The sequence below is a fragment of the Actinoplanes sp. NPDC049599 genome (genome assembly GCF_044465625.1).
In the GTDB taxonomy this organism is placed as follows: Bacteria; Actinomycetota; Actinomycetes; order Mycobacteriales; family Micromonosporaceae; genus Actinoplanes.
Genome location: NZ_JBITLX010000044.1, coordinates 8231 through 54988, shown reverse-complemented (window position 1 = coordinate 54988; position 46758 = coordinate 8231). Strand labels below are relative to the sequence as shown.

Annotated in this window: 42 protein-coding genes and 1 tRNA gene; 26 read left to right on the top strand and 17 right to left on the bottom strand. The window is 70.9% G+C overall.

What is annotated here, in order from left to right:
* The coding region (locus ACIBQZ_RS41005) for a cupin domain-containing protein (RefSeq protein ID WP_396094365.1) at positions 1-609 on the top strand (609 nt) is incomplete at its 5' end.
* A 195-nt stretch (positions 610-804) separates the two neighbouring features.
* Here ACIBQZ_RS41005 and ACIBQZ_RS41000 read toward each other — a convergent pair.
* The 3 genes from ACIBQZ_RS41000 to ACIBQZ_RS40990 form a co-directional block, all read right to left on the bottom strand.
* The gene (locus ACIBQZ_RS41000) at positions 805-1095 is read right to left on the bottom strand and encodes a hypothetical protein (RefSeq protein ID WP_396094364.1); all 291 of its coding nucleotides are present in this window, start codon (positions 1093-1095) and stop codon (positions 805-807) included.
* Positions 1096-1289: 194 nt separating this feature from the next.
* Positions 1290-2588 (bottom strand): serine hydrolase domain-containing protein, encoded by a 1299-nt coding sequence (locus ACIBQZ_RS40995; protein WP_396094363.1) that lies wholly within the window; start codon positions 2586-2588, stop codon positions 1290-1292.
* 226 nt (positions 2589-2814) lie between these two features.
* Complete coding sequence (locus tag ACIBQZ_RS40990) at positions 2815-3054, bottom strand: hypothetical protein (RefSeq protein ID WP_396094362.1); 240 nt, start codon at positions 3052-3054, stop codon at positions 2815-2817.
* Between the two features lie 391 nt (positions 3055-3445).
* On the opposite strand from ACIBQZ_RS40990, the gene ACIBQZ_RS40985 reads away from it, so the two are divergent.
* Positions 3446-5455, top strand: a complete 2010-nt coding sequence (locus tag ACIBQZ_RS40985) for a hypothetical protein (protein WP_396094361.1) — start codon at positions 3446-3448, stop codon at positions 5453-5455.
* Positions 5456-5486: 31 nt separating this feature from the next.
* On the top strand, positions 5487-5882 hold the full coding sequence (locus tag ACIBQZ_RS40980) for a hypothetical protein (RefSeq protein WP_396094360.1): 396 nt from the start codon (positions 5487-5489) through the stop codon (positions 5880-5882).
* 447 nt (positions 5883-6329) lie between these two features.
* Here the strand turns inward: ACIBQZ_RS40980 and ACIBQZ_RS40975 are convergent, their stop codons facing one another.
* Complete coding sequence (locus tag ACIBQZ_RS40975; protein WP_396094359.1) at positions 6330-6935, bottom strand: CGNR zinc finger domain-containing protein; 606 nt, start codon at positions 6933-6935, stop codon at positions 6330-6332.
* 105 nt (positions 6936-7040) lie between these two features.
* On the opposite strand from ACIBQZ_RS40975, the gene ACIBQZ_RS40970 reads away from it, so the two are divergent.
* The 3 genes from ACIBQZ_RS40970 to ACIBQZ_RS40960 are packed head-to-tail and all read left to right on the top strand — an operon-like array spanning position 7041 to position 9021.
* Positions 7041-7580 (top strand): carboxymuconolactone decarboxylase family protein, encoded by a 540-nt coding sequence (locus ACIBQZ_RS40970; RefSeq protein WP_396094358.1) that lies wholly within the window; start codon positions 7041-7043, stop codon positions 7578-7580.
* A gap of 27 nt (positions 7581-7607) precedes the next feature.
* Entirely contained in the window at positions 7608-8630 is a 1023-nt protein-coding gene (locus ACIBQZ_RS40965; RefSeq protein WP_396094357.1) for a pyridoxamine 5'-phosphate oxidase family protein, read from the top strand.
* Positions 8560-9021, top strand: a complete 462-nt coding sequence (locus ACIBQZ_RS40960; RefSeq protein WP_396094356.1) for a nuclear transport factor 2 family protein — start codon at positions 8560-8562, stop codon at positions 9019-9021. Before ACIBQZ_RS40965 ends, ACIBQZ_RS40960 begins: the two co-directional genes overlap by 71 nt.
* Before the next feature lie 151 nt (positions 9022-9172).
* On the opposite strand, the gene ACIBQZ_RS40955 is transcribed toward ACIBQZ_RS40960, so the two are convergent.
* Positions 9173-10447 (bottom strand): Clp protease N-terminal domain-containing protein, encoded by a 1275-nt coding sequence (locus ACIBQZ_RS40955; RefSeq protein WP_396094355.1) that lies wholly within the window; start codon positions 10445-10447, stop codon positions 9173-9175.
* Between the two features lie 431 nt (positions 10448-10878).
* On the opposite strand from ACIBQZ_RS40955, the gene ACIBQZ_RS40950 reads away from it, so the two are divergent.
* The 5 genes from ACIBQZ_RS40950 (at position 10879) to ACIBQZ_RS40930 (ending at position 16321) form a co-directional block, all read left to right on the top strand.
* The gene (locus tag ACIBQZ_RS40950; RefSeq protein WP_396094354.1) at positions 10879-11199 is read left to right on the top strand and encodes a hypothetical protein; all 321 of its coding nucleotides are present in this window, start codon (positions 10879-10881) and stop codon (positions 11197-11199) included.
* A gap of 297 nt (positions 11200-11496) precedes the next feature.
* Entirely contained in the window at positions 11497-12552 is a 1056-nt protein-coding gene (locus ACIBQZ_RS40945; RefSeq protein WP_396094353.1) for a hypothetical protein, read from the top strand.
* Between the two features lie 304 nt (positions 12553-12856).
* Positions 12857-13636, top strand: a complete 780-nt coding sequence (locus ACIBQZ_RS40940) for a hypothetical protein (RefSeq protein ID WP_396094352.1) — start codon at positions 12857-12859, stop codon at positions 13634-13636.
* Between the two features lie 553 nt (positions 13637-14189).
* Entirely contained in the window at positions 14190-14873 is a 684-nt protein-coding gene (locus tag ACIBQZ_RS40935; protein ID WP_396094351.1) for a response regulator transcription factor, read from the top strand.
* Positions 14870-16321, top strand: a complete 1452-nt coding sequence (locus ACIBQZ_RS40930; protein WP_396094350.1) for an ATP-binding protein — start codon at positions 14870-14872, stop codon at positions 16319-16321. The genes ACIBQZ_RS40935 and ACIBQZ_RS40930 overlap by 4 nt, the downstream gene beginning before the upstream one ends.
* Before the next feature lie 363 nt (positions 16322-16684).
* Here the strand turns inward: ACIBQZ_RS40930 and ACIBQZ_RS40925 are convergent, their stop codons facing one another.
* Positions 16685-18682 carry an MMPL family transporter gene (locus ACIBQZ_RS40925; protein ID WP_396094349.1) on the bottom strand — a complete coding sequence of 666 codons (1998 nt, stop codon included), beginning with the start codon at positions 18680-18682 and terminating at the stop codon, positions 16685-16687.
* A 451-nt stretch (positions 18683-19133) separates the two neighbouring features.
* On the opposite strand from ACIBQZ_RS40925, the gene ACIBQZ_RS40920 reads away from it, so the two are divergent.
* Positions 19134-20345: a monooxygenase gene (locus ACIBQZ_RS40920; RefSeq protein ID WP_396094348.1), complete on the top strand. Its 1212-nt coding sequence runs from the start codon at positions 19134-19136 to the stop codon at positions 20343-20345.
* Here the strand turns inward: ACIBQZ_RS40920 and ACIBQZ_RS40915 are convergent.
* The 3 genes from ACIBQZ_RS40915 to ACIBQZ_RS40905 all read right to left on the bottom strand — a co-directional run bounded on the left by ACIBQZ_RS40915 (position 20231) and on the right by ACIBQZ_RS40905 (position 21076).
* The gene (locus ACIBQZ_RS40915) at positions 20231-20476 is read right to left on the bottom strand and encodes a response regulator transcription factor (protein WP_396094366.1); all 246 of its coding nucleotides are present in this window, start codon (positions 20474-20476) and stop codon (positions 20231-20233) included. The genes ACIBQZ_RS40920 and ACIBQZ_RS40915 overlap by 115 nt on opposite strands.
* 54 nt (positions 20477-20530) lie before the next feature.
* Positions 20531-20602, bottom strand: a tRNA-Val gene (locus ACIBQZ_RS40910).
* Between the two features lie 60 nt (positions 20603-20662).
* Positions 20663-21076, bottom strand: a complete 414-nt coding sequence (locus tag ACIBQZ_RS40905; RefSeq protein ID WP_396094347.1) for a TIGR02611 family protein — start codon at positions 21074-21076, stop codon at positions 20663-20665.
* Positions 21077-21393: 317 nt separating this feature from the next.
* Between ACIBQZ_RS40905 and ACIBQZ_RS40900 the strand changes: the two genes are divergently transcribed.
* The 4 genes from ACIBQZ_RS40900 (at position 21394) to ACIBQZ_RS40885 (ending at position 23970) form a co-directional block, all read left to right on the top strand.
* Positions 21394-21825, top strand: a complete 432-nt coding sequence (locus ACIBQZ_RS40900) for an SsgA family sporulation/cell division regulator (protein WP_020514863.1) — start codon at positions 21394-21396, stop codon at positions 21823-21825.
* A gap of 443 nt (positions 21826-22268) precedes the next feature.
* Complete coding sequence (locus ACIBQZ_RS40895) at positions 22269-23201, top strand: AraC family transcriptional regulator (protein WP_396094346.1); 933 nt, start codon at positions 22269-22271, stop codon at positions 23199-23201.
* A gap of 72 nt (positions 23202-23273) precedes the next feature.
* Positions 23274-23729 (top strand): RrF2 family transcriptional regulator, encoded by a 456-nt coding sequence (locus tag ACIBQZ_RS40890; protein ID WP_396094345.1) that lies wholly within the window; start codon positions 23274-23276, stop codon positions 23727-23729.
* Positions 23730-23796: 67 nt separating this feature from the next.
* Complete coding sequence (locus ACIBQZ_RS40885) at positions 23797-23970, top strand: DUF4236 domain-containing protein (RefSeq protein WP_396094344.1); 174 nt, start codon at positions 23797-23799, stop codon at positions 23968-23970.
* Positions 23971-23977: 7 nt separating this feature from the next.
* On the opposite strand, the gene ACIBQZ_RS40880 is transcribed toward ACIBQZ_RS40885, so the two are convergent.
* Positions 23978-24898 carry a hypothetical protein gene (locus ACIBQZ_RS40880; RefSeq protein ID WP_396094343.1) on the bottom strand — a complete coding sequence of 307 codons (921 nt, stop codon included), beginning with the start codon at positions 24896-24898 and terminating at the stop codon, positions 23978-23980.
* A 96-nt stretch (positions 24899-24994) separates the two neighbouring features.
* On the opposite strand from ACIBQZ_RS40880, the gene ACIBQZ_RS40875 reads away from it, so the two are divergent.
* A complete protein-coding gene (locus tag ACIBQZ_RS40875) occupies positions 24995-27016 on the top strand; it encodes a tetratricopeptide repeat protein (RefSeq protein ID WP_396094342.1) in 2022 nt (673 codons plus the stop codon).
* Positions 27017-27118: 102 nt separating this feature from the next.
* Positions 27119-28705: a diguanylate cyclase gene (locus ACIBQZ_RS40870; RefSeq protein ID WP_396094341.1), complete on the top strand. Its 1587-nt coding sequence runs from the start codon at positions 27119-27121 to the stop codon at positions 28703-28705.
* On the opposite strand, the gene ACIBQZ_RS40865 is transcribed toward ACIBQZ_RS40870, so the two are convergent.
* The 4 genes from ACIBQZ_RS40865 to ACIBQZ_RS40850 are packed head-to-tail and all read right to left on the bottom strand — an operon-like array spanning position 28700 to position 33075.
* Positions 28700-29479, bottom strand: coding sequence for an endonuclease/exonuclease/phosphatase family protein (locus ACIBQZ_RS40865; protein WP_396094340.1), 780 nt, complete (start codon positions 29477-29479; stop codon positions 28700-28702). The two genes, ACIBQZ_RS40870 and ACIBQZ_RS40865, sit on opposite strands and share 6 nt — an antisense overlap.
* Positions 29476-31002, bottom strand: coding sequence for a phosphatase PAP2 family protein (locus ACIBQZ_RS40860; protein WP_396094339.1), 1527 nt, complete (start codon positions 31000-31002; stop codon positions 29476-29478). Before ACIBQZ_RS40860 ends, ACIBQZ_RS40865 begins: the two co-directional genes overlap by 4 nt.
* A gap of 46 nt (positions 31003-31048) precedes the next feature.
* Positions 31049-32107, bottom strand: a complete 1059-nt coding sequence (locus tag ACIBQZ_RS40855; protein ID WP_396094338.1) for a YihY/virulence factor BrkB family protein — start codon at positions 32105-32107, stop codon at positions 31049-31051.
* Positions 32104-33075, bottom strand: coding sequence for a diacylglycerol/lipid kinase family protein (locus ACIBQZ_RS40850; RefSeq protein WP_396094337.1), 972 nt, complete (start codon positions 33073-33075; stop codon positions 32104-32106). Before ACIBQZ_RS40850 ends, ACIBQZ_RS40855 begins: the two co-directional genes overlap by 4 nt.
* Before the next feature lie 113 nt (positions 33076-33188).
* Between ACIBQZ_RS40850 and ACIBQZ_RS40845 the strand changes: the two genes are divergently transcribed.
* The 5 genes from ACIBQZ_RS40845 (at position 33189) to ACIBQZ_RS40825 (ending at position 37522) form a co-directional block, all read left to right on the top strand.
* Positions 33189-34049 carry a YndJ family protein gene (locus ACIBQZ_RS40845; protein WP_396094336.1) on the top strand — a complete coding sequence of 287 codons (861 nt, stop codon included), beginning with the start codon at positions 33189-33191 and terminating at the stop codon, positions 34047-34049.
* Positions 34050-34067: 18 nt separating this feature from the next.
* On the top strand, positions 34068-34574 hold the full coding sequence (locus ACIBQZ_RS40840; RefSeq protein ID WP_396094335.1) for a DUF1990 family protein: 507 nt from the start codon (positions 34068-34070) through the stop codon (positions 34572-34574).
* Positions 34571-35347 (top strand): MBL fold metallo-hydrolase, encoded by a 777-nt coding sequence (locus tag ACIBQZ_RS40835; protein WP_396094334.1) that lies wholly within the window; start codon positions 34571-34573, stop codon positions 35345-35347. Before ACIBQZ_RS40840 ends, ACIBQZ_RS40835 begins: the two co-directional genes overlap by 4 nt.
* Positions 35344-35931 carry a DedA family protein gene (locus ACIBQZ_RS40830; protein ID WP_396094333.1) on the top strand — a complete coding sequence of 196 codons (588 nt, stop codon included), beginning with the start codon at positions 35344-35346 and terminating at the stop codon, positions 35929-35931. Before ACIBQZ_RS40835 ends, ACIBQZ_RS40830 begins: the two co-directional genes overlap by 4 nt.
* A 61-nt stretch (positions 35932-35992) precedes the next feature.
* Positions 35993-37522: a diguanylate cyclase domain-containing protein gene (locus ACIBQZ_RS40825; protein WP_396094332.1), complete on the top strand. Its 1530-nt coding sequence runs from the start codon at positions 35993-35995 to the stop codon at positions 37520-37522.
* Here ACIBQZ_RS40825 and ACIBQZ_RS40820 read toward each other — a convergent pair.
* Complete coding sequence (locus ACIBQZ_RS40820; RefSeq protein ID WP_396094331.1) at positions 37470-38399, bottom strand: serine hydrolase; 930 nt, start codon at positions 38397-38399, stop codon at positions 37470-37472. The two genes, ACIBQZ_RS40825 and ACIBQZ_RS40820, sit on opposite strands and share 53 nt — an antisense overlap.
* Before the next feature lie 101 nt (positions 38400-38500).
* Between ACIBQZ_RS40820 and ACIBQZ_RS40815 the strand changes: the two genes are divergently transcribed.
* The 3 genes from ACIBQZ_RS40815 to bla all read left to right on the top strand — a co-directional run bounded on the left by ACIBQZ_RS40815 (position 38501) and on the right by bla (position 43420).
* On the top strand, positions 38501-39256 hold the full coding sequence (locus tag ACIBQZ_RS40815; RefSeq protein ID WP_396094330.1) for a hypothetical protein: 756 nt from the start codon (positions 38501-38503) through the stop codon (positions 39254-39256).
* A 146-nt stretch (positions 39257-39402) separates the two neighbouring features.
* Entirely contained in the window at positions 39403-42477 is a 3075-nt protein-coding gene (locus tag ACIBQZ_RS40810; protein ID WP_396094329.1) for a glycosyl hydrolase, read from the top strand.
* A 61-nt stretch (positions 42478-42538) separates the two neighbouring features.
* On the top strand, positions 42539-43420 hold the full coding sequence (gene bla / locus ACIBQZ_RS40805) for a class A beta-lactamase (protein ID WP_396094328.1): 882 nt from the start codon (positions 42539-42541) through the stop codon (positions 43418-43420).
* Here bla and ACIBQZ_RS40800 read toward each other — a convergent pair.
* The gene (locus ACIBQZ_RS40800) at positions 43371-44390 is read right to left on the bottom strand and encodes a serine/threonine protein phosphatase (RefSeq protein WP_396094327.1); all 1020 of its coding nucleotides are present in this window, start codon (positions 44388-44390) and stop codon (positions 43371-43373) included. The genes bla and ACIBQZ_RS40800 overlap by 50 nt on opposite strands.
* Before the next feature lie 46 nt (positions 44391-44436).
* Positions 44437-46008 carry a PQQ-binding-like beta-propeller repeat protein gene (locus ACIBQZ_RS40795; RefSeq protein ID WP_396094326.1) on the bottom strand — a complete coding sequence of 524 codons (1572 nt, stop codon included), beginning with the start codon at positions 46006-46008 and terminating at the stop codon, positions 44437-44439.
* Positions 46009-46758: the final 750 nt, after the last annotated feature.

Genomic DNA, 46758 nt, shown 5'->3' with positions numbered 1-46758 from the left:
GATTCCGCAACCCCAAAAACCAACGACTACGCACCCGCGCAGCCACCACCCGCCGCCACCGCGGACACCTCAACCCCGCTTAACTTCGAAGAGCCACCTGACTCCGACCAGCGCGTCCTGAGCGAACTTTGGCAGACTCGCTTCATGACGAATCGACCCTCGGTGCCTGCCGTGGTGGTACGGGCCGCGGACGGCGAGCCGATACCAGCGGCCGGAGTACTGCACCTTTTCAAACTGACCGGCGAGCACACGGATGGCCGCCTCGGCCTTGAAGAATTCACCGTGCCGCCGGCCACGCTGGGCGCGCGACCGCACATCCACCGGGGCCACGACGAATACTTCTACGTCCTGTCGGGCGAGCTGACGGTGACAACCAACGACAGCGAGATCGTGCTCGGCCCTTCAGACCTGGTAGCGGCAAGCCGTGGCTCGGTGCACGGCTTCCGCAATGCCAGCGACGACACGCCGGTCCGGGCCCTTTGCATGTACACCCCGCCGGGATATGAACAGTACTTCCGCGACGTCCACGCCGCAGTGGCCGCCGGCACCGAACTCACCGTCGACCTGCTCTCGGAGCTACGCGGCCGATATGAAACCGACAGCCTCTGAACTTGCCGCGGCAGAACAATGCGTTCGAGTGGCGGACAGGTAAGTAGGCATTTTATTTGAGAACCACGCCATTGTGCGCCGCTGTGGCGAGCACCCGCGCCACGGACCCACTCCGTCAAGAACGGCACTATCGACTGGAAAGCTCTGGGCCCGCAGCAGACTCCGACTGGGCAGCTGAGGGCAGACTGATTTGAGTCAATCGCCGATGAACCACAGATACAGGTGCAGCCCGCGTTCGACGACCCGGCACAGCTCAATGGCCTGAGCGACCCAGTCACCGCCCAAATTGGCAGGAAGCTGGTCAAGTTCCGCCAGCAGGAGTGGTACCTGCCTTTGATTGAAGACCGCATCCCCATACGGCGTTAGTGCCCAGAGCATCGGGAACTCCGCAGGGTCCAGATCCGCGAAGCCAGCCGTCCACTCCACCCCGGCTTTAGCGGAGGCGACGACGTTGCCACTGTCACCACGCACCGCCATATTGATCATCAGCCCAGCCTATCGGAGTCCACGGAGACCCACGAAGGATTTATCGACCGTGCCGTGTTCTGCATGCTCATCGCGGCATGAGAGTAAACCGCACCGTTCAGAGCTTCCGCGAAGCCGGACTGCTGTCCTCGGCTGTTCAGGGCCTATTGCCGTCTCGGAACCCGAGCCGTTAAAGGAAACGCTGCCGGACCGCCTCAGCCACCCGGCCCGCCGTCGGGCTCCGGCGCTACTCCGGTGATGGCCTGCGTCTCCCGTCCGATCATCTCCACCAATGGCACGTCGTCGCGGTTGGTGAGGATGACACCGACCCAGCCTGTATCCGGGTAGATGTTCCAGTTGGCGCCGATACCGGGACTTCCGCCGCCGCGCCCGTACGTCCACTGGCCGCCGACGATGGAGGCTGGAGGCCCGTACGTGCTGAACCCCGCCGGGCCAAGCGGGAACTTGGCTGCGGTGAGTACGTCCGCCCAGGGCCGGTCCAGGACCGTTCCGTCACTCAGCCCATGGGCGAACCGAACCAGATCCAACGCGCTGGCGAAGCCGCCGTCGCCGGGGGCATCGATGAAGGCGCGGCCCGGGTTCTTGCCCAGTGTTTCCGTGCGCGGGCTGCCCTTGTCCAGATTGCGGATGGCGTCCACCCGGCTGCCGTCGGCCAGCGTCATGTAGGGGTGAGCGATGTTCGCGTCGGTGAGCCACTGTGGTCTGGTGTAGAACGCCGAGCCGGTCATGCCACAGCGCTTGAAGATGTGTTCCCGGACGTAGTCCCAATACGTCGTGCCAGTCACGGCCTCCACGAGCAGCGCGGAAATGGTGACCTCCGCCTCCGCGTGGGCGGTGTCGGGAATGCCCGGCATGGCAATCAGACGCGCCTGCCGGGCCCGTTGCTGGTAGTACGCGTGCACCTCGTCTCGGCTCTGGAAGACGCGTCGCACGTCCTCGGCCGGGGAGTCCAGCCCGGACGTGCCGGAGAGCAGGTGGTGAATGGTCACCTGCTTGGCGACGTCCTGGGGGAAGCCCGACAGGTATTTGCCCACCGTGTCCGTCAGCTGCAGCTCACCCTGCTGCGCCAACTGCAGAATGGCCACCGCGTAGAACGGCTTGCCCGCCGAGCTGAGGTTGAACGCCGTGCCCTCACGGTTGCGGACTCCCTTCTCCTTGTCGGCCATGCCATAACTGCGGGAAAGCACCGTCCGGCCCCGGTGCGACAGCAACACCACACCGGAGAACTCGCCGGCAGCGGCCAGCTCCGCCACGTACCGGTCGTAGGCTCCCCCGGGCAAGGCCTCCGGCGGGATCCTGTCGTGCCCTGACGAGCCGGTGGGGAGCCAGTCGCCGTGACCGATCCCAGCGCCCACCAGCGGCACGCCGGCGACCGCCGCACCGCCCCATTTCAACATCCGCCGCCGATCGACACCACGTACAGCATCCGAATACAAGATCATCGCCCTTCCCTGGTCGACAGACCTGCGCTGCCAGTGACGCGCAGCGGTCATGCCACCCATTGAAAGCCGACCATCGTCGCGGCGCCGTAAGTGCTTTCCTTACGCCCGCAATACATATCCGCGACCAACTTGCCAGGAGGAGCGACATCCTCACATCGGCATGACAATGCGCCGGAGCGACAGCTGCCGCTCGTCGCTGGTGGTCTGTCCGGGCGATGGCACCGCTTCGGCAGGGTCTCGTCCAGGACAGACATTGACGGGATGCGGGAGCAGCTGACTAACGTCCCGGTGAAGCGGTGCGCGTGGAGATGGCGACGCACGCAACCGGCATCGGCCCGTCGCTGGAAGGCGACGGTCGCATCGTCAGGACCCGGACGCCGGCATCGGCCATCTCGATCCCGGCCTCCAGCGCGGTCAGCCGGTAACCGGCTTGGGCCACGATCGGGCATACGTCCTCGATCGTCAGCGCATGGGACGGCATCACGTTGATTCCGTCCGGCAGCACGGCGTCCGTCATGGTCACGAAGATGCGATCGGCCAGGAGGCCGGGTCCGTCCCGGACCACCAGATGGTCTTGGGAGCCGCACGCGTGCAGCCAGCAGGGACCACCGTTCAGCCGGCGCCGACCTCGTCGCGGTGCTGTCCCAGCATGATGGAGCCAACACCCGCTGTGGCCGTCCGCAGTTTGTGATGAACGACGGGCTGGCCAGCATCCACGGACTGCGGCATGAGCGAGCACTGATCGAGCGCGCGTTGACCGCCGGGCCGGCACTCCACCGCCGTACGCGCTCCGGTCGACTGACCGCCCGCCACCGGCGCGCGTCTGTGACCGTGCGGACAGCCGGAAACGCGTTTCTCCGATTGGCGTTCGCTCCGTAGGATCTCCGGCGATCAAGGGGGATGAAACGGTGGGGGATTTCCAGCAGTTCGTGACAGATGTGACTTCACGTCTGTTCACGATGTCCAAGGGCGAGTTGTACGTCGTCGGCGATGGTCTCGACCGGGACTCGCTCTGGCTCACCTTTCTCGAGTCCTTCCCCGCCGGCACCAATCCGAGGTTCCGTGAGCGATCCGAGTACGACTGCTCGACCTGCCGCGGTTTCATCAAGCACTTCGGCAACGTCGTTGAGATCCACGACGGGCGAGTCCGTACCGTATGGTCCGGGGTGTCGGCATCCGACCCGGTCTTCTCCGTCGTCGCCGCCGCTCTGGACGAGTTCGTTCTTTCGCTGCCGTTGTCCACCATCTTCCGGTCGGCTCAGGCGCAGTACGGGACGAAGACCACCCGAACGCTGCGCGACGGCCAGGTCGAGTTGTGGCACCACCTGCACGCCCGGGTCGAGAAGCGGCATCGCATCGAGGACGTCGGCGCGGCACAGGGCACCTTCGACGCCGCGGTGCAGGTCTTCCAGCGTGGTCTGGCCGAGTTGCCCCGGCACGCTCTGGACACCGTTGTCGACCTCATCGACGACAACGCCCTCTACCGCGGAGCGGAGCATCGCCGGGCGGTGACCGAGTTCCGCTCGCTGCAGAGCCGGTGGGCGCAGGCGACCGACCGACGTGCCTTCGTCTTCGCCAACGCCTTGAACCCGGCGGCCCGGTTGCGCAACACGGTGATCGGCACCCTCGTCCAGGATCTCTCCGCGGCCGTCGACCTGGAGCAGGCGGTCCGGTCGTTCGAGGCGAAGGTGGCGCCGCAGAATTACCAGCGCCCCACGGCGCTGATCACCCCTGGCATGGTCAAGGCCGCCATGAGGACCGTTGCCGAGCTGGGCATCGAGGAGTCGTTGCAGCGGCGGTTCGCCCGGCTGTCCGACGTGTCGGTCACCAACGTGCTGTGGGTCGACAACGACACCCAGGCACGGATGAAGGAGGGCATCGAAGGGCTGCTCATGCAGGCGGCCACCAACCGGTCGTCAGGTGCGTTCCTTCGCGACGCCGAGCCGGAGGAGATTCCCGTGGTCTCCTTCATGAAGGACATCTTGCCCGGCGCCGCCACCATCGACCTGTGGGTCGCCAACACTTACGAGCCGCACCTCGTCAGCCTCACCACCGGCCGGCACCCGGCTGCTCCGCGGTTGTTCAAGTGGGACAACGATTTCGGCTGGTCGTACGGGGGCAACGTCACGGACTCGATCAGGGAGAAGGTCAAGCGGGCCGGCGGCAACGTCACCGGCAAGCTGCGGGTGAGCCTGTCCTGGTTCAACCACGACGACCTGGACCTGCACGTGTACGAACCCAACGGCGACCACATCTGGTACCAGGAGAAGCGTAACAAGCTGGACGTCGACATGAATGCCAGCGGGCCGCTCTCCCGCGAGCCGGTGGAGAACGTCACCTGGACCGACCGCGTCCCCGACGGTGAGTACCGGATCGAGGTGAACCAGTACCGCAAGCGGGACAGCGCCCAGGTGGGCTTCGTGATCGAGACCGAGAGCAACGGGAAGATCGAGCACTACAGCCACGAGCGTGCGGTCGGCCACAAGGAGACCGTCGAGGTGGGCCGGATGACGGTTGCCGGCGGGGTGATCACCGCTTTCCAGCCGGGTATGGACGTGCAACCGGGCAGTGCGGGCAAGGAATTGTGGGGCATCATCACCGAACAGTTCGTACCGGTGTCCACCGTCATGTACTCGCCGAACTACTTCGATGACAACGAGGTCGGCAACCGGCACTACTTCTTCATCTTGAAGGGGTGCGTGAACGACCAGCCGACGCGGGGGATCTACAACGAGTTCCTCCGCAGCGACCTGCTACCGCACCGCAAGGTGTTCGAGGTTCTCGGCGACCGCACCAAGTGCGAGCCGTCGGAGGATCAGCTTTCCGGCCTCGGCTTCAGCTCCACGGTCCGCAACTCTGTGGCCGCCAAGGTGACCATGACCGGCGGCCGGCGCCGCCTCATCAGCATCCAGTTCTGATTCCCTACCCAGATATTCCAGAGAGGCCACCATGACCATTTTCGAGAAGGCCACACGGGAGAAGTTCCGCTATCCGTCGGCCAAGGGACTGCTGACCACCGAACAGCTGTGGGAGCTTCCGCTGACCGCCAAGTCCGGCTTCAGCCTCGATGACGTGGCCAAGGCGGTCAACGCCGAGCTCAAGACCGTCGACACCGAGTCGTTCGTGGCCACCGAGGCCAATCCGGCCAAGTCAACCTTGGAGGCCAAGCTGGAGGTCGTCAAGCACGTCATCGCTGTCCGCCTCGCGGAGGACCAGGCGGCGAAGGCTGTGGCGGCCAAGAAGCTGGAGAAGGAGAAGCTGCTGGCGGCCCTGGGCCGCAAGCAGGACGCGGTCCTGGAAAACCTGACCGAGGCAGAGCTGCTGGCCCGAATCAACAACCTGTAGCCCGCCGACAATCAGCGTTTGCCAGCGGGCCCGCACATCGCCGAGAAGTACGGTCGCCATGCAAGACCCGTGCGGCCAGGCCGGAGAGGATTATTCTCGTCGATGCACGAGATGAGGCCCGCCGCAGTATCTCGATCTACCAAAGACTCGGGGACGACGAGTCAGCCCGGTCGGCTCGGGATGCCCTCGCCGTGATTGAAGGCATCGGTCAATAGTCCCGTGCAGCCTTCGCGGGACGCTTTGCCAGCGCCAGCCCCGCAATCAGGCTGGCCATCGCAAGATCATTTCATCTCAGAGAGCGAACGGGAGACCGCGCACGACACCGTGCTGAAGCTGCCGCGTCGCGGTCACCGCCCAGGTCACCGTGGACACCAAGTCGAACGGGATCACGTCGTTCGCACCACTGCTCAACGCCGTCGAAGCAGGACACCGCACGGTATTCGCGGGTCATTGCTGGGTTGAACGCGCCGAGCGGACGGTCTGGTAGTGGCGGGCCGCGCGGGCGCGGTTTCCGCATGCGACCGAGCACCACTCGCGCCGTGGGTGCGTCATTGCGAAGTAGAGCACGCAACCTGGTGCGTGGCAGGCGCGTAGCACTGAGTTGTTCGGGCCCAGGAGTCGCTGGGCCTCGGCGGCCACTTCGGCGAGGCCACCGGTTACGGGTGAGGCCGCGGTTTCGGGGCCGAAATCGAGGTTGCCCTCCCTCAGCTCCAGTCGCAGGACGGGGGTTTCGCGGGCGGTGGCGTTCACGGTTTCGATCGCCTGCCCCACGTCCGGCACGGCGGAGACTGCCGCGGAACGCTCATCGCCGGTGACGAAGGCTGCGAGCCGGCGGACGGAATCGCGCAGCGCACGCGCGCGTAGGAACTCGTCCCGCGTCGCCGCGATGCCGTGGCGGGCGACGCCGATCGCGTCCAGCCACTCGTCCAGGTCCGAAGGCGCCGCGAAGTCGTCGTGCACGCCGTCGGTGTCGGCCCAGATCGTGGCCATCAGGCGCACCGGGACCGGCTCATCGGGGAGCACCCAGTCGCGTTCGGAAGCCGCATCACCCACGTCATGAAACTTATCACGGGAGATTGGGCTTGCATCCGTTAGGGCATCCGCGTACAACTTCTAACGGGTGATCGGACGATCATCCGTTAGAACAGGAGAGTCCACGTGACCGTCACCATCGCTCCCGTTCAGCCCGAGACCGCTACGGGCGCCGCCAAAGACCTGCTCGACCAGGTACAGAAGGGCCTGGGCCTGGTGCCGAACATGGCCAAAGTCATGGCCAACAGCCCGGCCCTGCTGAAGGGCTACCTCGCCCTGTCCGCTGCGGTCGGCTCCGGGAGCCTGCCCGCGGCCGTACGCGAGCGTCTCGCGGTCGCCACCGCGCAGCTCAACGGCTGCGAGTACTGCCTCTCGGCCCACACCTACATCGGCGCCAACATCGCCAAGGTCGACGCCGCCGAGCTCGACTCAGCCCGACGCGCCGAATCCAAGGACCCGCACGTGGCGGCCCTGCTGAAGCTCTCCAACGCGATCGCCGAACACGCCGGCGACGTCGACGACGCCGCGATCAACGACGCCCGCGCCGTCGGCGTCACCGACCAGGAGATCGGCGAGCTGGTCGCCAACCTCGCCCTGAACGTCCTCACCAACTACTTCAACGTGCTGGCCGACGTCGACAACGACTGGCCCGTCGTCACCATTTAGCCCCACCTCACAGGCAAAGGACACACGATGACTGCGACGCACCAGCTCGCCGACGCGGGCTTCCACGCCGGCGAGCTGGCCGTCCAGCACCAGGCCGGCGTACGGGAGCAAGCCGCCCGGCTCTCACGCATGCTGGAACCGGCAGAGCTCTCCAGCGGTATCGCCGGATTCCTCGCCCAGCGGACTCTGCTCGTCATCACCGGGCGCGACGAGACCGGCCGGCTCTGGACCTCACCGCTCACCGGCCCCGCCGGCTTCCTCGAGGTCCGATCCGGAACCGAACTGGCGGTCCACGGCGGAGTCCCGGCAGGTGACCCGCTCCACGGGATGACCACCGGACAGAAGATCGGCACGACAAGTGTGGAATTCGCCTCGCGACGCCGGGTGCGAATCAACGGCACTCTCACGGTCGCCACCGATGACCTGCTGGTCATCGACATCGAGCAGGCCTACGGCAACTGCCCGCAGTACATCCAGCAACGCCTGCTCACCCCCGACACCGTCAGGCGCGAGCAAGCAGCGACCGACGTGGCGCGTCGCGGCACCACGCTAGAACCGGAACACATCGCCTTGATCCGATCAGCCGACACCTTCCTGCTCGGCACCGTGCACCCGCAACGCGGCGCCGACGCCTCCCACCGCGGAGGACCGCCCGGCTTCGTCCGCGTCGACGAACGCGGACTGTGGTGGCCGGACTATCCCGGCAACAATCTCTTCAACAGCCTCGGCAACCTGGCCGTGAGCCCCGAGACAGCACTGCTGTTCCCCGACTTCACCACCGGCCGCACCCTGCACCTGTCCGGAACGTCGAGGACCGAATGGGGCGAGGCCGGAAGGCCCGGCGACGACGGGCGCACCGGCCGCATCGTCCGCTTCGACCTCGCAAGCCTCACCGCCGCACGTCGGCTCCCGGTGCGCGAAGTCGCCCACCACCCCTACCCGCGCAATCCCGTGCTCACCGATGAGAGGCCCGATTTCGATGACCGAATCCCGTCTGCCGTTCCCGCCCTACGACCTGGCAACCGCCCTGCACAAGGTCCAGGCCGCTGAGGACGCCTGGAACACCCGCGATCCCGAGAAGGTCGCCCTGGCCTACACGCCCGACTCACAGTGGCGGAACCGGGACGTGCACCTGATCGGCCGCCCGGCGATCATCGAGTTCCTGACCCGCAAATGGGAACGTGAGCAGGATTACGCACTCCGCAAGGGCCTGTGGGGATTCCGCGAGAACCGTATCGCCGTGCGCTTCCAGTACGAATGGCACGACACCGAAGGCCAGTGGTGGCGCAGCTACGGCAACGAGCTATGGGAATTCACCGCCAACGGCCTCATGAGCCGACGCGAGGCATCCATCAACGACCACCACATCGACAGATCCGAACGCCGCATCATCGGCCCCCGCCCAGAATCCGAGCGCGACCTCGACTTCCCCATCTGGTGAGCACCATCTCCGTACCGCAAAGCCAGAAGCAGACATACACCGCTCCAGGGAGACCGCCCGGACAGCCTGAACTCGCCCTCTTCCTACTCACGGGACTCGTCGCCCGGCAGCATGCCGACTGCCGATGGCCAGAAGAGCGTCGCCGTCCGGATCACACGGTGACTGCCTGATCGTGTTCCCTGTTCTCGTCCTGGTGGCTGGTGTTCGGATGCAACGCTGTGCGTAGCGCGAGTGGTGGGTGGGTCAGCAGGTCCTTCACCCGCGCCCGGCGGGGGCGTTCGTTCTGCCGCCGGAGGGCGGCGAGGGTGCCACGGACGGCTGCCGCCCAGGCGTGCAAGGCGGCCGGGCCGGCCTGCCGGACGGCGATGCGATCGCATGCCGCCTCCGACCACCATCGGCCGGCCACAGTGAGCATCGCCGTGCCGGTGACGGCGGTCGCCGCAGCTCGCAGGTCGAAGCTGGCCAGCGCGCCGACGACCAGGCCGACGCCCACCCGAGCGTTGAGCCGCCGTGCCGCGCCGTCGCGCCGGGCAAGGTGTGCCACCTCGTGCCACAGCACGAAATGCGCCAGCTCGCGGTGGCGTTCGGTACCTGACCCGAGCACGATCCATGCTCGGCGGCCCAGCCGGTAACACCGGTCCTGGGCCGGCGCCGGCTGGATCCGCACTTCGAGCTGCTGGAGTCCGAGACGATCCAGCAACGGCCGCATGCTCTCGGGCACGGGCAGCGTCGTCGGGGCGTACGCCAGGGACCGGCGGAACCGCCGACGAAGAAGGACCGGGGCAAGCAGAGCAGACAGCAGCACCGTTGCCGCCCCCAAGGCGAGGACCAGTTCGGGGCCGGACGTGTCCCAGGTGATGGCCAGCACGGTGCACCACAGCAGAGCGTACGGAATCAGGCCGCCCACCATGCCGGCGGCGGCGCGCCCGCGCCCGGGCACGCGGTCCGCGTGAGATCCCAGCTCCGCCAGGAGCGTCCGGACTTCGCTGACACCCGTTTCCTGACAGCAGGCGCTGTGATCGCCCTCGGCGAGGGCCGCGCGCACCATGGCCGGTTCAGCGCCCGCGGCGCGCAGCAGCGACGTCCCGGGGCCGTCTGCCGGGTCAAGGGCGGCGAAGAGGATGTCGGCGGTCGTCGCCTGGTCACGGCCGGACGCTCTGGCCCGCTCGATGGCACTGTGGACGATGTCCCTGGCTGTCACGGAGGGCAACCGCACATCAGCCGAAGCTTCCGCGTCCAGCGTCGCGGCCGACGGTGGTACGGCGCGAAGGCGTTCGGCGCTCGAGCCCAGCACGTGCCGCGCACTGCCCTCGGCGCCTGCCAGGCCGAGCAGCACGTGATAGCCGCCGACCGCCCTGTCGCCGCGGTTGTGGGCCGCTTCCGCGGCCAGCACGAGCGCTCGGCCCGCCTGATCGGTCAACCGCATGGTCCACCACCTCGGCCGGCATCGTGCCACATCCGGCCACCAGACGAGACCCGGCAGCACATGCCTGCGCGATCACAGCCACGGACAACCCGCCGCGAACGTGCCCGAGTTGCTCGAACCTGTTGTTCATCGACAGGGACGCATACAGAGTCTCCTAGCGCGGACCCCAACTGGTGGCGCGCCGGTGAACTCCGTTGGTGTTGCTGCGAGCGATTGTGACCGCTTTGGTGACGAGCTGTTCCCAAGCATCGACTATGAACGGAGCAACGGCAGGGTCGAATCCGGCGATCAGCTTGACGGTTCGGGTCACGGACTCAGCGGCCCGTACTGCTTCGTCGCGGTGGGCAGGTTGCTCCTCGCGGCTCAGCTCCGTTATCGCTGCGGCAACGGATAGCTGAGACTCGGCCACGGCAACAGATACGCCAGCGGGTTTGGGACTGCTCGGCCTGGGTGTCTTCCTCGCGATCGGCACGTACATGGTGGTCGACCTTCCACCGGTGACCCGGGCCGGAAGCGCCGTCCTGCTCCGGGAGCGAGCTGAGCTGAGCGACTCTGCATCATGGTTCCGGCGGGTGGCGGCCAACGGTGAATCGGAACTGTGGCGAATGGATGCCGCCTTCGCCGAGCAGGCAGGCGCCTTCTCCGGCGAACTCCCGAAACTTCCGGTCAACAAGGAGGACGTTCATCAGCACCGATTGGTGGCACTGGAGGGAAATGTCCGATCAAGCCTCTTCCCTCAACGTGAAGGGTGATCCCCGGGTCTGACCATCGCGGTCCGAGGCGACGCCGGTGTCATCGAGCCGATGACGGGCCCGGACCAACACGATGCCAAATCTGTTCCAGGCCTGCCCGACGATCTTGTACCCGTCGATGCGGCAGCTCGACAGCGGAGGGGCTGCATTGGGCGTTGGGCCTTGGTCACATGGTCGCTCGAGTCCGCCGTCGCCCGATCACCTGGACGCGCCTCCTACCGGATCACCACCTTCGCAAGATCGATAGCGAAGAGATCGACTACGATGCGCCGAACTCATCGATCACGGGGAATCTTCATGACGGGCACTGTCGCACGGCCACCACGTTCCTGGGAGCTCGGCACGGTCACGCTGCTTCTGGCAGTCGCCGCTACGGCCGGGTTCAGCGTGTTCTGCCTGGTCAGTGATCTGGCTCTGCGGCACGCCCTGCAGACCGACGGCGGCGGCAAGGTCTCCCCGTGGCTGATCTGGGTCGTCGAGCACACGGATGTGCTCGCGACGGTGAACCTGCTGCTGATCCTCGTCTACGTGGGCGGCTTTTACCGCTGGCGCCGGCGCAGTCGGGACATACTTCGCCGTTTCGTGTCGAACCCGGACACCCAGGTGCGGCACTGGTCGATCCTGGCGTGGTACGCGGCGCTTGTCGCCACTGTCCTCATCTCGCTGACCAACTTCGGCGCGGAGCCCGGCAACCGGGACGAGGCCGTGTCCACCCTCGGTGTCAACGCACTCCACTGGGGTGTCCGGACCGTCGGGCTCGCCCTTCTGGCCATCGGCATCGTGCAGATCCGCGACCGGGTCCGCCGAGTGATCGCCGAGCCCCGCATTCCAGCGCCAGCGGCTCCTCGCCCGGCGCCCGCAGCCGCTCCGGCCGGCTCCGCTCCGGTGACCGCGACCGCTCCGAAGAGCCCAGTTCGGGTCCTGGAACCCGTTCCCGGATCAGCCGGCCTCCCACCGGCCGACGACGCTTTCTGGGAGCGGGTCCGAGACACGGCCGCCGACGCGGACCTCGCCCTACTGCAAAGGACCGGTGGGCAGGCATACGGGTGGAAGCTAGTACCGGCGGGCGGTGACATCTCCACGGTCCGGGCGGCGCTGCGGGCCGGCGCCGTCGTGACGGTCTTCACCGAGACGCCGTCCGCACAGGCACCGGGGAAGAAATACAAACCGGTCGCCGCCGAGGAGTACCACGGCTTCCTGGAGTCCGGCGAGACCGGGGCGATCTGGTATCAGCCCGTCGACCGGTGGCGCCTGCAGGCTTTCCTGACCCGTGCGGGCTCGGCCGGACGGTGGGCGCTCTACCCAGTCACAGATGCCGCTGCCCTCCGCGCTGTCGTGCCGGCCGAACAGTAGGTCACGGGCTGGACCGCTCTGCCGCCTCGGCTGACGGGATGATCAGACAGGATTGACCCGTGAAGTCCGCGGCTCGGTCTCGTCCGTGGTGTCGTCCTCGCTCGGCGCTTGCCGGGCTTCGCTTCCCAGCCGAAGTGATCGCCGTGGCGGGTGCGCCGGTATCTGCGTTACGGGATGCCTGAGTCCCGGTTGGCCGTTCCCTCGGGCCCATCACGTCCCCTCGTGGGTCCGCACGGCATGGCGGCATCGCCGGCGCAACAGCCGGGGTGACACGGTCATTCCACCCCGGACACGCCCGCCACCAATGCCGATCGACCCGACGGGTACCGAATACAGTTCCGCCATCTCCCGCAGAAGGGACACCACGGTGCCGGTTACGAACGTCGACGATCTCCCACTCCCCGAAGACTGGCGCCGCCCTGGACGCCTTGGCCGCGCCGCGATGCTGGACACGCCGATCCTGGTCGACATCGGCTGGTGGAACGCCCAGCTCGTCGATCTGGGGCTCCCGGGCGGCCCCATCATCGGCATCAGAGAAGGCCGGAAGGCAGCGGATGACCGCGCGGATATCAGCCGCCGTGAAATGTTGGCGCTCGACCCGAATCTGCCAGACGCGACGCTACGCCGACTCTGGTACGCGCTGGCGTGGGGAACCGGCACAAAACCACGGCTGGGCCGCAAGCGCCTGGAGTGGGTAGCGGCCCGCATGCCAACTGTGCGGGAGGCCCTCGAGTCGGCTGCCAGCGAGGCTCACCAACTGCCGAAGGTCGCCTACGCGACCCTCTTCCCGCACGATCGCCGAACCGCAGTGAAGTACCTCGGACCGGCCTTCTTCACCAAGTTCCTCTACTTCAGCCCTGGCGCGACCGCCAGCAAACAGGCCCCGATCCTGGACACCCGCGTAGCCCGCCGCCTGCAGACCCACCATGGCTGGAACTCCCTGCGGACCGGCGGCCGCTGGCCCGCAGGGACGTACGACCGCTACTGCCGCCTGCTTACCCGCTGGGCGCAGGAGGCCACCACCTACCAAGACCGCGAAGTGTGGCCGGATGAACTGGAGCAATGGCTCTTCGCCCAGAGGTGAACTGACCTCGCCCGCCTGAGCCACCGGCCGTAACGAACGAAGATGGGCCTGGTCGTTACCCGGGGAGCGAAAAGTCAGCGATCAAGCCGCTGACCAACGACTCCGCAAACGACCTGCACAGACGCGAAGCAGTTCGGAGCAGCTCAGAGCCGTTGAACGCGGTTCAGCGCAGGTGGGAGCAACCCGCTGCTCCCAATCTGCTCCCCCATCGCCCTCCCACAACGGCTACCCGGACGCCAACACGAGCTCAGCAATGCCCCCTGGTTGGCTCGCCACGCGCACTTGATGTGGCATGACAGTGCGCGGAGTCCGCCGCCGGCCTGCGGGCCTGGTAGTGCGCCTGGCGCGCCGGCACACCGTTCTCGCAAACATCCGTGCCGGCGGTCCCACGGTTCGTTGCCGTCCCGTCAGTGGTCAAGCCTGAGCTCAGGCATCCGTAGGAGCACGGCCCGCGGGCGTCACAGAGGCGACGGTTCTAATCCTGGCTTCAGGTTGATCGGGGAGGATGAGCGGCAAAGCATCGACGGGAAGGGGGCGGGCCGGCGTGCGGATCATGATCGCGGATGATGACGGGGCGATCCGTGATTCGCTGGAGCGGGTGCTCCAGGTCGAGGGTTACGACACCAGCACCGTCGCCAACGGTCTCGCCGTGCTCGACGGGGTCGGTGGGGCGGGCGGTGACGCGCTGGATCTGCTGATCCTCGACGTGATGATGCCTCGCCTCGGCGGGTTGGAGACCTGCCGGCGGTTGCGGGCCGCGGGTCGGGATCTGCCGGTGCTGATGCTGACCGCCCGTGACCAGGTCTCCGACCGGGTCGCGGGGCTCGACGCGGGCGCCGACGACTACCTGCCCAAGCCGTTCGCCACCGAGGAGTTGCTGGCCCGGGTGCGGGCGCTGCTGCGCCGGCGCACGCCGGCCGGCTTGGAGACGCAGATCCTGTCGTTCGCCGACGTCCGGGTCGATCCCGACAGGTTCGAGGCGTGGCGTGGCGGGCGGTCGCTGCGCTTGACCCGGACCGAGTTCTCCCTGCTGGAGGTTCTCGTGCGCAACGCGACCCGGGTCTTGACCCGCGACGCGCTGTTCGAGGCGATCTGGGGCTTCGACATGAGCGCCACCGCCAACAACCTCCAGGTGTACGTGAGCTACCTGCGCCGCAAGATGGAGGCCGAGGGTGAACCGCGATTGATCTACACGCTGCGCGGCCTGGGATACACGTTGCGGGAGACTCCTCCGTGAGCAAACCCGCCGGCCGGGAACCGCGCCGGCTGACCCGTTGGTGGCGCCGGTGGTCCCTGCGGACCAGGATGACGGTGATCGCGGCGACAGCCATCGCGGTCAGCGTGTTCGTGTCCTTCCAGGTGGCCAGCGAGCTAATGGCCAGGGAGCTGCAGGACACCGCCGAGGATCAGCTGCGCGCCGACTCCCGCGTCCTGGCGATGAGCGCGGAGCGCGGCGGTCTGGCGCAGGTAGAGCTACCGCCGTATCCCGGATCCGGGCGGCTGGTGCGGGTCATCCTGCCCGACGGCTCGACCCGGACGCCGGCCGGCCAAGCCGCGCTGCCCACGGTCAGTGAGCTCGCTGGGCGCGTGGCGCAGGGCGCGTCGGCGGACCTGATGGAGTCGGGCGACAGCGACGAAGACGGCTACATCATCTACACGCTGCGGGTGGGCGACGGCGCGGTCCAGGTGGCCCGCGTCGCCGACGACAGCCCGATCAACCAGTTCGGGTTCGGCATGCTGCTGATCGGGCTGCTCTGCGTGGTCGGCGGCGCCCTTGTCGGACGGACCGTGGCGCGGACCGGGCTGGCACCGATCGACCGGCTGACCGCCGCCGCCGTACGTGTCGCGCGCACCCGGGATCTCGACGCCGACATCCCGGATGAGGGCGGTGGGGAGATCCGGCGGCTGGTCCAGGCGATCAACGACATGCTCGCCGCGCTCCGGGACTCCCGGCGGGCCCAGCGGCTGCTCGCCGAGGACGCCGCCCACGAGCTCAAGACCCCGCTCACCAGCCTGCGCCTCAACGTCGAGCTGCTGATCCGGCTCGATCGGCGCGGCACCCTGCACAGCGCACTGTCGGCGGAGAGCCGGAATCGGTTGCTCAACGATCTCGGCACCCAGGTGGCCGAGTTGAGCACCCTGGCCGCCGAGCTGACCGAGGTGGCGCGCGGTGACCTCAGCGACGAGAGCACCGAGCTGCTCGACCTCGCCGACGTGGTGGTGGCCGCCGCGACCCGGGCGCGTTCGCGCGTGCCTGACATCGAGGTCGCGCTCGACGTGACCTCGATGTGGGTGAGCGGGCGTCCCGCTGCGCTCCAGCGGGCGGTGCTGAACCTCATCGACAACGCCGGCAAGTGGTCGCCCGCGGACCAGCCGGTCCAGGTCCGGCTGCGTGCCGAGGGCGCGTCGGCGGTGCTCGAGGTCGACGACGCCGGGCCGGGCATCGATGCGGTTGACGTACCGCGGGTGTTCGACCGGTTCTACCGTGCCGACAGTGCCCGGGGGTTGCCGGGATCCGGTCTGGGGCTGTCGATCGTGCAGCGGGTCGTCCACGCCCACGGCGGCCGGGCCACCGCCGGCCGATCCGCACGCGGTGGCGCGCTGCTCCGGGTCGACCTTCCGACTACGGCCCCGCCCGCGCCGATCGCGCGGCCCACCGCCGGGGAGGACACCGCGGTGCACTGACCCGCCCGGCGGCGCGGCCAAGGACAGGGGACGGCGACCCTCGGGCATCGCCCCGCGCGGCCCACCGCCGGGGGCAGGACACCGCGGTGCACTGACCCGCCCGGCGGCGCGGCCAAGGACAACGGACGGCGACCCTCGGGCATCGCCCCGCGCAGCCCACCGCCGGGGCAGGACACCGCGCTGCGGCGACCCGGCCCCGGCCGCACGGCGCAGGACAGCGGCCCACAACCGGGCAGGACACCGCGATGCGCCGACCCCAGCCCCGGCGCGTCACGCGGGACCGGAGGGCGGCGGCCGTCGGGCCCACGAAAGGACACGGGACGGGCTGGATGCCCGTCCCGGATCTCGTCCGTGCCACTGTGCTCACCGTTGCAGCGCGGGCTCCTCCTCGTCGGCGAGCGAGCGTCGACCGATCGGCGCCCCCGCCGCTGGACGGGACAGCCGGCTCGGCCACCAGATCCGCCGGCCGATCAGCAGGGTGAGGGCGGGCACCAGGACCGACCGCACCAGCAGGGCGTCGAGCAGCACGCCGAAGGCGACCAGGAATCCGACCTCGATCAGCATCACCAGCGGAAGTGAGACGAGGACCGCGAACGTGGCCGCCAGGACCAGGCCTGCCGAGGTGATGACGCCACCGGTGGCGGAGAGGGCTTTGAGCATGCCCTCTCCGGTGCCGAGACGCGCGGTCTCCTCCCGGGCCCGGCTGGTCAGGAAGATGTTGTAGTCGACGCCGAGCGCCACCAGGAACAGAAATGCCAACAGCGGCACCGAATAGTCGACACCTTTGAACCCGAGGATCGTGTCGAAGACAAACACGCTGCCGCCGAAGGCCGCGGCGAACGAGACGACCACGGTGGCCATCAGGACCAGCGGGGCTACGATCGCGCGCAGCAGCAGCCCGAGCACGATCAGGACGACGGCGAGCACCAGCGGGATCACCAACTTCTCGTCGCGCCTGGTGGTCACCTCGGTGTCGAGGTTCTCCGCACTCGGCCCGCCGACGATCGCCTCCGCCCCGCTCACCGCGTGCACGGCGGTGCGCACCCGCTTGATCGTGTCGTACTCAGCGACGGTGTCCGGCGCATCCTTCGGGAACACGGAGATGTCGACCCAGCCAGCCTTGGTCTCACCCGGGAAGACCTGGGCCACGCCGGGGGTGCCCTTGACGACGTCGAGGACCCGCACCTGGTACGCCGGCCGCGTGTAGATCGTCATCGGCATGCCGCCGAGTTCCGGGAAGTGCTGACGGACAACGGTGAAGCCGGTGACCGACTCCGGCGCGGACAGGAACTGGTCCTGCTCCCGCAGGGCGCCGGTGTTGCCCGCCAGCCCGATGGCGAGCACGCCGAGGACTCCGAGCGAGCCGAGCGTCGCCACCCACCGGCGGCGGCTGATGGCGGCGCCGAGCCGTCCCCACAGCCCCGGCTTCTCCTGCACGGCCGTGCTGAACCGTGGGATGGCCGGCCAGAAGATCCGCCTGCCGAGCACCACGAGCACCGCCGGGAACAGCGTCAGCATGGCCACCAGCGCGCACAGGATGCCGGCCGCACCGATCGGGCCCAACCCGCTGGTGCTGTTCAGGTCGGCGACGAGCAGGCAGAGCAGGCCGGCGACCACGGTGGCCGCGGACGCGACGATCGCCGGCGCCGCCCCGCGCAGCGCGTGGATCATCGCGACCCGGACGTTCTCGTGGTGGTGCAGTGCCTCCCGATATCGGGAGATGAGCAGCAGCGCGTAGTCCGTGCCGACGCCGAACACCAGGATCGTCAGCAGCGCCGAGTTCTGGTTGTTGACCACGATGCCGAAGCCCTTGACGAGCAGGTAGACGGTCGCCATCGCGGTCATTGCGGCCGCGCCCACGGCCATCAGCGGGATGAACCACAACACCGGGCTGCGGTAGGTGAGGATGAGCAGGAGCGTGACGACGATGACGGTGGTGAGGAAGACCTGCAGGTCGATGCCGTCGAAGACGGCGTCCATGTCGCCGTCGATCGCGGCCGGGCCGGTCACCTCGAGTTCCAGGCCGGCGGGGCGGTCCTTCGCGGCGTCACGCAACGGGCCGACGAGGTCCTCCGGTGCGCCGTAGGTCGTGCTCACGTCGAGCGTGAACATCATCGCCTTGCCGTCGGTGGAGCGGCTCGTCGGTGGGCCCTCGTCCTCCTCGCCGGCCGGGGCCGCCAGCTTCGGCGGGTACCGCTTGGCTAGGGTGTTGTAGTGGCGCTCGACCGTCGCGCGGTCGGCGTCGGTCACGCCGCCGGCACGGTGGTACACGAAGACGAACGTGTTGTCCTCACCGCCGGGCAGGCTGTCCTCCAGCGCCGCCACCTTGGTGGACTCGGCACCTGCCGGCAGGAGGTCCACGGCTCTGTCGGTGGTGACCGAGCTCAACTTTCCGCTCAACGGCACCATGACCGCCGCCAGCACCAACCACAAGCCGATCACCAACCACGGCACCCACCGGCCCGCCCACCGACCGGCCGGCGCTTCTCTGGGCGGCGCTGCGTTGACTGACATCAATAGCCTCCTGACGGGTTGCATCGCTTGTCTGAGGCCAACTTCGTACCGAGCGAATCTGAGACGACCGTTAATCCGGTGATCAGACCGGTCGGCAAGGCCCAGGCGACACAGCCGTCGGACCGGATGAGCAACGCGGCACGGCTCTCGTGCGGGAACGGCGCTCCGGGAGTAGTACCGCGGTACCGCCTCCCTCTCGGCGATGACGACCGCGGTACGACGAAAAGACGGGATCTGTCCTAGCGTCCGGGCTATGAGGAGATCTGACAGTCCACGGTGGAAGTTCACGGCGGGCGCCATGACGCTGGTGACAGCGTTCGCTGCTGTCGCCGCTTGCGGGTCGGAGGCCGACAACAGTGCGGCGCTCCCAGCTGCCGGCCCGCACAGCATGCACGCGGGCGCGTCGTCGGCTCCACCGCAGTCGCTGCGTGCCGGCGAGCGGTTCCTGGACCTGAAGATGGCCGAGGCCTACACGCCTGCGGCGCCGGAGGGCGGCGGCACGGACGAGTACCGGTGCCAGGTGATCGATCCGGGCCTGACCAAGACGGCGTTCGTGACCGGGACCCAATTCGCACCGGAGAACGTCGCCATCGCGCACCACGCCATCGTGTACGCGGTGCCGTCGGACCGCGCCGCCCTGGTGCGTAAGCAGGACGCGAAGACGCCCGGCCTCGGCTGGCAGTGTTTCGGCGGGACCGGCGGGACCGGCGCCGACGTGGAGGGCGACGACCAGGGCGCGACGTGGGTGGACACCTGGGCGCCGGGCGCCACGGAGACCCTGTTCACCCAGGACATCGGCGTCAGGCTGGGGCCGGGCAGCCTGGTCATCCTCCAGATCCACTACAGCCTGCTCGCGACCGACGGCAAACCGACCGGGTCGGATCGCTCGGCGGTGCAGCTGCGGCTGACGGACGGCACGCCCCAGACCCGGGAACTCGAAACGTGGTCGCTCGACGCGCCGACCGACCTGCCCTGCGCCGCCGACGAGTCGGGTCCGCGCTGTGACCGGGCGGCCTCGATCGCGGACGTGACGAAGCGGTTCGGACCGGATGTCGGCGAGTCGGCGGACCGTCAGGTGGAGGAATGCAACCCGGGCGGCGTGCCGAAGCCCGGTAACACCCAGACCTGCGACCAGAAGGTGCCGGCGCCGATGACGCTGTTCGCCGGTTTCGGCCACATGCATCTGCTCGGGCGGGCCATCAAGGTCGAACTCAACCCGGGTACGCCGAACGCCAGGGTCGTGCTGGACGTGCCGCAGTTCGACTTCGACAACCAGCGGCTGATGAAGCTGCCGTCGCCGGTGGAGATCGGTCCGGGGGACACGCTGCGGGTGACGTGTACGCACGACGCGAGACTGCGCAGACAGCTGCCGCAGCTGAAGAAGCTGCCGCCCCGCTACGTGGTGTGGCTGCAGGCGGACCCGGCAGCGGAGCGGCCGGTACTACGGTCGCGCCCTCGACGGACGCGCGAGATGACAGGCTGGACCGGCCGGGTAAGTCTCAGGTTGTAGGCGAGGATGACCGCCTGGATCCGGTCCCGTGCGCCGATCTTGGCGAGGACCCGCCCGACGTGGGTCTTCACCGTCGACTCCGACAGCGTGAACCCTTGCGCGATCTCGCCGTTGGTGAGGCTCCCGGATATCGGGAGCCTTCTACGGATTGGTCGGCGGACAGCCGCCTGACCTGCGGAAATATGTGGGCGATACTGGGATCGAACCAGTGACCTCTCCGGTGTGAACGGAGCGCTCTCCCGCTGAGCTAATCGCCCTCAACGGAGTCAGACTGTACCGGACCCTGGCCCGCTCGCGCGAACCAGGGTCCCGGCGCGTCAGGCTCCGGCGAGGAAGTTCCAGGTCAGTGCGGCCAGGTCGACGTCCATGGTCAGTTTGACCGAGAGCCAGACCACCGCCGAGATGAAGATGAAGCCCGCCGTGCCGATCAGGGCGCGCATCGGCAGGGATTGGCGCAGCACCCAGTGGGTCCAGGACTGGACGTGCTTCTTGGTGAAGTGCAGCAGCCGGCGGGCCCAGTGGAACTCGATCGCCCAGATCGCCAGGCCCAGGATCACGATCGCCCAGCCGGGGCCGGGGAACGGGATCAGCACGATGCCGACCGCCACCACGATCGCGCCCAGCACGCCGACGCCGATCTTCAGCGCCAGGTGGCCGGACGGGTTGCTGCGGATGCGGTCCAGTACGCCGCGATGTGAGCGTTCTTCGGTCAGGGGCTCGGATTGGGACATCTCGTTCACTTTCGCGGCAAAGATCGCGGGCTCCCGGTCATTTCATCCCCTAGTGTTCCCCGCCCCCGTCACTACCCGGGAGGAATGGACGTTACCGGAGTGAGTCAACTGCTGGACCACCCGACGCCGGGCGGAACCGAGTACATGGGCAGAACAGGACAAGATACCGTTTAACGCCTCGTTCGGAGAGCTTATCGGAACCGTCTTCCCACTACTGGGTGAGATCAGCGTATGGCGGAGCGTAATGACAGGGATCACCTGAGTATGGGAAACGCGGGGTTCACCAGCCTCGCAGCGGTGCCGGGGGGAGTTCGTCCATGAGTACCATTCGTCCAACGACCGTCGAGGTCGAAACCTCGCTGCGGCTCGTAGCGCCAGATGCCACGGCTCTGCCCGTGCGCGCCAGTCTGCGGTACGACCCAGCCGACCCGTATGCAGTGCACGTGTTGTTCCACGCGGAATCAGCCGGTGGGGAAGCCGTTAGCTGGTCCTTCGCACGGGAACTGCTCGTGACCGGGCTCGATGAGCCGGCGGGTATCGGGGACGTCCGGGTGTGGCCGTGGGCCACGCCGCGGGGCGACTTCGTGGCCCTCGCGCTGTCGTCACCAGACGGCAACGCACTGTTCGAAGTACCGCGCAGTGTCCTGGTCCGGTTCCTGCGACGCACCTATGTCGTGGTGCCGCGGGGCCGGGAGTCCGAGCACCTGGACGTGGACGCCGCGGTCAACCGGCTGCTGGCCGGCCGATAGGCGACAGGAATTACCGGGGCGACCCGCGCGGACACTGCCGGTCCGCGCGGGTCGCCCTTTTCCTGCCCACGACCCGAAACGCACAGACGCTCACGACCCGAAACGCACCGACGCCCGCGCGCCGAAACGGACACCCGTCCGCCAGCCGAAACAGACAGACGCTTGACAGCTGAAACGGACACCGCACGCACACCACCCGAAACGGACAGACGCCCGTGACCCGAAACGGACACCACTCCCCCGCCAGCCGAAACGGACCGGCACCCGCGAGCCGAAACGGACAGACGACGGGTTAAAGCCGAATCCCGGGCGGAAAGCGAATAGCACCACCGAACGCTCTTTATGTCTGATTTGCCCCTTGATTTCTCCGCCGCGGCGCCGATATCGGCCGGCACCGGCACTCACACGTGCATCCCTGGTCAAGGCCCGATACGGTCGGCTCGATGGTCACCTCCACCGCGCGCCCGAGCAGGTCCGCACCCGCCCCGAACTGGGCGGGCGTGGGCACGTTCACGCTGTCCGGGACCGATCTGGCGATGCCGCACCCGGCGCCGCGCCGGCTGCCGCACCACCTGCTGGCGCTGACCACCGCCGGGCACGGCACGGTTGAGATCGACTTCGCGGTCCAGCGATGCCGGCCCGGCACCCTGCTGTGGATCCGGCCCGGGCAGGCGGTGCGCTTCGGCGTCGAGCCGGGACTGGACGCCACCCTGGTCTCCTGGGAGCGCGCGCTGCTCTCGGCCGCCGACGTCACCGGCGTACCGGTGGACGATCTTCCCGGGCCGAGCAGCTGGCAGCTGGCCGGCGAGGACGAGGATGCGGTGATCACCGAGGTCGCCCAGCTCGGGGTCGACTGCACCCGGCACACCTCCGGCGCGGTCGCCGCCGCGCTGCTGCGCCACCAGCTCGCGGTCCTGCTGCTGCGGATCGCGTTGCTGGGCGCCGGCAACGACCGGTTCGCCGGCACCACCAGCGCGGAGGGCCGGACCTTCGCGCGGTTCCGCCGCGACCTGGAGGACGGCCATCCGCACAGCCGCCGGGTCGAGGACTACGCCGCCCGGCTCGGCTGCTCGGTGCGCACGCTGACCCGGGCCTGCCTCGCCGTCACCGGCCGCACCGCCAAACAGGTCGTCGACGACCGGGTCGCGCTGGAGGCGCAACGGCTGCTGGCCTGCACCGACCTGTCCGTGGCGGAGATCGGCCGGCGGCTCGGCTTCGGCGAGCCGACCAACTTCGGGCGCTTCTTCCACCGCGAGGCGGGGCTCAGCCCGGGCGCCTTCCGGGCCGGCGCCGCGGCGGCGATGCCCGATCAGGTGGCCGACGACGTGGCCGACATCGGCGCCCGGGTCCCGGTCCAGCGACTGGCCGCTGACTGACGGTGATGCCCGAATTCCCATTATTCCCGGGGTGCGCGAGGGTCACGTGCTCCGACGCGGCATGATGGAGGTGTGCAGATCTCCGCGCGCGGCGACTACGCGGTGCGGGCGGCGCTGAGCTTGGCCCACGCCCACCCGGCCCTGATGTCCGCCCAGGCCATTGCCCAAGACCAGAACATGCCCCGGAAGTTCCTCGAGGCAGTGCTGGCTGATCTGCGTCGCGCCGGGGTGGTCCGAGCCCAGCGCGGCGCCGAAGGTGGCTACACACTGTCACAGAGCCCTCGGGACGTGACGATCGGCCAGGTGCTGCGGGCCGTCGACGGTCCACTCGCGGGGGTCCGCGGGCTGCGTCCGGAGGAGACCCACTATTCCGGAGCGGCCGAGAACCTGCCCAACCTCTGGGTCGCCGTCCGCTCGGCGGTCCGCGAGGTGGTCGACGAGGTGAGCCTCGCCGAGCTGATCAGCGGGCGGATGCCGGCCCACGTCCGCAAGCTCACCACCCGGCCGGACGCCTGGCAGCCGCGCTGAGAGGTTTGCCGAGATCCACCATCGGGAATCTTCCGGCCATCTGGCTCTCCACGGAAGGACTACCCCGATGGGCATTCAATACCGCAGCCGCAAGAAGTTCGGACCGCTGATCCTGAACTTCACGCAGCGAGGGTTCTCGTCCTGGTCCATCAAGATCGGGCGCTGGTCCTGGAACTCCAAGGCCCGTGCGCACCGCGTGGACCTGCCCGGCCCGCTGTCCTGGAAGCAGGACAAGTCCTGACCCTGGCTCAGGCCGCGGCGATCACCACGTCGCCGCCGAGCCGGCCGTGCTCCGGCCGCCGGGTCACCGACCCGGCGGCCAGCAGCGCCTGCACCACCCGGGTCGCGTCCGCCGCCCGGTAGACGGTCTCGGTCAGCGCGAAGGTCCGCAGCTCGGTCACCGTCGCCTCGCCCACCCCGGCCAGGTGCGCCAGCAGCTCGCGGCGCAGCGGACCGGGGTGCGGGTTCAGCGAGATGTCGATGAGGTGCCGCTCCGGATCACCCGGGTCGCGGTAGCGCACCCCGGCGTACTCGTCGACGGCCCAGAGCACGTCCTTGAAGGCCTCCAGGTTCTTGCCCGACTGGGTGGCGAACACCAGCACCGGACCGGGCTCCTCGCCGACCGCCAGCTCCACCGCGGCGACCAGCGGGAAGCCGGCGGCGCGCAGCTCCGCCCGGTAGTCGTCGGCGGCGAAGCCGGCCCCGGGCACCACGATCACCGCCTCCGCGGGCTTGCCCACCGTCAGCGCGGCGACGGTGCCGGGCTGCGGCGGCCCGCCCGCGGCGGTCGCATCCAGAAAAGCCAGCAGCGGTACGCGCGCCGCACCGACCGCCTTCAGCGCCACCGCCAGCCGGGCATCCGTGCCACCGGGAATGCTGTGGACGGTCAGCCCCGCGGCGGCGCCGGCCTCCCGTTGCGCCGCGGCGAGCAGCGCACCCACCTCGGTGACCTCCTCGCCGAGCGCGACCATCGTCAGCTCCCGCCCCCTGACCAGGTCGGACTGCTCCACGAAGACGCGCAGCGCGGCCTGGGCCAGCGCCGGGCCGGCATCGGCGTAACCGTGCACATAGGTGGCGCGGCGGGCCCGGTGCAACGCGGCGGGCGCCCACGCCTCGAGATGGCGGACGAGGATCTCACGCTTGACGTCGGCGACGCTGTCGGCGGTCATAACCGAGTTATACGGTGTCGGGTCCGCCCAGGTCAGCCCGGGTCGCCGCAAGACCGGTCTTGTACCGAGGGTGGCTGAGCAGACACTATGAGACACGTGGCACCTCCGCTCGCCGACCTCACCGCCCAGGCGCGGACCCTCACCTCCGCGGGCGATCTCGCCGGGGCCAGGGACGTGCTCGCCGACGCGCTGGACCCGGCCGACGCCGATCCGCGGCGCGCCTCCCCCGACCTGGCGCTGGCCGCGGCGTTGCAGGCCCGGATCCTGATCGCGCTCGGCGACCCGCACGCGGCCCGTACCTGGGCCGGCTTCGCGCACGCCGCCGAGGAGCACCTGCACGGCCCGCAGGACGAGCGCACGATCGCCGCGGCGGCCACCTACGCGGCCGTGCTGCAGCGGGTCGGCAACCACGGCCGGGCGGCGCAGCTCTACCACGAGCTGGTCCGGCAACTGAGCGCAGTGGACGGACCGCTGGCCGCCCGGGTGCTGGCCGCCGAGGCCGACCTGGCGACCGCGGAGCACGCGGCCGGCAACTGCACGCTCGCCCGGCACCGGCTGGCCGACGCCTGGGCCCGGCACCGCGAGGCGCACGGCGAGGAGTCCCCGGCCGGCATCAAGATGCTGGCCCGGCTGGCCGCGATGGAGCGCGACTGCGGCCACGACGGCGACGCGCTCCAGCACTTCAGCCAGGCCCAGGAGCTGTGCGCGCGGCACCTGCCGCCCGACCATCCGCTGGGCCGGCAGGTGGCCCGGCTGGCCGGGGCGGGGCCCGCGGGCCGGCACACGTGCGGCCGGGTGCAGCGCTCGACCGGCCCGGCGACCGGCGACCCGGAGGCGCAAGGTCCGGCGGCGGGCGTCACCCCGCCGACAACCGATCCGGTACGCCCGGAGCCGCCCGCACCGGGTGACCCGTCAGGCCGGCACGCCCGGCCGGAGCCCCCGATCGCGCTCCCGTTCACCGCCCCGGCGCCACCGACCGAGCCGGTCACGCCCGCACCGCCGCCGCGGGAGCCGTCGAGCGAGACGACGACGATCCTGACCCCGCCGCCGGAATCCCCGGCCCGGACGGCGACGATCCCGCCCCCGGAGCCGTCGGCCGGGATGACGACAGCACCGCACCCGCCACCGGAGCCGTCAGCCGAGACGGCGGCACCGCCCTTCGAGACGACCACGGCCGCGTCGAGCCCACCGCCGGCACCGCCTTTCGAGACGACCGAGGCCGTGCCGGGCCCGCCTTTCGAGACGACCGCGGCCACGCCGGGGCCGCCTTTCGAGACGGCCGCGGCCCCGCCGGGGCCGCCGCCGCCGCTGATCTGGCCGGCGCCGGAGACGGTGCATCCCGAGCAGGCGTACCCCCAGCAGGGGCAGCCCGAGCCCGACTGGTCCGAGCCGCCGCCGGCCACCTCCCCGGGCGCCTGGGGCAGCGGCCCGCCGCCGCCGGCCGAGAACGAGCCGGCCTGGCCGCCGCAGGCGCCCCAGCAACATCCGGTGATCGTGTCGCGCCGGCCGGCCGCGGCTGCCCCGCCCGGGCCCTGGCCACCCGACTCGCTCCCGCCGGCCGGGTATCCGCCCGACACCTATCCGCCCGGCCCCCGGCTGCCCGCCGACGACGCCATCGGGCCGGCCACGGATCGGCGGTTGCCCGTACCGGTGGAGCAGCCGGACCGGCGCACCAACCGGCACCCCCTGGTGCTGGCCGCCGTGCTCGTGGCCGGGATCGCGGCCGCGGCGGCGATCGTGATCGTGACGCTGCCGCGGGACGAGGCCGGGCCGGCCGCCGCCCCGGCGCAGAGCGCCACCACCGTGCCCGCCTCCCCCTCGCCGTCGGCCGCGCCGCCCTCCAACGCCGCCGTCGCCCCCACCGGCCTGACCCTGCAGGACAACCGGGACAGCGTCGCGTTGACCTGGCGCTACCCCAAGGGCTCCGAGGGGCCGGTGCTGATCTCCGGCGGCCGGACCGGGCAGGAGCAACGGGCGTTCCAGCAGCTGCCCGCCGGCACCACCGACTACGTCGTCTACGGGCTCAACCGGCAGAACAACTACTGCTTCTCGGTGGCGGTCGTCTATACCGTCGACCAGGTCGCCGCCTCCGAGGCGGTGTGCACCAAGCGGAAATAACCGACCCGCAACCCGGCAACACCTCAGCAACCACCGCGCGCGACCGATCGCAACGATTGCCGAGGACCCACCGGGGACTCAACGGGGAAAGCGGGAACGCTGGTGACGACGGAGGCGGCGGAGACGGCCGGTGCCGTGGTCGTGGACGAGCGGGCAGCGCTCGAGGCGACCCTGGCGGAGCTCGAGGCCCGCCCGGCGTCCCAGTTCCGGTCGGTGGCGGTGCCGGCCGCGGCGGTCGAGGACCGGGCCGGCGAGCTGGGCGCGGAGGACCTGGTCATGCGGGCCCGGCTGCTGCGCGCCATGTCGATGGTGCGGGAGGGCCGCTCCGAGCAGGGCGGCCAGCGCGCGCACCAGGTGCTGGCCTGGGCCCAGCAGCACGACCACCCGTTCCTGCTGGCCCGCGCGCACCGGGTGCTGTCGCTGTTCTACCGGCAGATCGGCGACCTCTCCGAGGGGCTCAGCCACGCCGTGCAGTGCTTCGCCAACCTCACCGACGACGAGCCGCTGAGCGTGCGGGCCCTGCACCTGATGCGGCTGGCCGTGGCGCTGGACGAGAGCGGTTCGACCGAGGAGGGCGACCGGCGGTTCCGGGAGGCGCTCACCATCGCCGCCGAGATGGGCGACCACGACCTGACGATGAACATCCTCAACAACATGGCCTACACGGCCTTCGAGAACGACGACGAGGCCGGTGCCCGGGAGCTCGTCCGGCACATGCACGAGGTCCGGGACCGCAGCGGGCGCGACTACGGCGCGCTCGAACTCGACACGATCGCCCGGATCGAGATGATGAGCGGCAACTACGCCGCGGCGGAGCAGACCCTGCACGTCATCCTCGACGGCGAGACCTCCGCGCTGCTCAGCCACGAGGGTGACGCCCCGGCGGTGTGCATCCTCACGCTGGCCGAGGCCCGCCGGCTGGGCCGCCGCTACGCGGCCGCCCAGGACGCCCTGGACGCGGCGGTGGCGCTGACCGAGGAGCGCGGCCTGGACCGGGTACGGGCCCAGATCCGCGAGGAGCAGGCGGCCCTGTTCGCCGCCACCGGCCGCTACCAGGAGGCGTACGACGAGCACCGCGCCTTCTACGCCGCGGCGAACGCCCTGCACTCGATGCAGCGGGAGGCGCAGGCCCGGGCGCTGCAGGCGGTCTTCGAGGCGACCGAGGCCCGCCGGGCCAGTGAGCACTTCCGGGAGATGGCCCACCGCGACGCGCTGACCGGCCTCTACAACCGGCGGTACGTCAACGAGCGGCTGCCCGCCCTGCTCAGCGAGGCGGTCGCGCAGCGGACCCCGCTCTCGGTGGCGATCCTCGACCTGGACCACTTCAAGCGGATCAACGACACGCTGTCGCACAGCACCGGCGACACCGTGCTGCAGGAGGTGTCGCGGCTGCTGACCGAGGCGGTGAGCGGGCCGATGATCGCCGCGCGGATGGGCGGCGAGGAGTTCCTGCTCGTGCTGCCCGGCATGGACGCCACCGAGGCGGCCGCACGCTGCGAGCGGCTGCGGCTGCGGATCCGGGCGCACCGCTGGGGCCCGATCACCGGGGTGCTGCCGGTGACCACGAGCATCGGCGTCACCACCAGCCCGGAGGGCCGGGCGAGCTCCTCGTCGCTGCTGTCGCTGGCGGACCGCAACCTGTACGTGGCCAAGCGCGAGGGCCGCGACCGCGTGGTGGCCGACCTATAGGTCCAGGTCGACCGTGACCGGATAGTGGTCGGAGGCGTACTCGGCCTCGTCGCCCCGCAGCACCCGGGCGTTGCCGGCGCGGGCCGCCACCGGCGCGCTGGCCAGCAGGTAGTCGAGCCGCATCCCGGTGGTGGCGAACTCGTGCCCGCCGCCCCGGGTGGTCGGCACGGTGAGCCCGGCGCCCTCCCCCGCCCTCGGCCACAGGTCGACGAAGCCCGCATCCTGGAACGCCGCGACAGCGCGGGTGTCCGCCGTGCCGTCCGCGGCCCGGTGCCGGCGGGCGTACGGCCCGCTGAGCGCCGCGAGCCGGGCGGTGTGGTCGGTGCCCGGGTCCAGCGAGTTCAGGTCGCCGGCGAGCAGCACAGGGCCCTTCGCGGGCCGGTGCCGGGCGGCGAGGAAGCGGGCCTCCCGCAACCGCCGGTACGGCGAGAACGGGTTCAGGTGGGTGCTGACCACCGTGAGCTGCCCGGCGGTGGTCGGCACCAGGACCGCCGCGGCGGCGTGGTGCAGCCGCCACCGCACGGCGGACCAGCCGACGATCCGCAGCGGCGGCCGGACCAGCACCGCGACCGGCTGGCCGAAGACCGACGGGGCCAGGAACGGCGTCATGCCCAGCGCACCGGCGACCTGCCGCATCCGCCCGCCCCGGAACCCGCGCAGCTCCTGCAGCGCGAGGATGTCCGGGCGTTCCCGGCGCAGCAGGCTCACCAGCGCGTCCAGCCGGCCGCCGCTGCCACCGGTCCGCACGTTCCAGGTCAGGAACCGGATCGTCACCGCACCGCCTCGGCGGCGCCGGACGGCACGCTCGTCTCGGTCAGGTCGCGGTCGGCGTCCCGCTCGGTCAGCTCACCGGCGTCCGCCCGGTTGCCCTCGGCCACGTCGGCGTTGGGCCGCAGCACGAACCAGAGCAGGGTGATCCAGCAGGCGGACAGCACGCCGGCGCCGAGGAAGTCGGTCGGGTGGTGCATGCCGCGGTACATCCGGGACAGCGCCACCCCGGCCGGCATGATCACGGCGAGCGCCACGAAGACCCATCGCCACCAGGCCCGGACCCGCGGCACGCACAGCACGGCGATGGCGGCGTAGAGGCACATGGTCGCGGCGATGTGCCCGGACGGGAACGACGAGGTGGGCATCTGCCCGTCGAGCTGCTCGACCGGCGGGCGCGGGCGGCCCACCGCGGCGGCCGTGGTGAGGAAGAGGCTCAGCTCGCCGAACATCGCCAGCACCACGAAGAGCACCGGCCGCCAGCGCCGCCACAGGGCCAGCACCAGCGGGCAGAACACCAGCGAGACGAGCAGGATCATGTGGGTGTCGCCGGCCTTGCTCCACAGGTAGCTGAGCTCGTCCAGCGACGGGTTCCGGAAGGTCTGCAGCCAGCGGACGAAGCCCTCGTCGGCGGAGCGGATCCAGGTGCCCTCGGTGTGGTTGGTGACGGCCCAGCCCAGCACGTACAGCACGCCGAAGATGAGGACCCAGCCGACCAGCAGCTCGGCCGCGCCGGCCCAGGGGTGCGGCAGCATCTTCTCCTCGTCCGGCGCCGGGGTGACGTCGCGCGCCGCCTCCGGCTCCAGCCCCTCCTCCAGCGGGCGGACGGGCTGGCCGACCTCGCGGCGCCAGAGCCGGAACGCGTACGCGGTGACGCCGAGCCAGGCGGCGCCGAGCAGCCAGCCGGCCAGCACGTCGGAGAGGAAGTGCACGCCGAGCGCGATCCGGGTGAAGCCGATCAGCGCGATGATCAGGCCGACCAGGGCGATCACGGCCTTGCGCCAGCGCGGCGCCACGGCGGGCAGGAAGACCAGCAGCAGCGCGCCGTACGCGACGAACGAGCCGAGCGCGTGCCCGCTCGGGAAGCTGTTGCCCGGCGCACCCGCCACCTGCACCTCGACCACCGGGCGCAGCCGGCCGACCAGGGTCTTGAGCGACGGGTCGAGCAGCAGCGCGCCGACCCCGGTGACGATCACGTAGACCGCCAGCCGGGTGCGCCGGCGGATCAGCAGCAGCGCGACGGCCACCGAGACCAGCCACATCAGCACCGGCCGGCCGCCGAGGTCGGTGACCGCCTGGAGCACCGTGACCACCGGCTTGCGCGGGGCGACGAGGTCGTTCAGCCCGTCGGCGACGCCGCGGTCGAGGCTCTGCAGCGGTCCCCAGTGCAGCCGGACCAGCAGCAGGAGCAGGCCGAAGCCGAGCCCCACCGCGATGACCGCGAGCAGGCCCAGCACGCTGCGCTCGGTGAAGTGCCGCAGGGGCGCCCAGCCGACCCGCTGGTGGATCCTGCCTTCGTCGGTGGACATCGTGGACTCCTGATCGATCGGGGACCGGCGCGGTGGTGCGCGGGACTTACCCGGATCGCTCGGTGCTCACACCGGTGTCGCGCTGGCGGGGCACGTCGCCGTCCGCGGCGTCCGGCTCCGGCGGGTCGAAGCCCTGCAGATCGGTGTCCGGGCCCGGCTCCCACTGGTCGTGCTTGGCGGGGCGGACCACCCCGACCCGCTGGGCCTCGAGCTGGGCGGCGAAGGACAGCCCGAAGAACAGCGAGATGCCGGTGAGGTTGGCCCAGAGCAGCAACGCCATGATCGCCGTGAGCGGGCCGTAGGTGGCGCCGAAGCCGTCGCTGACCCGCACGTAGCCGGCCAGCAGCAGGCTGGCCACCCACCACAGGATCGTGGACACGCCCGCGCCGAACAGCAGCCAGGTCAGCGCGGGCTGGTTGCGCCGCGGCGAGTGCCGGAACAGCAGGCCCACCGCGAAGATGATCAGCGCCAGGCTCAGCGGCCAGCGCACCAGGTTCCAGGCGGCCATCGCGCCGTCGCCCCAGTCGAACTGTCTGGCCAGCGACTTGCCCGCGGAGTGCCCGGCGACCAGCAACAGGAAGCCGAAGAGCGCGGGCAGGCCGGCGACCACCGCCAGGATCGCGGCGCGCACGTACTTCTTCAGCGCGGGCCGGTCCCGCTCGACGCCGTAGATGCGGTTGGCGCCGCGCTCGATCTGGGCCATGCCGGTGGTGAGCGCGAACAGCCCGGTGATCAGGCCCAGGGCCAGGGCCAGCTCGCCGGCCTCCTCGGTGCGCTCGTCGTCCTCGAGCAGCTCGGAGACCAGTGGCTCGCTGGCGCCGGGGGTCAGCGCGATGACGGTGTCCGCGACGACCTGGCCGCCCTCCTCGACACCGAGATCGGTGGCGAGGCCGGAGAGCGCGATCAGGAACGGCACGATGGCGAGGCAGAGCTGCAGGGCCAGCGCCCGGGAGTGGCTGAAGCCGTCCCCGTAGCGGAACCGGACGAACGCGTCCCGCAGCAGCGGCCAGCGGCCGTAGTGCCGCAGGGCGAGGAAGGCGTCGTCGGCGGACAGCTCGTCGCCGGGCATCATCCTGGTCTCGGGGACCGGTTCCGTGCTGCTCATGCGCGCTTCTCGGCCGCGGCGCGCACCCCCTCGGCGGCCCGCTTCGCCGCTGTGCTGTCGTAGGCGAGGTCCGGGTCACCGGCCGGCTGGGGCACGCAGAGCAGCAGCGCCCGGGGCCGGATCTGAATCTTCAGGGACTTGCCCGGGTCGATCAGGTCGCCGTCGAGCTGCCGGGGCTGCGGCCGGTTGCTGAAGATCTCGACCCGCTCCGCGGTGTAGGTCTCCATCCGCGGCACCCGCTTGCTGCGCCGCACCACGGCCCAGCCGAGCCGGGCCCAGTGACCGAGGCTGCGCGGGCTCAGCACGGCGATGTCGAGCTTGCCGTCGTCCGGCTGGGCCTCACCGAGCAGCCGGACGCCGCCCTGCAGCCGGCCCACGTTGCCGACGATGACCGAGCGCGGCCGCCGGGGCATGGGCGCGCCGCCGTCCAGCACGATCCGGACCCGCATCGGCCGGTCCCGCAGGTGCTTGGCCGCGCCGCCGACGTACGCCAGCCAGCCGATGTGTTTCTTGGCCGCGTCCGAGGTGCCCTCGAGCATCTGCGCGTCGAAGCCCATCCCGGCCATCACGGCGAAGCACTGGTCGCCGACCGCGCCGACGTCGATGCGCTTGCGGCCGCCGTCGATCGCGACCTGCACCCCGGTGGCGGCGTCGGTGCCGAGGCCGAGGTTGGCGGCGAGCAGGTTGCCGGTGCCCGCGGGCAGCACCGCCAGGGCGACGTCGCTGCCGGCCAGGGCGGTCACCGCGGCCATCACCGTGCCGTCGCCGCCGCAGACGAAGACCAGCTCGGCGCCGTCCGCGACGGCCCGGGCGGCCTGACCGCGGCCGGGGTCCTCCGGGGTGGTCTCCAGCCAGGCGGGCTCGGGCCAGCCGACGGTGGCCAGGCCCTCGGCGACCGTACGGCGCAGCAGGTCGAGGTCACCGACCTTGACGGGGTTGTACACGACGGCAGAGCGGGGTCCTGTCACGGCCGTAAGTGTGCAGGACCCACATCACAACGGCGACCCGGGCAACCGTGCGTTAGAGTGAATTGGCTAACTTGAACACGTTCAATTATCTGAACCAGTGGGGGGTGAGGGCCGTGTGGGTGCTGGTGAACCTGCTCGTCGCCGTCGGCATGCTGGTGGTCGTGCCGGCCGGGCTGCGGCTGATCCGGGACCCGGCGGTGGCGCTCGCCCGGGCCTGCTGGCCCGTGGGTGCGGTCGCCGGGGCGGTGAGCCTGTGGCTGCCCAGGGGGACGGTGGCCACCTCGCTGGCGACGGTCTACGCGATCGCGGCCGCCGTGCTGTGCGCGTACGCGGTCAGCCGCCCGGTCCGTCCCCGCCGGGAGTGGCCCACCGAGGCTGCCGTGCTCACCGCCCTGATCAGCCCGGCCGTCGCGGCGAGCGCGCTGGTCGCCGAGCGGTCCGGTTATCCGCTCTTCGGCTTCGAGCCGGGCGTGCTGGCGCTGACCGTCGCGCACTTCCACTTCGCCGGGTTCGCCGCCGCCCTGATCGCCGGTTTGGAGTCCTCGGTCCGGTCAAGGGTGGCGGCGGGGCGGTCGGACGGGCAAAGCCGTCTGACACCTGGGCGGGTCGCCGACGCGGCCGCGCTGACCGTGCCCGCGGGCACCCTGCTGGTGCTGCTCGGCTACTTCACCGCCGAGGTGGTCGAGCTCGCCGGCGCCCTCGTGCTGACCGCCGGCATGTGGACGGTCGGCTGGCTGACCTGGCGGTACGCCCGCACCGCGGCGCCGGACCGGTTCACCGCGCTGCTGCTGGGCTGCTCGGCGGTGGTGCTGGTGGCCTCCATGGCGCTCGCGGTGAGCTGGGCGCTGGGCGAGGCCACCGGGCTGCCGCACCCGTCGCTGACCTGGATGGCGGCGACCCACGGCGTGGCGAACGCGCTGGGATTCGCGGTCTGCGCCATGGTGGGCCGGCGCCGCGCCGGGGCATATCTGTAGGCACCAGGAAGGGATGTCATGAGTGAGTTGAGCTACACCGAGGTCGGCGCGACCCGGCACGAGCCGCTGCCCCCGGGCTACCGGCACCTGCACTACCGCACGGAGCTGGGCCGGGACGACTTCGCCGCCGCGGCCGAGGCGATCCTGACCTTCCGGATGCACCGCGGCACCGGGGCGCGGGTGCGCGCGACCGCCGACCGGGCCGCGCCCGGGGTGCGGCTCACCGTCGGGCTGGGGCCGCTGACCGTGCCGTGCGAGGTGGTGTGGACCGCCGAGGAAGACCGGCTGGCCGGCTTCGGCTACGGCACCTTGCCCGGCCACCAGGCCCGCGGCGAGGAGTCCTTCACCGTCGAGCGCGACGCCCACGGCCGCGTCTGGTTCGCGGTGACCGCCTTCAGCGTGCCGGCCCGGCTGCCGATGCGGCTGGGCGGTCCGGTCGCGGTGCTGGCCCAGCACGGGTACGCCCGCCTCTGCGCCCGCGCCCTCAGACGAGGGTGTGCGCGGTCCCGTACGGTTGGCTCGTGAGCGACACGAGCGTCACCTGGTGGGGGCACAGCACCATGTGGCTGGCCGACTCCGGGGTCTCGCTGCTCACCGATCCGCTGCTCACCGACCGGCTGATCCACCTGCGCCGGATGGCCGGGCCGACGCCGAAGCTGCCCGGCCCGCCCGACGCCGTGCTGGTGTCGCACCTGCACGCCGACCACTTCCACCTGCCGTCGCTGCGGGCGCTGCCCGGCGACCCGCTGCTGATCCTGCCGCGCGGCGCCGCCGCGTTCGTGGCCAAGGCCCTCGGCCGGCGGTGGGGCGAGCGCTGCGTGGAGCTGGAGCCGGGCGGCGAGACGAGGGTCGGCGCGGTGACCGTCCGCGCGGTGCCGGCCGCCCACGACGGCGGGCGCGGGCCGTGGTCGCGGCTGCGCTCGACCGCGATGGGCTTCGTGGTCGAGGGCGCCTCCCGCACCTGGTACAGCGGCGACACCGGCCTGTTCGACGGCATGGCGTCGCTGGGCCCGCTGGACCTGGCGCTGGTGCCGGTCGGCGGCTGGGGGCCGACCCTGGGCGCGCACGGGCACCTGGATCCGGTCGACGGCGCCGAGGCGCTGCGCCGGGTGAAGGCCGCCTGGGCGGTCCCGGTGCACTACGGCACGTTCTGGCCGGCCGGCCTGGGCCGGATCCGGCCGCACATGTTCCACGAACCCGGCACCGAGTTCGCCCGGCGGGCGGCGGTCACCGCCCCGGAAACCCGGGTCCGGGTCCTCACGCAGGGCGAGACGCTCAGTTTCGAGCCGGCCACGTGATCTCCGAGCTCGGCACCATGGGCTGGCTGGCGCTGGTGGTCGCCTTCGGCGCGATCGTCCCGGTGGTACCCACCGGCGCGGCGGTCAGCGGCGCGGCCGCCCTGGCCTTCCACAACCACCCGCTGCTGATCGTGCTGGTGATCGCCGCGGGCGCGGCCGGCGCGTACGTGGGCGACCTGGTCATGTACGCGATGTGCCGGGCCGGCGGCGAGCAGCTGGCCCGCCGGCTGCGCTGGCTGCGCGACGGCGAGCACCTGGGCTCGGTGAAGGAACGGCTGCAGAAGAGCCAGATACCGGTGCTGCTGGTCTCCCGGCTGCTGCCCGGCGGCCGGGTGCCGGTGCTGCTGGCGGCGGCCTTCCTGGGGCTGAGCTGGCGCACCTTCGTGGTCGCCAACGCACCGGCGTGCCTGCTCTGGTCGGCCGTCTACACCGGCATCGGGGTGGCCGGCGGCTCGATCTTCCCGGAGCCGTGGCAGGGCGTGGTCGCCGCGATCCTTCTGGTGCTGATCATCGGTCAGGCGGTCAGCCTGATCAGCAAGCGCCGCACCGCCCGCCAGGCCGACGCGAAGGCCGAGCCGGCCTGATCGCTCCCGGAGTGCAACCCCGATGTGCTCCGAAAGCCCGGTCCCCCGCCGTTGGTAGGGCATGCGGAGCCGCCTGCCGATCGCGCTGGCCCTCGCGGTGACCGTGGCCGCCGGGTTCCAGGCCGCGGTCCCCCATCTGCCGTCCCGCACCGGCCTCGCCATCTCCGACTGCCTGATCATGCTGGCGACCGGCTACGCCTGCGTGGGCTACTGGCGGCGCGCCTCGTGCGTCTCCGGCCGGGCCCGCGCGGCGATGATCTTCGGCGCCGGCGCCACCGGGATGTGGAGCCTGGCCAACGGCCTGTTCCTGGTGACCCGGGCCGGCCTGATCGGCACCACCGGCATCGCGATCGGCGGTCTGATCTCCATCTCCGCCACGGCGCTGCTTCCGGTGGGGCTGATCCTGGCCGGTGCGCGGAAGCGGGGCCTGGCCCAGCTCCGGCGCGTGATCGACATCGCCGCGGTGGCCGGCGCCATCCTCATCCTGGCGTGGCAGTTCATCCTCGCGCCCGCGGCCGCTGCCGGCGACCGCGCCTCGATCATCACGGCCCTGCACTTCATCATCCCGGAGGCGCTGGCCGCCGCGCTGGCCCTGGTCACCGCCTCGGCCAGCGTGCCGAGCCGGCACGCCCGCGCGTTGCACCTGCTGGCCGGCGCGGCGGTGGTGCTGGCCATGACCATGATGCTGAACGTGCACAACAGCATGACCCGCCAGACCTGGCACGAGAACGGCGTGGGCGCAGGCTTCGTACTCGGCGCGTTGCTCATCGCGCTCGCCAGCCGGCACGTCGTGCCGATGTCCGACCAGGGCGACATCCGCCGGCTGGTGACCAGCATCTGGGCGGCCCTGCCGTACCTTCCCGTGCTGCTGGCCGTGGTGGCCATCGCGATGGTGCAGGTGCGCACCGGGCGGCTGGGGCCGGTGCTGGTCTGGTTGATGCTCGGCACGTTCTGCCTGGTGTTGCTGCGGCAGCTGGCGAGTCTGCTCATGGTCGGCGGGATGGCCGCCGAGTTGCAGGAGCAGAAGGTGCGGCTGGCGTATCAGGCGCACCACGACGTGCTGACGGGCCTGCCCAACCGGGCCGCCTTCCAGGAGCGCGGCGCCGAGGCGGTGCAGGACGCCGACCGGGTCGTGCTGCTGCTGCTCGACCTCGACGGCTTCAAGCCGGTCAACGACACGCTGGGGCACGCCGCCGGTGACGAGGTGCTGGTGACGGTCGCGCACCGGCTCACCGCGACGCTGCGCCCGACGGACCTCGCCTGCCGGCTGGGCGGTGACGAGTTCGCCGTCCTGGTCACCGACCTCTCGGACGACGACATCCTGAGCCTGTCCCGGCGCGTGCTGGCGGCCATCAACGAGCCCATGACCGTCAACGGGACACCGGTCGCCGTCGGCGTCAGCATCGGCATCGCCACTTCGCGGCCCGGGACCGGCCGCTCCCTGGACGCGCTGCTGCGGCAGGCCGACGAGGCGATGTACGACGCCAAGGCGCACGGCAAGGGCACGGTCAGCTGCTACCGCGGCGAGGGTGAACTGCTCAGTACTTCAGGTGCTGGCGGGTCAGCATCGCGACCTTCTGCACCAGTGTGATGCCGCCGTCCATGCTCTGATTGTTGTGCGAGAGCACCGCCACGGACACGTCCACGTCGTCGTCGGAGGTCACCCGGCCGACCGTGTTCACCGCCCAGAGCCCGCCGTCCGCCGACCGGGTGTCCCAGCCGTTCTTGACCGTGGTCGTCTCGCCTGCCTTCGCGACCGCCGGCACGCCCCAGTCCTGGGTGGCGTCGACCGTGTTCATCAGCGTGAACACCTGCTTGCGCGCGGCCGCCTTCAGCGGCCCCTTGCTGTCCACCAGCTCCGACAGCAGCTTCACCTGGTCGTTCACCGTGGTCCTGGTCAGGCCCCAGGCGTTGTTGACCGTGGTCTCCTTCAGGCCCAGCCGCCGGTTGCACTTGCCGACCGCCGGGGCCTTGCCGAGCCGGGTGAACAGCGCGGTGGTGGCGTTGTTGTCGCTGAGCCGGATCATCGGCTTGGCCAGCGAGAGCTCGGTGGCCGACAGCCCGCGGCCGGCGTCCTGCGCCTTCAGCAGCGCGCAGGCCAGCACCTGGACCTTGACGATGCTGGCGGTGTCGTACTTCTTCGAGCCCCGGTAGGAATACCGCTGGCCGGTCTTCTTGTCGAGCACGGCGACGGAGAACTCCGGTGCGGTGGCCGCGTACTTCTTCAGCGCGGCGTCGAGCGCCTTGACGCGCTTGGCGCGTTCCTTGGCCGCGAGCTCCTCCGGGGTGGGTCCGGTCGGCGTCGGGGAGGCGCTCGGCTGCGGGTCGTCACCGAACGTGAGCGACTGCGGCAGCAGCCCGCCGCCGGCGCCGCCGCTGTCGTCCCGCATGCCCAGGCCGATCAGGGACGCGCCGCCCACGATCACCACTGCCGCCACCGCGAAGATCCAGAGCTGGGTTCGTCGCACCCATGCATAGTGCCGTGCCCGGAGCGGGATGCCAAAACCTACTACCGGTTGCATGATCACCCTTACGGTTTGTCACTGGACCCTCGGGGCACAATGGGCGCATGGCCCTGCTTCCGTCACCCGCCGCGCTCGTCGAGATCACCCGGTACGCGGTCGGCCAGGTGGTGGAGACCGCGGCCACGGTGGCGACCGTCCCCTTCCGGGTGCTCGGCGTGCTGGGCCAGACCGAGCTGCTGGTCAGCCGGATGACGATGCTCGCCGAACGCGCAGAGGGCCTGATCGGCCGGGTCGACGGCGTGGTCAGCGGCATCGAGGAGACCCTGCGCGACACCAGGGTGGTCATGGCGGCGGCCGCCCTGGCCGTGGACGAGGCCGGCGCCGTCGCCGCCCGGGCCGGGCTGCTGGTCGACGGCGCGGCGGTAACGGTGGACGGCGCCGCGCTGGCCGTGACCGGCGCGGCCACGATCGTCTCCGACGCCGGGCGGATCACCGACGCGGCGGCCGGGGTGGTCCAGCAGGCGTCGGCGACCTCGGCCGAGGCCCGCGCGCTGCTCGACGGGTACGGGCCCACGCTGCGCCAGGCGGCCCCGCTCGCCGCCCGGTTCATCGAGGAGCTGACGCCGGAGGAGGTCACGGCCGCGATCCGGATGGTCGACGAGCTGCCCCAGCTGCGCAAGCACCTGGTCGAGGACGTGATGCCGCTGCTCGGCAAGCTGGACCAGGTGGGGCCCGACCTGCACTCGCTGCTGGAGGTCACCAACGACCTGCACCTGGCGATCATCGGCCTGCCCGGCCTCAAGATGCTGCGCCGCCGCGGCGTCGAGCGGGTGGCCGAGGACGAGGCGAACGACCGCTAGCCTGAGCAGCTCTTATTTAAGTTTGTAAACATTGACGAAACACCAGGTGACGGTTAATCTCGCGGCACCGTGAGAGCGCTCTCACACTCGCCCGTGGTCCACCGCCGCGGCTCCGGCGACCCCCGTCCCCATCGGAGGCACCTGGTATGAATCCCCCGCTCCCCCCTTCCCCCGGCGCACACCGGCGACGGCGCCCCGGCCGGCTGGCCGGCTTCGCCACCGCCGTTGTCGTGGCGCTCGGCTCCGGCGCCCTCGCCGTCGCCGCGACCGGCTCCGCCGAGGCCGCGACCGTCGGCGCCGGCAGCTACACCGAGACCCTGCCGGCCGGCGCCAAACTGCCGACCGGCTGCGGCGACATCGCCACCAACCCGCGCCAGTTCCTCACCGCGAACGCGCCGGCCGGCGCCGTGCCCACCAACGACTGGTGGTCCTCGCTGGTGTTCAAGAAGGGCGACGAGTGCAACTTCTCCCAGCCCCTGTTCGCCCACCCGGCCGCGTACAAGCCGGTGGCGAGCGGGCTCGGGATCTCGTACCAGACCGACGCGGCGATCAGCGGCAGCGCGACCGGCCTCGGTGAATACCACTTCCCGTACGCGCAGCACGTGGTCGCCGGGGTGGCCGGGCTGAACGCGCCGCGGGCGCTGGTGGACGGCTGGACCGACTGGACGGTCACGCCGTCCTGGAGCGACGGCACCCGGACGCTGAAGGCGACCATCGGGCACGGCCTGCCGATGTCGTACTACCAGGTGACCGGCGGCGACGCGCTGATCTCCATCGTCGGCCCGCCGACGGTGTGGCAGAACAGCGGCAACCGGGTCGGCTGGTCGATCGGCGGGCACGACTACGTCGCGTACGGCCCGGCCGGGTCGACCTGGTCGCTGAGCGGCAGCACGCTGCGGTCCACGCTGGCCGGTCGCGGGTACTTCTCGCTCGCGGTGCTGCCCACCACGTCGGGCACCAGCACCGCCGACAAGACCGCGCTCGCCGACCGGTACGGCCAGGTCGCGCACAACCACGTCACCGGCACCCGGGTCTCGTACACCTACAACCAGGCGGCCGGGACGGTGAACACCACGTACGGCTTCACCACCACCGCCCGCGAGGGCAGCGGCTCGGGCACGGTCATCTCGCTCTACCCGCACCAGTGGCGCTACCTGTCCGGGGGCTCGCCGATCGCGCAGACCTACGTCTCGCCGCGCGGCGCCATGAAGACCGTCATCGGTACGCAGTTCCAGACGTCCATGAAGTACACCGGCGTGCTGCCCGAGGTCCCCGCGGTCGGCGACTCGTCCGGGGCCGACCTGTCGCAGGTCACCACGTTCCTGAACAACGAGCTGAACAACCCGGCTGACTTCAGGGGCGACGACACGTACTGGACCGGCAAGGGCCTGGGCCGGGCCGCCCGGATCGCGGAGATCGCCGACCAGCTCAACCTCACCGCGGTGCGCGACTCGGCGCTGAACGTGATCCGGACCCGGATCACCGACTGGTTCACCGCGTCGGCCGGCAAGACCTCGCGGGTGTTCTACTACGACAACAAGTGGGGCACGCTGATCGGCTACCCCGCGTCGTACGCGTCCGATGAGGACCTCAACGATCACCACTTCCACTACGGCTACTTCATCGCCGCGGCGGCCACGCTGGCCAAGTTCGACCCGCAGTGGGCCTCGACCGGGCGCTACGGCGGCATGGTCGACCTGCTCATCCGCGACGCCAACAACTACGACCGCGCCGACACCCGGTTCCCCTACCTGCGGGACTTCGACATCTACGCGGGCCACGACTGGGCCTCCGGGCACGGCGCGTTCGGCGCGGGCAACAACCAGGAGTCCTCGTCGGAGGGTCAGAACTTCGCCAACGCGCTGATCCAGTGGGGTCAGGCGACCGGCAACACCGCGGTCCGCGACGCCGGCATCTGGATCCACACCACCCAGGCCGCGGCGATCAACGAGTACTGGTTCGACGTGCGCAACGAGAACTTCCCGGCGAGCTGGGGCCACAACTACTCGGCCATCGTGTGGGGCTCCGGCGGCGCCTACGCCACCTGGTTCTCCGGCGAGCACGCCCTGGTGGTCGGCATCAACATGCTGCCGATGACCGGCGGGCAGCTCTACCTGGGCGATCACCCCGCGGCGGTGAAGAGCACGTACGCGGAGCTGGTGCGCAACAACGGCGGTGAACCGACGCTGTGGCGCGACATGCTGTGGCAGTACCTCGCGCTCGGTGACCCGGACGCGGCGCTGGCCAAGTTCCGGGCGAACTCCTCCTACACCTCCGAGGAGGGCGAGAGCAAGGCGCACACGTTCCACTGGATCCGGAACCTCGCCGCGCTCGGCCAGGTCGACACCGGCGTGACTGCGAACCACCCGCTGGCCAAGGTGTTCAGCAAGAACGGCGCCAAGACGTACGTGGCGTCGAACATCACCAACACCGCGCTGACCGTGACCTACTCGGACGGCCGCACCCTGGCCGTGCCGGCGGGCAAGACCGTCGCCTCCGGGGCCACGAACTTCTCCGGTGGCAACGCCAACGGCGGCGGCACCGTGACCACGCCGCCGACCACCACCCCGCCGACGACCACCCCGCCGCCCACGTGCACGACCGGACCGCTGCTCTCCCAGGGTAAGACCGCCACGGCGTCCTCCGTGGAGGCCGGCTACCCGGCGAACCTGGCCGTGGACGGCGACGCGGCCACCCGGTGGTCCAGCGCGTTCGCGGACCCGCAGTGGCTCCAGGTCGACCTCGGTTCGGCGCAGCCGCTCGGCCGCGTCGAGCTGACCTGGGAGGCGGCGTACGGCAAGGCGTACCAGATCCAGACGTCGGCCAACGGCACCAGCTGGACCCCGGTGGCGACGGTGACCAACGGCACGACCGCCGGCGCCGTCACCCACCAGATCTCCGGCACCGCCCGCTACGTGCGGATGTACGGCACCGAACGCGGCACGCCCTACGGCTACTCGCTGTTCGAGTTCAAGGTGTTCGGCAGCTGCGGGAGCACGACGCCGCCGACCACGACCGCACCGACGACCAACCCGACCACCACCCCGCCGACCACACCGGCCACCACCCCGCCGGCGGCGAACGCGTGGGCGGCGAACACCGCCTACGCGGTGGGCCAGATCGTCACCTACAACGGCGCCCGGTTCCGCTGCCTGCAGGCGCACACCTCGCTGGTCGGCTGGGAACCGCCGAACGTGCCCGCGCTCTGGGCCACCGCCTGACCCGCTGACCCGCCCTGCCGTTTCACCCCGCTTTCACGGGTGGAACGGCAGGGTGGGTGGCATGAATGAGCCGCTGACCCGACGTACTCTGCTCGCCGGTGGCGCCGCGACCGCGACGCTGCTGCTCCTGCCCGGCACCCCGGCGCAGGCCGGGACCGGTCTGCGCCGGCTGGAACGGCAGTACGGCGGCCGGATCGGCGCCGTCGGCATCGACACGGGCACCGGCCGGACCGTCGCACACCGCCCGGACGAGCGCTTCCCGCTGTTGTCCACCTTCAAAGCCCTGGCCGCGGCGGCGGTCCTGGACCGGGCCCGCGGCCGCGAGCCGGGCCTGCTGGACCGCGTCATCCACTGGACCGACGCGGACGTGCTGCCGAACTCGCCCGTCACCGCCGAGCACGTCGCCGACGGGCTCACCGTCGCGGAGCTGTGCCACGCGGCCATCACCCGCAGCGACAACCTCGCCGGGAACCTGCTGCTGGAGCGGATCGGCGGCCCGGCCGGGCTGACCCGGTACGCCCGCGGCCTCGGCGATCCGGTCACCTGGCTGGACCGCTGGGAGACCGAGCTGAACGACTGGTCGCCGGCCTCGCCCCGGGACACCACCACCCCGGCCGCCATGGCCCGCAACCTGCGCGACCTGACCGTCGGCCACGACCTGCACCCGGCGGACCGCGACCGGCTGACCGGCTGGCTGCGGGCGAACACCACCGGCGCCGCCCGGATCCGCGCCGGCCTGCCACCATCGTGGACGGTCGGCGACAAGACCGGCACCAGCACGGCGTACGGCGCGGCGAACGACATCGCGATCGTCCAGCCGCCGTCGGGCGCCGCGCTGATCCTGGCGATCTACACCAACCGCGACACGGCGACCGCAAGCCACGACGACACGGTCATCGCGTCGACGGCGACCCTGCTGGCGTCCGCGCTCGGCCGGCTCTGAGCAGTTCCCGCGCCGGATACTCGACGGTCTTGGGCCCGGCGACCAGGCGGGCGTAGAAGTCGTTGAGCAGCAGGACGGTGGGCCCGCACCGGGCGAGGAGGGCCCGGGCGTACGGCGGGAGGCCGGGCCCGCCGCCGCGGATCACGGCCGTGCGGTCGGCGCCGGGGGCGAGCCGGTGGCACAGCCAGTTGACCAGGTAGCGGTCGGTGTCCCAGCGGTCCCAGTCACGGTGCTGCTCCAGGAAGGCGGCCTCGGCGGGCGAGAGTGCGAAGGCGCGGTCCAGGGCGAGGCCGAAGTCGGCCAGGTAGAGCCGGTGGCCGTCGGTGAGAACGTTGCCGGGGTGCGCGTCGAAGTGCACCATCCCGTACGCCCGCAGCACGTCGGTGGCGGCCCGCAGCTCCCGCTCGGCGAACGCCGTGGCCCGCTCACCGTCGCCGGCGTCGAAGCGGTCGAGCAGCCACTCGTGCAACGTCCACGGTAGATGCTCGAGGAACAGGACGACGCCGGCGGTGGCGGCCCCGATGGCGGCGACGCGGCGGGCCACGGCGGGGTCGCCGTCCCAGTCGCCGAAGTCCGGCAGCGGGCTGGGCGGGCCGGGCAGGACACGCCAGTGGTGCAGCAGCGGGAAGCGGGGCGAGACGCCGGCGCGTACCCAGCCGGTGGTGGTGTGCTGGGTGGCCAGCTCCCGCCAGGCGCCGAAGCCGGTGGAGCCGACCCCGTACTGGTAGCAGGTGGGCAGTCCGAAGAGGTTGGCGGTGGAGCCGGTGTGCTCGGGCCGCCGCTCCAGGTCGGTGAGCGGGATCCGCTTGACGAACACCGGCACCCCGCCGACATCCAGCCGCGCGGTCCGCCCACCGATCCCCACACCCAGCGGCGTGCCGGCGTCGAGCCGGGCGGCGAGCGCATCGTCGTCCAGCCCGGCGAGCGTCGCGGCGACGGTTCGGTGGCGGTCCAGCCGGTTCTCGGTCACCCGGCGATGCTTCGCCATCCCGGGCGCCGGGTCAACCGGATGGGGGTCAGCGCGCGTACCCGGAAACGGTGTTGCCCTTGACCGCATAGATCCAGCCGCCGGTCACGACCACGTGGCCCCCGGCGACACTGCCGACCTGGGTGCCGGCGGAGGCGGGTCGGCCGGTCGCGGCATGCAGGATGCCGAGGGGCCTACCGCCGTCCACAGTGGTGTAGAGCAGGCCGCCGGCGCGCACGGGTTGCCCGGCATAACCCGCGAGGGGCGCCGTCCAGCGGAACCGGCCGGTCCGGGCGTCCAGCGCCTCGACCCGCTTCGCGATGGCCCGGTAGACCCGCCGCCCGTCGGCGGCGACGAGCGAACTCCCCCGGCGAGCGGCCGTCCACACGACGGCCCCGGTGGCGGCGCTGACACAGATCATGGCGTTGCGGCGGTCGGAGACGTAGAACCGGTCGCCGGTGGGGGTTGCCGCTCGTCCGGTCCAGGCGAGGGGCCGGGTCCAGAGCGGCTCGCCGGTGGTGATCGAGAGTGCGGACGTACCGGCGGCCCCGACCCGGCTGACGAGCACCCGGCCGGCGGCGGAGACCCCGGCGGAGGAATGGTCGGCGAGCTGCCAGAGCTGCGTACCGTCGGCCACCGCAAGGCCGACCACCGCCGGGCTGTCGGAAGCCGACTCGCCGGAGACGACAACGACGCCCCGCTCGACAACCAGCGATTCGACGGGGGCTTGCAGGGCGGCGCTCCAGACGAGCCGGCCGGAGGTGACGCTGAGGGCGCGGACGGTGCCGTTGGGGTCGCTCTGCGATTGGCAGCCGCTGTTGGCGACGATCAGCAGGCCGCCGGAGAGGGCTAGGTGGGGAGTGCTCTCATCCTCGGGATAGGGCCAGGTGAAACGCCAGGAGAGCCGGCCGGTGCCGGCTTGGAACGCGGAAATGCCGGTCTCCTGCGGGACGAAGAGGAGGCCATCGGCCAGCAGGGGCTCGGCGGCGCGGGCGCAGCGCTCACCGGCTTCGGGGAGGGCCACGGTCCAGCGCCGCCGGACGGCGTTGATGCTGGCGGCGTTGATGCTGGACTCGCCGGGGTTGTAGTAGGTGTCGGCAGGGCTGTATCCGGGCTGCGGCCAGGATGGTGCGGCTCGCTTAGGGCCGGGCGCAAACTCCGCTTCGGCAGCGGCGGCGGGTTGGGAATGGGTGGCCTGGTTGTCGGCGGTGGCGGCCCGGGCACGCGTGGCCCGGACGTAGGCAGCGGCTGCCTGAGCACGGATGGCCTGATCGTAGGCAGCGGCTGGCTGGGCACGGGTGGCCTGGTTGTCGGCAGTGACGGCCCGGGCACGGGTGACCTGATTGTCGGCAGCGGCCGCCTGAGCACGGGTGACCTGATTGTCGGCAGTGACGGCCCGGGCACGGCTGGCCTGCGCGTAGGCGGTGGCGGCCAGCGCGTGGCCGGGCACGGTCTGGGCTGAGCCCTGTCCGGCTTGAACCTGGGCGGGCGCGGCCTGCACCCGGGCCGGCACGGCCTGCACCTGGGCCGGCACGGCCTGCACCTGGGCGGGGCAGGCCAGGATGCCGGCGGCGATCAGGACCGCTCCGGGCCGGAGACGCAGAATCGGGACGGTAGACAAGGGTCCTCCATGAGGCGAGCGACTTGAACATCCGTAACGTAAACCGCAAAACCACCCTGAAGCCGCAGGTTGCCGCACCGTCACGCTCACGCCTGGTCGCGTCCGGTCGCGTCGGTCGCGTCGGGTCGCGTCCGCGAGAACACGGACGCGGTGCTCTCGTGCTGGCGGCCCTTGCGTGGGCACTCCTGACCCACGCCTCGCTACCTTGCGATAGCCGTGGACCCCGGTTGGGGATGACCGCCGTTAGCCGTTGCGCATTACTAAGACCGTCGGTGGTGATTCTCGCAATAGGGATGCGAGGCCCCGTCAAGAGGGATTTATCGAACGGGCGGGGATCGCCCAGAAGTTTGCAGGTCGCCTCGTTGGACGCCCAATGGGAGATTGCCCGCTATCGTGTCGAACCCTCCAAAGGCCGACGATATTGTGTTGATCTGCATGGGAAATGCGCGCCGGCTGCTCTCGATGGCTGAACGGCAGGAGACCGGCGACTTCCCGTCGGCGGCGCGGTCCGCTGCAATGTCGTGCGATGAGGGGCGGCGGCCCCGCGGACGGCTGGGCCGCGGACGGCAGGTGGGCGCCAGATTGAGACCCCGCGACCTGCCGCGCACGGACGGCGCCGGGTGCCACTGGTTTCGGCAGGCCCGGCGGTCTCAGCAGGCCCGGCGGTCTCAGCAGGCCCGGCGGTCTCAGCAGGCCCGGCGGTCTCAGCAGGCCCGGCGGTCTCAGCAGGCCCGGCGGTCTCAGCAGGCC

What these genes read in the sequence shown, in the direction of transcription:
- ACIBQZ_RS41000 (WP_396094364.1), bottom strand. Translation starts at nt 1,095, where the DNA reads ATGATCAATATGGCGGTGCGTGGTGACAGTGGCAACGTCGTCGCCTCC.
- ACIBQZ_RS40995 (WP_396094363.1), bottom strand. Translation starts at nt 2,588, where the DNA reads ATGACCGCTGCGCGTCACTGGCAGCGCAGGTCTGTCGACCAGGGAAGG.
- ACIBQZ_RS40990 (WP_396094362.1), bottom strand. Translation starts at nt 3,054, where the DNA reads ATGACGGACGCCGTGCTGCCGGACGGAATCAACGTGATGCCGTCCCAT.
- ACIBQZ_RS40980 (WP_396094360.1), top strand. Translation starts at nt 5,487, where the DNA reads ATGACCATTTTCGAGAAGGCCACACGGGAGAAGTTCCGCTATCCGTCG.
- ACIBQZ_RS40965 (WP_396094357.1), top strand. Translation starts at nt 7,608, where the DNA reads ATGACTGCGACGCACCAGCTCGCCGACGCGGGCTTCCACGCCGGCGAG.
- ACIBQZ_RS40960 (WP_396094356.1), top strand. Translation starts at nt 8,560, where the DNA reads ATGACCGAATCCCGTCTGCCGTTCCCGCCCTACGACCTGGCAACCGCC.
- ACIBQZ_RS40955 (WP_396094355.1), bottom strand. Translation starts at nt 10,447, where the DNA reads ATGCGGTTGACCGATCAGGCGGGCCGAGCGCTCGTGCTGGCCGCGGAA.
- ACIBQZ_RS40945 (WP_396094353.1), top strand. Translation starts at nt 11,497, where the DNA reads ATGACGGGCACTGTCGCACGGCCACCACGTTCCTGGGAGCTCGGCACG.
- ACIBQZ_RS40940 (WP_396094352.1), top strand. Translation starts at nt 12,857, where the DNA reads ATGCCGATCGACCCGACGGGTACCGAATACAGTTCCGCCATCTCCCGC.
- ACIBQZ_RS40935 (WP_396094351.1), top strand. Translation starts at nt 14,190, where the DNA reads ATGATCGCGGATGATGACGGGGCGATCCGTGATTCGCTGGAGCGGGTG.
- ACIBQZ_RS40920 (WP_396094348.1), top strand. Translation starts at nt 19,134, where the DNA reads ATGACGCTGGTGACAGCGTTCGCTGCTGTCGCCGCTTGCGGGTCGGAG.
- ACIBQZ_RS40905 (WP_396094347.1), bottom strand. Translation starts at nt 21,076, where the DNA reads ATGTCCCAATCCGAGCCCCTGACCGAAGAACGCTCACATCGCGGCGTA.
- ACIBQZ_RS40900 (WP_020514863.1), top strand. Translation starts at nt 21,394, where the DNA reads ATGAGTACCATTCGTCCAACGACCGTCGAGGTCGAAACCTCGCTGCGG.
- ACIBQZ_RS40895 (WP_396094346.1), top strand. Translation starts at nt 22,269, where the DNA reads ATGGTCACCTCCACCGCGCGCCCGAGCAGGTCCGCACCCGCCCCGAAC.
- ACIBQZ_RS40885 (WP_396094344.1), top strand. Translation starts at nt 23,797, where the DNA reads ATGGGCATTCAATACCGCAGCCGCAAGAAGTTCGGACCGCTGATCCTG.
- ACIBQZ_RS40880 (WP_396094343.1), bottom strand. Translation starts at nt 24,898, where the DNA reads ATGACCGCCGACAGCGTCGCCGACGTCAAGCGTGAGATCCTCGTCCGC.
- ACIBQZ_RS40860 (WP_396094339.1), bottom strand. Translation starts at nt 31,002, where the DNA reads ATGTCCACCGACGAAGGCAGGATCCACCAGCGGGTCGGCTGGGCGCCC.
- ACIBQZ_RS40855 (WP_396094338.1), bottom strand. Translation starts at nt 32,107, where the DNA reads ATGAGCAGCACGGAACCGGTCCCCGAGACCAGGATGATGCCCGGCGAC.
- ACIBQZ_RS40840 (WP_396094335.1), top strand. Translation starts at nt 34,068, where the DNA reads ATGAGTGAGTTGAGCTACACCGAGGTCGGCGCGACCCGGCACGAGCCG.
- ACIBQZ_RS40825 (WP_396094332.1), top strand. Translation starts at nt 35,993, where the DNA reads ATGCGGAGCCGCCTGCCGATCGCGCTGGCCCTCGCGGTGACCGTGGCC.
- ACIBQZ_RS40815 (WP_396094330.1), top strand. Translation starts at nt 38,501, where the DNA reads ATGGCCCTGCTTCCGTCACCCGCCGCGCTCGTCGAGATCACCCGGTAC.
- ACIBQZ_RS40810 (WP_396094329.1), top strand. Translation starts at nt 39,403, where the DNA reads ATGAATCCCCCGCTCCCCCCTTCCCCCGGCGCACACCGGCGACGGCGC.
- bla (WP_396094328.1), top strand. Translation starts at nt 42,539, where the DNA reads ATGAATGAGCCGCTGACCCGACGTACTCTGCTCGCCGGTGGCGCCGCG.